Source organism: Chitinophaga sp., assembly GCF_039596155.1.
In the GTDB taxonomy this organism is placed as follows: Bacteria; Bacteroidota; Bacteroidia; order Chitinophagales; family Chitinophagaceae; genus Chitinophaga.
In genome coordinates this window covers 57,672-115,342 of sequence record NZ_JBCNKF010000025.1, presented here as the reverse complement: position 1 = coordinate 115,342, position 57,671 = coordinate 57,672, and the positions used below count along the sequence as shown (strand labels likewise).

53 protein-coding genes and 1 pseudogene (2 of these 54 cut by a window edge) are annotated in these 57,671 nt (G+C 45.8%); 21 read left to right on the top strand and 33 right to left on the bottom strand.

Translation table 11 applies throughout. The annotated features are described in order from the left end of the window. On the bottom strand, positions 1–106 hold the 5' end (the start) of the coding sequence (locus tag ABDW33_RS22435) for an AMP nucleosidase (protein WP_343692342.1). 665 nt of this gene lie to the left of the window's left edge; only the first 106 of its 771 coding nucleotides appear in the window; its start codon is at positions 104–106; the stop codon falls past the left edge of the window. Positions 107–350: 244 nt separating this feature from the next. On the opposite strand from ABDW33_RS22435, the gene ABDW33_RS22430 reads away from it, so the two are divergent. After that, entirely contained in the window at positions 351–794 is a 444-nt protein-coding gene (locus tag ABDW33_RS22430; RefSeq protein WP_343692341.1) for a type I restriction enzyme HsdR N-terminal domain-containing protein, read from the top strand. A 52-nt stretch (positions 795–846) separates the two neighbouring features. Here the strand turns inward: ABDW33_RS22430 and ABDW33_RS22425 are convergent, their stop codons facing one another. Genes ABDW33_RS22425 through ABDW33_RS22410 form a run of 4 tightly spaced genes read right to left on the bottom strand, consistent with a single transcriptional unit; the run spans position 847 to position 3,937 of the window. After that, on the bottom strand, positions 847–2,265 hold the full coding sequence (locus ABDW33_RS22425) for a Glu/Leu/Phe/Val dehydrogenase (RefSeq protein ID WP_343692340.1): 1,419 nt from the start codon (positions 2,263–2,265) through the stop codon (positions 847–849). A 47-nt stretch (positions 2,266–2,312) separates the two neighbouring features. Then, on the bottom strand, positions 2,313–2,570 hold the full coding sequence (locus tag ABDW33_RS22420; protein ID WP_343692339.1) for a CcmD family protein: 258 nt from the start codon (positions 2,568–2,570) through the stop codon (positions 2,313–2,315). After that, entirely contained in the window at positions 2,567–3,229 is a 663-nt protein-coding gene (gene ccsA, locus ABDW33_RS22415; protein WP_343692338.1) for a cytochrome c biogenesis protein CcsA, read from the bottom strand. Before ccsA ends, ABDW33_RS22420 begins: the two co-directional genes overlap by 4 nt. 42 nt (positions 3,230–3,271) lie before the next feature. Continuing rightward, the gene (locus ABDW33_RS22410; protein ID WP_343692337.1) at positions 3,272–3,937 is read right to left on the bottom strand and encodes a heme exporter protein CcmB; all 666 of its coding nucleotides are present in this window, start codon (positions 3,935–3,937) and stop codon (positions 3,272–3,274) included. Between the two features lie 31 nt (positions 3,938–3,968). Between ABDW33_RS22410 and accC the strand changes: the two genes are divergently transcribed. Next, positions 3,969–5,444 (top strand): acetyl-CoA carboxylase biotin carboxylase subunit, encoded by a 1,476-nt coding sequence (gene accC / locus ABDW33_RS22405; RefSeq protein ID WP_343692336.1) that lies wholly within the window; start codon positions 3,969–3,971, stop codon positions 5,442–5,444. A gap of 117 nt (positions 5,445–5,561) precedes the next feature. Continuing rightward, on the top strand, positions 5,562–6,041 hold the full coding sequence (locus ABDW33_RS22400) for a GtrA family protein (protein ID WP_343692335.1): 480 nt from the start codon (positions 5,562–5,564) through the stop codon (positions 6,039–6,041). An 8-nt stretch (positions 6,042–6,049) separates the two neighbouring features. On the opposite strand, the gene ABDW33_RS22395 is transcribed toward ABDW33_RS22400, so the two are convergent. Further along, the gene (locus tag ABDW33_RS22395) at positions 6,050–6,616 is read right to left on the bottom strand and encodes a thymidine kinase (protein WP_343692334.1); all 567 of its coding nucleotides are present in this window, start codon (positions 6,614–6,616) and stop codon (positions 6,050–6,052) included. Between the two features lie 129 nt (positions 6,617–6,745). Between ABDW33_RS22395 and ABDW33_RS22390 the strand changes: the two genes are divergently transcribed. Then, on the top strand, positions 6,746–7,942 hold the full coding sequence (locus ABDW33_RS22390; protein WP_343692333.1) for a hypothetical protein: 1,197 nt from the start codon (positions 6,746–6,748) through the stop codon (positions 7,940–7,942). Here ABDW33_RS22390 and ABDW33_RS22385 read toward each other — a convergent pair. After that, a complete protein-coding gene (locus tag ABDW33_RS22385) occupies positions 7,912–9,159 on the bottom strand; it encodes a glycosyltransferase N-terminal domain-containing protein (RefSeq protein ID WP_343692332.1) in 1,248 nt (415 codons plus the stop codon). The genes ABDW33_RS22390 and ABDW33_RS22385 overlap by 31 nt on opposite strands. 107 nt (positions 9,160–9,266) lie before the next feature. On the opposite strand from ABDW33_RS22385, the gene ABDW33_RS22380 reads away from it, so the two are divergent. From ABDW33_RS22380 to rfbD, 6 genes are all read left to right on the top strand, one after another. Continuing rightward, positions 9,267–10,406, top strand: coding sequence for a DegT/DnrJ/EryC1/StrS family aminotransferase (locus ABDW33_RS22380; protein ID WP_343692331.1), 1,140 nt, complete (start codon positions 9,267–9,269; stop codon positions 10,404–10,406). Then, entirely contained in the window at positions 10,403–11,716 is a 1,314-nt protein-coding gene (locus ABDW33_RS22375; protein ID WP_343692330.1) for a UDP-glucose/GDP-mannose dehydrogenase family protein, read from the top strand. The genes ABDW33_RS22380 and ABDW33_RS22375 overlap by 4 nt, the downstream gene beginning before the upstream one ends. Before the next feature lie 20 nt (positions 11,717–11,736). After that, the gene (locus tag ABDW33_RS22370; RefSeq protein WP_343692329.1) at positions 11,737–12,681 is read left to right on the top strand and encodes a UDP-glucuronic acid decarboxylase family protein; all 945 of its coding nucleotides are present in this window, start codon (positions 11,737–11,739) and stop codon (positions 12,679–12,681) included. Between the two features lie 101 nt (positions 12,682–12,782). Beyond that, a complete protein-coding gene (gene rfbB / locus ABDW33_RS22365; protein ID WP_343692328.1) occupies positions 12,783–13,838 on the top strand; it encodes a dTDP-glucose 4,6-dehydratase in 1,056 nt (351 codons plus the stop codon). A 7-nt stretch (positions 13,839–13,845) separates the two neighbouring features. Beyond that, positions 13,846–14,415 (top strand): dTDP-4-dehydrorhamnose 3,5-epimerase, encoded by a 570-nt coding sequence (rfbC, locus tag ABDW33_RS22360; protein WP_343692327.1) that lies wholly within the window; start codon positions 13,846–13,848, stop codon positions 14,413–14,415. A gap of 1 nt (position 14,416) precedes the next feature. After that, on the top strand, positions 14,417–15,280 hold the full coding sequence (rfbD, locus tag ABDW33_RS22355) for a dTDP-4-dehydrorhamnose reductase (RefSeq protein ID WP_343692326.1): 864 nt from the start codon (positions 14,417–14,419) through the stop codon (positions 15,278–15,280). Between the two features lie 52 nt (positions 15,281–15,332). Here rfbD and ABDW33_RS22350 read toward each other — a convergent pair whose 3' ends face one another. Beyond that, complete coding sequence (locus tag ABDW33_RS22350) at positions 15,333–16,043, bottom strand: hypothetical protein (protein ID WP_343692325.1); 711 nt, start codon at positions 16,041–16,043, stop codon at positions 15,333–15,335. A 143-nt stretch (positions 16,044–16,186) separates the two neighbouring features. Here ABDW33_RS22350 and tyrS point away from each other — a divergent pair, with 143 nt between their 5' ends. After that, positions 16,187–17,470, top strand: coding sequence for a tyrosine--tRNA ligase (tyrS, locus tag ABDW33_RS22345; RefSeq protein ID WP_343692324.1), 1,284 nt, complete (start codon positions 16,187–16,189; stop codon positions 17,468–17,470). A 93-nt stretch (positions 17,471–17,563) separates the two neighbouring features. On the opposite strand, the gene ABDW33_RS22340 is transcribed toward tyrS, so the two are convergent. From ABDW33_RS22340 to ABDW33_RS22330, 3 genes are all read right to left on the bottom strand, one after another. Beyond that, entirely contained in the window at positions 17,564–18,055 is a 492-nt protein-coding gene (locus tag ABDW33_RS22340) for a pyridoxamine 5'-phosphate oxidase family protein (RefSeq protein ID WP_343692323.1), read from the bottom strand. Positions 18,056–18,186: 131 nt separating this feature from the next. Then, a complete protein-coding gene (locus ABDW33_RS22335) occupies positions 18,187–19,479 on the bottom strand; it encodes an amidohydrolase family protein (protein ID WP_343692322.1) in 1,293 nt (430 codons plus the stop codon). An 11-nt stretch (positions 19,480–19,490) separates the two neighbouring features. Then, entirely contained in the window at positions 19,491–22,544 is a 3,054-nt protein-coding gene (locus tag ABDW33_RS22330) for an amidohydrolase family protein (protein ID WP_343692321.1), read from the bottom strand. 191 nt (positions 22,545–22,735) lie between these two features. On the opposite strand from ABDW33_RS22330, the gene ABDW33_RS22325 reads away from it, so the two are divergent. The 5 genes from ABDW33_RS22325 to ABDW33_RS22305 all read left to right on the top strand — a co-directional run bounded on the left by ABDW33_RS22325 (position 22,736) and on the right by ABDW33_RS22305 (position 27,622). Further along, positions 22,736–23,182, top strand: coding sequence for a hypothetical protein (locus ABDW33_RS22325; RefSeq protein WP_343692320.1), 447 nt, complete (start codon positions 22,736–22,738; stop codon positions 23,180–23,182). Between the two features lie 68 nt (positions 23,183–23,250). Continuing rightward, a complete protein-coding gene (locus tag ABDW33_RS22320; RefSeq protein ID WP_343692319.1) occupies positions 23,251–24,537 on the top strand; it encodes a glycerate kinase in 1,287 nt (428 codons plus the stop codon). Between the two features lie 70 nt (positions 24,538–24,607). Further along, a complete protein-coding gene (gene uxuA / locus ABDW33_RS22315) occupies positions 24,608–25,789 on the top strand; it encodes a mannonate dehydratase (protein ID WP_343692318.1) in 1,182 nt (393 codons plus the stop codon). Positions 25,790–25,910: 121 nt separating this feature from the next. Then, positions 25,911–26,387: a MarR family transcriptional regulator gene (locus ABDW33_RS22310; RefSeq protein ID WP_343692317.1), complete on the top strand. Its 477-nt coding sequence runs from the start codon at positions 25,911–25,913 to the stop codon at positions 26,385–26,387. Positions 26,388–26,620: 233 nt separating this feature from the next. Further along, positions 26,621–27,622 carry a hypothetical protein gene (locus ABDW33_RS22305; protein ID WP_343692316.1) on the top strand — a complete coding sequence of 334 codons (1,002 nt, stop codon included), beginning with the start codon at positions 26,621–26,623 and terminating at the stop codon, positions 27,620–27,622. On the opposite strand, the gene ABDW33_RS22300 is transcribed toward ABDW33_RS22305, so the two are convergent. Next, positions 27,619–27,855, bottom strand: coding sequence for a hypothetical protein (locus ABDW33_RS22300; protein WP_343692315.1), 237 nt, complete (start codon positions 27,853–27,855; stop codon positions 27,619–27,621). The two genes, ABDW33_RS22305 and ABDW33_RS22300, sit on opposite strands and share 4 nt — an antisense overlap. A 139-nt stretch (positions 27,856–27,994) precedes the next feature. Between ABDW33_RS22300 and ABDW33_RS22295 the strand changes: the two genes are divergently transcribed. The 3 genes from ABDW33_RS22295 to ABDW33_RS22285 are packed head-to-tail and all read left to right on the top strand — an operon-like array spanning position 27,995 to position 29,855. Next, positions 27,995–28,846: an AraC family transcriptional regulator gene (locus tag ABDW33_RS22295; RefSeq protein WP_343692314.1), complete on the top strand. Its 852-nt coding sequence runs from the start codon at positions 27,995–27,997 to the stop codon at positions 28,844–28,846. Positions 28,847–28,904: 58 nt separating this feature from the next. Then, entirely contained in the window at positions 28,905–29,183 is a 279-nt protein-coding gene (locus ABDW33_RS22290; protein ID WP_343692313.1) for a hypothetical protein, read from the top strand. Positions 29,184–29,198: 15 nt separating this feature from the next. Then, positions 29,199–29,855 carry an FAD-binding oxidoreductase gene (locus tag ABDW33_RS22285; protein WP_343692312.1) on the top strand — a complete coding sequence of 219 codons (657 nt, stop codon included), beginning with the start codon at positions 29,199–29,201 and terminating at the stop codon, positions 29,853–29,855. 10 nt (positions 29,856–29,865) lie between these two features. On the opposite strand, the gene ABDW33_RS22280 is transcribed toward ABDW33_RS22285, so the two are convergent. The 7 genes from ABDW33_RS22280 to ABDW33_RS22250 all read right to left on the bottom strand — a co-directional run bounded on the left by ABDW33_RS22280 (position 29,866) and on the right by ABDW33_RS22250 (position 39,155). Continuing rightward, positions 29,866–30,462, bottom strand: coding sequence for a response regulator transcription factor (locus ABDW33_RS22280; RefSeq protein WP_343692311.1), 597 nt, complete (start codon positions 30,460–30,462; stop codon positions 29,866–29,868). A gap of 982 nt (positions 30,463–31,444) precedes the next feature. After that, the gene (locus tag ABDW33_RS22275) at positions 31,445–31,717 is read right to left on the bottom strand and encodes a hypothetical protein (RefSeq protein WP_343692310.1); all 273 of its coding nucleotides are present in this window, start codon (positions 31,715–31,717) and stop codon (positions 31,445–31,447) included. Positions 31,718–31,849: 132 nt separating this feature from the next. Then, on the bottom strand, positions 31,850–32,284 hold the full coding sequence (locus ABDW33_RS22270; protein WP_343692309.1) for a hypothetical protein: 435 nt from the start codon (positions 32,282–32,284) through the stop codon (positions 31,850–31,852). Positions 32,285–32,583: 299 nt separating this feature from the next. Next, the gene (locus tag ABDW33_RS22265) at positions 32,584–33,276 is read right to left on the bottom strand and encodes an AcvB/VirJ family lysyl-phosphatidylglycerol hydrolase (protein WP_343692308.1); all 693 of its coding nucleotides are present in this window, start codon (positions 33,274–33,276) and stop codon (positions 32,584–32,586) included. Positions 33,277–33,293: 17 nt separating this feature from the next. Next, positions 33,294–35,879 carry a phosphatidylglycerol lysyltransferase domain-containing protein gene (locus tag ABDW33_RS22260; protein WP_343692307.1) on the bottom strand — a complete coding sequence of 862 codons (2,586 nt, stop codon included), beginning with the start codon at positions 35,877–35,879 and terminating at the stop codon, positions 33,294–33,296. Between the two features lie 100 nt (positions 35,880–35,979). Continuing rightward, entirely contained in the window at positions 35,980–36,420 is a 441-nt protein-coding gene (locus ABDW33_RS22255; protein ID WP_343692306.1) for a universal stress protein, read from the bottom strand. 167 nt (positions 36,421–36,587) lie between these two features. Beyond that, complete coding sequence (locus ABDW33_RS22250) at positions 36,588–39,155, bottom strand: family 20 glycosylhydrolase (protein WP_343692305.1); 2,568 nt, start codon at positions 39,153–39,155, stop codon at positions 36,588–36,590. A 176-nt stretch (positions 39,156–39,331) separates the two neighbouring features. Here ABDW33_RS22250 and ABDW33_RS22245 point away from each other — a divergent pair, with 176 nt between their 5' ends. Beyond that, on the top strand, positions 39,332–40,888 hold the full coding sequence (locus ABDW33_RS22245; protein WP_343692304.1) for an FMN-binding glutamate synthase family protein: 1,557 nt from the start codon (positions 39,332–39,334) through the stop codon (positions 40,886–40,888). Between the two features lie 55 nt (positions 40,889–40,943). On the opposite strand, the gene ABDW33_RS22240 is transcribed toward ABDW33_RS22245, so the two are convergent. The 14 genes and pseudogenes from ABDW33_RS22240 to ABDW33_RS22175 form a co-directional block, all read right to left on the bottom strand. Further along, positions 40,944–42,395: an alpha-L-fucosidase gene (locus tag ABDW33_RS22240; protein WP_343692303.1), complete on the bottom strand. Its 1,452-nt coding sequence runs from the start codon at positions 42,393–42,395 to the stop codon at positions 40,944–40,946. Between the two features lie 66 nt (positions 42,396–42,461). Next, positions 42,462–43,187 (bottom strand): 6-phosphogluconolactonase, encoded by a 726-nt coding sequence (gene pgl, locus ABDW33_RS22235; protein WP_343692302.1) that lies wholly within the window; start codon positions 43,185–43,187, stop codon positions 42,462–42,464. Between the two features lie 8 nt (positions 43,188–43,195). Continuing rightward, positions 43,196–44,701 carry a glucose-6-phosphate dehydrogenase gene (gene zwf, locus ABDW33_RS22230; protein ID WP_343692301.1) on the bottom strand — a complete coding sequence of 502 codons (1,506 nt, stop codon included), beginning with the start codon at positions 44,699–44,701 and terminating at the stop codon, positions 43,196–43,198. A 66-nt stretch (positions 44,702–44,767) separates the two neighbouring features. Next, entirely contained in the window at positions 44,768–46,168 is a 1,401-nt protein-coding gene (gene gndA, locus ABDW33_RS22225) for an NADP-dependent phosphogluconate dehydrogenase (protein ID WP_343692300.1), read from the bottom strand. 129 nt (positions 46,169–46,297) lie between these two features. Beyond that, positions 46,298–46,999: a sulfite exporter TauE/SafE family protein gene (locus ABDW33_RS22220; RefSeq protein ID WP_343692299.1), complete on the bottom strand. Its 702-nt coding sequence runs from the start codon at positions 46,997–46,999 to the stop codon at positions 46,298–46,300. Positions 47,000–47,011: 12 nt separating this feature from the next. Next, complete coding sequence (locus ABDW33_RS22215) at positions 47,012–47,743, bottom strand: urease accessory protein UreD (protein ID WP_343692298.1); 732 nt, start codon at positions 47,741–47,743, stop codon at positions 47,012–47,014. 50 nt (positions 47,744–47,793) lie between these two features. After that, complete coding sequence (gene ureG, locus ABDW33_RS22210) at positions 47,794–48,408, bottom strand: urease accessory protein UreG (RefSeq protein WP_343692297.1); 615 nt, start codon at positions 48,406–48,408, stop codon at positions 47,794–47,796. Then, positions 48,409–49,080 carry an urease accessory protein UreF gene (locus ABDW33_RS22205; RefSeq protein ID WP_343692296.1) on the bottom strand — a complete coding sequence of 224 codons (672 nt, stop codon included), beginning with the start codon at positions 49,078–49,080 and terminating at the stop codon, positions 48,409–48,411. 2 nt (positions 49,081–49,082) lie between these two features. Then, positions 49,083–49,589, bottom strand: a complete 507-nt coding sequence (ureE, locus tag ABDW33_RS22200) for an urease accessory protein UreE (RefSeq protein WP_343692295.1) — start codon at positions 49,587–49,589, stop codon at positions 49,083–49,085. Further along, complete coding sequence (ureC, locus tag ABDW33_RS22195) at positions 49,590–51,305, bottom strand: urease subunit alpha (RefSeq protein WP_343692294.1); 1,716 nt, start codon at positions 51,303–51,305, stop codon at positions 49,590–49,592. It abuts the gene before it with no gap. Between the two features lie 74 nt (positions 51,306–51,379). Beyond that, positions 51,380–51,676 (bottom strand): annotated as a pseudogene (locus ABDW33_RS22190) (urease subunit beta); the annotation flags it as partial. A 17-nt stretch (positions 51,677–51,693) separates the two neighbouring features. Continuing rightward, a complete protein-coding gene (ureA, locus tag ABDW33_RS22185) occupies positions 51,694–51,996 on the bottom strand; it encodes an urease subunit gamma (protein WP_116851324.1) in 303 nt (100 codons plus the stop codon). Between the two features lie 82 nt (positions 51,997–52,078). Further along, positions 52,079–54,655, bottom strand: coding sequence for a phosphoenolpyruvate carboxylase (locus ABDW33_RS22180; protein ID WP_343692293.1), 2,577 nt, complete (start codon positions 54,653–54,655; stop codon positions 52,079–52,081). Positions 54,656–54,894: 239 nt separating this feature from the next. Further along, positions 54,895–55,731, bottom strand: a complete 837-nt coding sequence (locus tag ABDW33_RS22175) for a TonB family protein (RefSeq protein ID WP_343692292.1) — start codon at positions 55,729–55,731, stop codon at positions 54,895–54,897. 476 nt (positions 55,732–56,207) lie between these two features. Between ABDW33_RS22175 and ABDW33_RS22170 the strand changes: the two genes are divergently transcribed. Then, on the top strand, positions 56,208–57,671 hold the 5' portion of the coding sequence (locus ABDW33_RS22170) for a TonB-dependent receptor (RefSeq protein WP_343692291.1). Its footprint extends 546 nt past the window's final position; 1,464 of the gene's 2,010 nt are visible here — the first part of the coding sequence; it begins with the start codon at positions 56,208–56,210; the stop codon falls past the right edge of the window.

The window sequence follows — 57,671 nt, the reverse complement described above, 5'->3', positions numbered from 1 at the left end:
GGTAATTACTAAAGTTGGTGAGAAGGATGTGGGAACCAAAGTTATCCAGCTTTTCTCCGGTGTAGCGGGGAAGCCAATTAGCTACTATTTCTTCTTTTGTCTTCATAGCCTTTTGACATGCAAATTTACAAAAAATTCCTGGTAGTAACTCATTTATCCACAACAAGAAGTGTCACAGTTTGATTTATAACGTGAATTGTATGGACAGCTAGTGTGACTCACCGACCTGCAAGGTGACTTTTGCTGCTAATCCCTCATCGTTAATGCCAGGGAGAAAAAAGCCGGTGAGCGATTATAAAAACTGAAAATCAACCAACCGCAAAAATTCAGGAGAAGACTACCTTTGCCTGATGATTACCATCGAATTCCCCCCTCCCGACTTCAAAATCATTACAGAAAATGATAAAGACCTGATCTTCGACCGTTTCCGAAAAAAGTATGTCGTACTAACACCTGAAGAATGGGTCCGCCAGAATTTCCTCAATTACCTCGTTTCTTCCCTTAAATACCCGGCATCCCTGATCGGAATTGAAAAAGAGATTTACCTGGGAGAGCTGAAAAAACGCTATGACATCGTTGTGTTTAACAAAAACCACCAGCCCTGGATGATTGTCGAGTGCAAAGAAATGGGAATCCCCCTCAGTCAGACCACTTTAGAACAAATTGTACGTTATCATATGGTATTACCTGCTGCCTACCTGGTGATCACTAATGGCGTAAATACCTGGTGCTGTGAACATAATGTAACCGCCGGTCGCTGGGATTTCATTGAAATGCTGCCATCACACCAATAAAAAAAGGACGGACCCTTGCGGATACGTCCTTTTCTGAATATACTGTCTTCCATCAAGGGAAAATACCGAGTTGTTCGTAAGCAGCGCCGACTTTGTCGATTGCACAGATATAAGCAGCAGTACGCATGTCATGTACATCAGGATGATTAACCATGATCTCACGTACTTCATGCAGAGCAGCATGCATGGTTTCTTCCAGACCGGAATATACCAGATCTACCTCATCCGCACCATGTGCAATGAACTTCCTCTCTCTTTCAGATACACTTTTACCTGTCAGGTCTTCAATTACACCCAGGATGTGAATATTCATATTCTCATCAAAGCGTTTGCCCAGACGGCCATAACGTACATGGCTGAGGTTCTTTAGCCATTCGAAGTAAGATACGGTAACACCACCGGCATTCAGGAACATGTCCGGAATGACGATCACGCCTTTCTTATTCAGGATCTCATCTGCTTCAGGCGTAATCGGACCATTTGCAGCCTCCCCAATAATGCGGGCTTTAATATTAGCTGCATTGCCTTTGTGAATTACATTTTCCAGTGCTGCCGGGATCAGGATATCACATTCCATTTCCAGTCCATCTGTATTTTTGGCCAGTGTCTGTGCACCTGGGAAATTTACAATTGAACCGGTTTCAGCTCTGTGTTTCAATACCTTATCCGGATCCAGACCTTTTTCATTGTAGATCGCACCATCGTATTCAATCAGGCCTACGATGATAGCGCCCGCTTCATGGAAGTATTTAGCAGCATGGTAACCTACGTTACCTAACCCTTGTACGATCACCTTCTTGCCAATAAGACCTGGCTCCAGGCCCACCTTCTTCATGTCTTCCTTGATATTGCACAGTTCCTGCAGACCATAGAATACACCCAAACCGGTTGCTTCCTTACGACCTCTTACACCGCCCTGCGAAACAGGTTTACCAGTCACACAGCCATAGCCATCAATTTCACCCGGACGAAGGCTCATATAAGTATCCAGGATCCAGCTCATTTCTCTTTCACCGGTTCCATAATCAGGAGCAGGAACGTCAATACCAGGGCCGATAAAGTTTTTCTTTACCAGTTCCGCAGTATAACGACGGGTAATGTTTTCCAGCTGGAATGGGGAATAATTGCGTGGATTGATTTTGATACCACCTTTTGCACCGCCGAAGGGTACGTTTACGATGGCACATTTGTAAGTCATCAGCGAGGCAAGGGCCATTACCTCATCCTGATTCACTTCTTCACTGAAGCGGATACCACCTTTACAAGGAAGTTTGTGGTGTGAATGTTGTACACGATAGGCTTCGATTACTTCGATCTTGTCACCTACGCGAACGGGGAATTTCATACGGTAAACGGCATTACAAGCTTTAATCTGCTCGAGAATGCCCTTCTCCCATTTCGTGAAACTTGCGGCTTTGTCAAAGCTTTTCTCAACGTTCTGGAAAAAGCTTATGTGCTGTTCTTGCGCCATAATAAAAACTGTTTTGGTATAAATATGTAGTTGGACTTAATAAAGTCTTAGAGAGTATCAGCACGGTCCCTACGCTCCAGCTTACCGATCTTCCGATCCAGGCGAACCAAAAAAATCACAATGCCTATAAAGATGATCAGCAGGACTCCTACTACCACATATATCTTGCCATTGCTACGAAAAAACTCATTTACCGGTCCAGTCTCTGTATTCTGTTGCTGCGATACTGGCTCTTGTCCAAAAGTCAGCAGGGAAACTAATAATAGCAAACAGGTACAGCAGAAAGAAATCGCTTTGTTAATCATTTAAAAATATTTTTTAACTCTAATTTTTTGTAGCGCACCACAAGGGTATAGATCCATACACTCAGTAATACCCAGCCAATAAATGCCGGATAAAGTACCGTTTTCATACCGCCATCAGTATCTTTTGAGGCAAATGTGGGAGAACCGGCAGCTCCTGGGTGAAGGGAATCCACCATCCGTGGGATGATATATGTTAAGGGAATCAACAAAGCAAATGCGAAAATGTTAAACACTGCGGAGATACGAGCACGCTTATCAATATCCGGAATAGACATGCGCAGTACCAGATAAGCCATATAGATCAGCAAAGCAACAGCTGTCAACTGCTGTTTGGCATCGCCTGTAATTGTTCCGCCCCAGGTATAGGTCGCCCACAGTGTACCGGTACTAAAACCAAGTATACCAAAGAATACGCCTACACTGCCGGCAGCACCAGCCAGGGCATCTCTTCTTAAATCGTATTTAGTGAGATAGAGGAGGGAATTCGCTACTGAAATGCTGAACATGGTATACATGCACATCCACATCGGTACGTGGAAAAAAAGTCCCCGGGATGATTGCTGATTGGTCCCTATAATGGGTATATCAATAGTAAACCCAGCAATTATAGTGTATATGAGAAGTATTACCGCTAAAGCTTTCCACCAGTGCTTTGCCATTGTTTTATCGGACTAAATGAGAGGCAAACCTACAACAAAATTCTAATCCTTCCATAAAAAAGGAAACAGAATAAGCGACAAGCCGACTATGAGTATATCCATAGCTCCCAGCATCAGGAACATCTTAGGCAGACCAGGCTGATAAACAATGTTAAAGGAAGAACGCGCTATATTCGACAGCATAGTAAGCAGGGGCAAAATTATAGGGAATCCCATAATTGCCATCAATGCCGCGTTCTGGTTAGCCTGGGCCGCAATAGCCGCCAGCATTGTAAACAATAGTGAAAGACTAAGGCCTCCCAGCATAATGACCCCTACAAAATAGGGAAAGTTAACGATGGGATTACCCATGAAAAGAACACAGCAGACCAGAGTGATGACACTCATGATAGCCATGAGCAAAATATTATATATCAGCTTGGCAATGATGAAGTTGCGGGGATGCACCAGCGAGTAAAAGTACAATAACCGACCCCGGTTTTCCTGCAGAAAGCTCTTGGCAATCGCATTCACTGATACAAATAATTGCACCACCCAGAAAAGTGCGTTCCACGTCTTATCTTCCGGCTTGCCGATCATCAGATTAATGACAAATACGGTAGAAATGATGTAAAGCAGTACCCCATAAAGTGCATATTTCTGACGTAATTCCAGTAATATGTCTTTTTTCACAAGGGTAATCGTTTGTTGGAATGCGGTCGATTTCATGAGGGGGCAAAGATACCTTATATTCGCTTTTATGAAAAAAATACTGGTAGCCAATCGCGGTGAAATCGCACTACGCATTATGCGATCTGCACGGGAAATGGGCATTGCCACCGTGGCAGTGTATTCCGAAGCCGACCGGACGATGCCCTTTGTACAATATGCTGATGAAGCCATTTGTATAGGCCCCGCTCCATCCAGCCAATCCTACCTGCAAATCGATAAGATTATAGCAGCAGCTATTCATTCGGGAGCGGATGCTATTCATCCCGGCTACGGATTCCTGAGCGAAAATGCCCGCTTTGCAGAAGCTGTGACCGCTGCAGGTATTATTTTCATTGGCCCCAGCGCCCACGCCATTGAAATGATGGGTAGCAAACTGGCTGCTAAACAAGCTGCGCAAAAATTCGGCGTACCTATGGTACCTGGTACCGAGACACCTCTTCGCAGTGTGGAAGAAGCACAGGAAGTAGTGAAAAAAACAGGTTTCCCTATCCTCATCAAAGCATCAGCCGGCGGCGGAGGGAAAGGTATGCGGGTTGTAAACGACGCCTCCGAACTAGAGGAACAGATCCGCCTGGCTAAAAGCGAGGCGATGAGCGCCTTTGGCGATGATGCCGTATTCATTGAAAAATATGTAGGTGCCCCTCGCCACATCGAAATACAGATACTGGGAGACCAGCATGGCAATTACGTCTATCTTTTTGAACGTGAATGCTCTATTCAACGCCGTCACCAGAAACTGATTGAAGAAGCACCTTCTTCCTGCCTCACACCTGATATCCGTGCTGCCATGGGTAAATGTGCCCTGGATGTAGCCAAAGCCTGTAATTATTATGGTGCCGGCACAGTAGAATTCCTCGTAGATGAACGATTGCAGTTTTATTTCCTTGAAATGAATACCCGCCTGCAGGTGGAACACCCGGTTACAGAATTGATCACCGGACTGGACCTTGTAAAGGAACAAATCCGGGTAGCTAGCGGGCAGAAATTGTCCTTTTCACAGGAAGACCTTACAATAAATGGTCATGCCATTGAGTTAAGGATCTGTGCCGAAGACCCCGCCAGTAATTTCCTGCCGGATACAGGTACCCTTGAAACCTATGTACGGCCCCAGGGATATGGAGTTAGGGTCGATGATGGATATGAGGCAGGTATGGAAATTCCAATCTATTACGATCCAATGATTGCCAAACTCATTGCATGGGGAGCCGACAGAGAGGAAGCAAGGGAAAGATTACTGCGCGCTATTGCCGAATACCAGGTAAAAGGCATTCAAACCACTTTACCTTTTGGCCGCTGGGCTTTACAGCAGCCAGCCTTCATCAGCGGACAGTTCGATACTAACTTTATAGGAAAATATTTTACACCACAATCGCTGGAAAATCCCTCACCTGATGCCGCCAGGGCCGCTGCTTTGCTGGCAGTACAGGTATGGCAGGAAGAACAGAGAAAGGCCCAGCAGCAACCTATCAATCACGCCGGAAGTAAATGGAAAACCCGGCGCTAACGGCCTTCTCATGCCGTCTCATCCATTCTGTTGAAAACCAATAAATTGTTAAGATAATTTTAAAGCGCGATACAGTAACGGTAAAACGTACTAGTTTTGTTATTGTATATTTTTTTTATGAGACGGTTTATTTTATTAGTTATTTCGTTTTTCTACCGCCCATTTGCCAAAATGATGCCCTTTCAGACCTTCCGCTACCTTGCCTGTGGTGGAGGTAACACGGCGCTGGATATATGTTTATATTTCATTAGCTTCCACTTTATCCTGAAAGAACAGGATGTAATTCTACCTTTTATTACTATACAAGCCCATATAGCCGCCTTATTCATGGCTCTCGCCATTACTTTTCCCACAGGTTTTCTCCTCAGTAAATACATTGTATTCTCTGAATCAAATCTGAGAGGTCGGGTACAACTGATCCGCTATTTTATGCTTGTAGGTACCTGCCTGCTACTGAACTATGGATTTATGAAGTTATTTGTAGATGTGCTTGGGTTCTATCCCACTCCTGCCAAGATCCTGACTACCTGCTTCGTGGTAATATTTAGCTATCTGACACAAAAGAAATTCACATTCAAGGTAAAAGCGATAGAGTAGCCAGCAGACTACTCTTCGTAATAACAATGCCGGCACCTCGGTTCATACAGGTCCGTTTCTCCTAACAATACAGTATGCTTATCGGCTGACTTCCGGTAAGAATAATTGGCGATATTGCCACACTTCACGCAAATGGCGTGCAGCTTGGTAATGTAATCTGCTTTCGCCAGTAAAAATGGCATCTGTCCAAAAGGCTTGCCCAGATAATCCATATCAAGACCTGCCACAATTACACGGATACCACGTAATGCCAGCTGATCACATACTTCGGGCAGCTCTCCATCAAAAAATTGCGCCTCGTCTATACCTACAACATCAACATCCTGTGCCAGTAACAGGATCTGCTGAGAATTCTCAAGAGGGGTACTATTTATCCTACTTTCATCATGAGAAACAATATGTTGTACATCATAGCGGGTATCAATAACCGGCTTAAATATTTCGACTTTCAAATTGGCAATACGGGCCCTTTTTAATCTTCTGATCAACTCCTCCGTTTTTCCAGAAAACATTGAGCCACAGATCACTTCTATCCAACCCCTTCGCCCTCCTGCAAGAGAAGGTTCAATAAACATAATATACTATTTTGATTTACAGTTAATTAAAATGGTATAACTTCATGCAAAGAAAATAATTTCTTCCAGACTACGTTAACAATTAACGCATGGAACACATTTTGCATTAAATTATTTTTTTTTGCGATTATGGAAAAAATAGGTGCATTAATTGACAAGTTACAGGAATTAAAGACGACTGGCGCAACTCTGCAGTCCATATCATATTATGTGCAGTTATTGCAGGCAGAAATTCTTCATGCCCGGAGCCTCGAAAGAGAACGGGAACGAGAATTACAACGCAGGCAGAGTCATATAGCTGTGATTTTACCGGGAGCTCCTTTAGCCGAACCGGAAGTTACAGTAGATTCCAATGGTCACATAACCGCCCCGCAATTTACTTCATCTGAGCCAATACAAACTCCTGAATATAAAAGGCCCGAACCACCAACTCCTGAGCCAGTGGGTATCATCAAGCCTTCACCAATTGTAAATCAATCTGTTGCAGAAAAGCAACCTGACCCAATCGGTGAGCAATCGCAAGCGTCTCCGGACACTACTCCGAATATAAATCAGCCTGCTGCAGAAAAACATCCTGAGCAGGTTGCGGAGCCATCACAAACACCTCTGACTACTCCCGGTGTCAGTCAACCTGCTGCAGAAAAACAACCCGAGCTGGACTCGCTGAAAGCCTATCAGTCATCCGTTCCTACTTTAGAAACACTGAAAGCCTACCAGTCTCCGGCACCTGAACAGGATGCACTGAAAGCTTACCGGTCACCTGCACAAGAACCAGTACCTGTCGCACCTGCAGCCACCCAGCCGCCGGTGACGGTAGTTCCCCCAGCTCCGGAGCCACTCCCAACACAGGGACCTACACCTAAAGAAGATGAGAAACAACCTGTTTTCATCCACCTCTTTGGTGATGCAAACCAGCCGGTAGTCACTGCTGTTAAACCCGAAAAAAACGAAAAGCAGGAAAAGCCTGAAACAAATGGCTTCCAATCCGAGCTCAAAGAACTGAACCAGAAAGTAGCGCAGAATATCCCCTCACTGAATGATCGTCTTCGCCAAACATATACTGAGATCGGTGACCGCTTCAATGATATGCCGGTCAAAGATCTTCGCCAGGCTATTGGTATCAATGACAAATTTCAGTTCATTCAGGAACTGTTCCGTGGCGACGTAGACACTTACGAACGCTCAGTTAAGACAATCAATGAGATGCAATCCATACAGGAAGCAGAATACTGGATAGAAAGAGAGTTGAAGATCAGACAGGGTTGGATAGATGATAACCGTGTCGTTCGCCAGTTCTATGCCTTGGTGAAAAAACGTTTTTCCTGAATATAAGCCAGAATTTTCCCGGTAGCACCCTTATTGTCGGCCACAAAACGACCGGCAGCTTTACCTGTTTGCAAACAACGGGCATCGTCTTCGAGTAAGGATTCCATTTCTGATTTCAATGCACTGACATCAGCAATGGTGGCGCCACCACCTGCCGCAAGTAATGCAGCGGCTTCAGGATATTTATGGAATACAGGACCAAATACCACCGGCTTGCTATATGTTGCCGGTTCGAGAATATTGTGAATTCCATCTTTTCCAAAGCCTCCACCAATATAGGTCACACGGGCATAACGGTATAACATTGACAATAAACCGATATTATCGATGATCAATACATTGCCCTGGCCGCCTTCTGAATAACGAATGGCTCCGGCGAACAAAGATTGTATCTGTTTAATATGTGCTTCATGAATTTCATGGGGCGCCAGTATCAGGCAACGATCCGGTTTTACATTCGCTTTCCACCACTCAGCCAGTACCCGTTCGTCAGCTTCCCAGGTACTACCGGCAATTACCGCCTTACGCCCATTGATAAAGGTTTCGATCGCGGGCAAAGCCGCAGGCTCCTGCAGCAATGCAAATACCCTGTCAAAACGGGTATCTCCTGCCAGCCCGGCTTTTTCAATACCCAGCTGACTGAGCAGGTCCAGCGATTCCTGGTTTTGCACAAAGATCCAGTCAAACTGCCTTAGCAGCTGCCTGAACATTCCTCCGTAAGGCTTGAAAAATAACTGGTTAGGTCTGAAAATACCCGAAATTAGCAGGACAGGTATCTTTCTTTGGGACAAGGCTGTGAGAAAATGATACCAGAACTCATACTTAATGAAGATGGCCAGGCTGGGACGCACAATGTCCAGAAAATCCCTGGCATTACGGGCAGTATCCAATGGTAGGTAGTATATATAATCGGCGCCCTGATAATTTTTACGCACCTCGTACCCGGAAGGGGAATAAAAAGTAAGCAGGATCCGGCAATGGGGGTACTGAGCCCGGATAGCTTCCAGCACAGGTCTCCCCTGCTCAAATTCTCCCAGGGAAGCGGCATGTACCCAAATGAGCGGTCCGGTGCCCTTCAGCTGTTCTTTCATCCGCTCCCGCCAGTGGCGACGCCCGTCAATCCATAATTTAGCTTTGGCGTTGCCGGTAGCTGCAGCCAGCCCAACTCCGGCCCGGTAAGATCTTATTCCTATATTATATATGGCTTTTCCCAGCATCCTGATGACGTACTTGTACTGATTTTTTTAACAGGTGCAAAGATACTGCCCTTCCTATGTCAAAATTTGTAAATTTGCTCACTTTAAACAAAATATCTATCCCAGACATGGTACCGATTCAAATGGTGGATCTTAAACGCCAATACAACAAGATAAAACCGCAGGTAGACGCTGCTATGGCGGAAGTTTTAGAAAGTGCAGCTTATATTAATGGTGCGCCGGTACAGAAATTTACTTCGGCCCTGCAAGACTATCTGGGAGTGAAGCACGTAATTCCATGTGCCAACGGTACCGATGCATTACAGATAGCCATCATGGCGCTGGATCTACAGCCCGGCGACGAAGTTATCACCCCCTCCTTTACCTTCATAGCTACTGCTGAGGTGATTGCTCTCCTCCAGTTAAAACCCGTTTTCGTTGATGTAGATCCTAAGACCTTCTGTCTGGATCCAATTGCTGTTGAAAAAGCAATTACACCAAAGACCAAAGCAATCGTTCCCGTGCACCTGTATGGCCATAGTGCTGACATGGAGCCAATTATGGAAATCTCCCGCAAGCATAATATACCTGTTATTGAAGATAACGCCCAGGCGATCGGTGGTACCTACACCTTTGCTGATGGTACTGTAAAGAAAACCGGTGCTATTGGTCATATAGGATGTACCTCCTTCTTCCCTTCCAAAAACCTGGGTTGCTATGGTGATGGTGGCGCCCTGTTCACTAACGACGATGCACTGGCTGCAAAGATCAAAATGATTGCCAACCATGGACAATCTGCCCGTTATTATCATGATGTAGTGGGTATCAACTCCCGCCTGGATACCCTGCAGGCGGTGGTATTGAATATCAAACTCCCATTGCTGGATGAATATATCAAAGCCCGTCGTGCAGTAGCCGATGCTTATGATGCTGCATTTGCCAACCATCCAAATATCACGGTTCCATATCGTGCGGCAAACACCTACCACGTATATCATCAATATACTTTACAGATCGAAGGCGCTGATCGCCTTGCACTTCAACAATATTTGGCAGAACAGCAAGTTCCTGCTATGATATATTATCCCGTACCTGCCCACAAGCAAAAGATGTTTGCCAATTTTGGCGGCGCTAATTTTAACCTGCCTATTACAGACTCTCTGACGTCCAAAGTGATCTCCTTACCGATCCACACTGAAATGGACGCAGACCAATTGAATCACATTATTCACTCCGTTCTTTCATTTTTAAATCAAACCTCCAAATGAAAATTACAGTAGTAGGCACCGGGTACGTAGGTTTAGTTACCGGTACTTGCTTCGCTGAAACCGGCAACAATGTCACCTGTGTAGACATTGATGCCGCTAAGGTGAGTAAGTTGTCCGGCGGACAAATCACTATTTACGAGCCCGGACTTGAAAAATTATTCGAACGTAACCTCAAAGAAAACCGGCTTCAGTTCACTACAGACCTGGCAGCTGGGGTGAAAGACGCAGAAGTGATCTTTCTTGCACTCCCTACCCCTCCCGGTGAAGACGGCTCCGCGGACCTTTCCTACATTTTGAAAGTGGCTGAGCAACTGGGTAACATTATTACCGACTACAAGGTGATTGTAGACAAAAGCACGGTACCGGTAGGCACTGCTGAAAAAGTATGGGCGACTGTCGCCCAAAACTGCAAATGTGAATTCGATGTGGTGTCTAACCCAGAGTTCCTGCGCGAAGGCGTAGCTGTTGACGACTTCATGAAACCTGACCGTGTAGTAATTGGTACACGCTCAGAAAGAGCCCGCAAAGTAATGGGCGACCTGTTCGGGCCGTTCGTTCGTCAGGGTAATCCCATCCTTTTTATGGATGAAAAATCAGCAGAACTGACCAAGTACGCTGCCAACTCCTTCCTCGCTACCAAGATCTCTTTCATGAACGAAATCGCCATCCTTTGCGAAAAGCTGGGTGCTGACGTAGACATGGTACGTCGCGGCATAGGTAGTGATGACCGTATCGGTAAGCGTTTTCTCTTCCCAGGTATCGGGTACGGAGGTAGCTGCTTCCCGAAGGATGTACAGGCGCTGGTAAAATCTTCTGAAGATGCGAACTACGACTTCAGAATACTGAACGCAGTAATGGACGTGAATGAAAAACAGAAACTGTTCCTGCTGCCAAAGATCAACGCATACTTTAAGAATGATCTGAAAGGCAAACACTTCGCACTGTGGGGACTGGCGTTTAAGCCTAACACCGATGATATCCGTGAAGCACCCGCTTTGTATATCATTGATGCACTGGTAGCCGCAGGTGCAACTGTAACAGTACACGATCCGGAGGCCATGGAGAATGTAAAAAAACTGCTGGGAGACAAAGTATCATATGCAGGTCATCAGTATGACTGCTTAAACAATGCAGATGCATTGGTGATAGCAACAGAATGGAGTGTATTCAGAACACCAGACTTTGAAAAGATAAGGTCTACCCTGAAAAATCCACTCATTTTCGACGGTCGTAACTTGTTTGACGTGGCAAGGATGCAGGAACTGGGCTTTCACTATGAAAGCGTAGGCCGCGCAGCAGCTACTATTTAACATTCAACCAAAATAGTTTTATGAATAAAAAAAGAATTCTGATCACTGGTGCAGCAGGTTTCCTGGGTTCGCACCTGTGTGACCGTTTCATAAAAGAAGGTTATCTGGTAGTTGGAATGGATAATCTCATCACTGGTAATATCAAGAATATCGAACACCTGTTCCCCTTGCCGGAGTTTGAATATTACCATCATGATGTCAGCAAATTCGTGCACGTATCAGGCAATCTGGACTACATCCTGCACTTTGCCTCTCCTGCGAGCCCGATTGACTACCTGAAAATGCCGATCCAAACACTGAAAGTAAGCTCCCTTGGTACCCATAACCTGCTGGGGCTTGCTAAGGAGAAGAAAGCAAGGGTCCTGGTAGCTTCCACTTCCGAAGTATATGGTGACCCGCTGGTACACCCGCAAACTGAAGAATACTGGGGTAATGTGAACCCAATAGGCCCACGCGGTGTGTATGATGAGGCAAAACGCTTCATGGAATCCATCACTATGGCTTATCACAATTTTCACGGTGTAGAAACACGCATTATCCGGATTTTCAATACTTATGGTCCGAGAATGCGACTCAATGATGGCCGTGCATTACCTGCATTCATGAGTCAGGCATTGACAGGACAGGATCTGACAGTATTCGGAGATGGTTCCCAAACACGTTCTTTCTGTTACGTAGACGATCTGGTAGAAGGCATTTACCGCCTCCTGCTGAGCGATTACCACTTACCGGTAAACATCGGAAATCCGGCAGAGATTACACTGAAAGAATTTGCGGAAGAGATCATTACACTCACTGGTACTAACCAAAAGATCGTATATCAGCCATTGCCAAAAGATGATCCGAAACAACGTAAACCGGACATCACAAAAGCACAGGAAATATTGGGATGGTCTCCTAAAGTGGATAGAAAAGAAGGTCTTCGTATCACCTACGAATACTTCAAAGAGGCTCTTAACAAATAAATAACTCAACACGTGTTACAGATTACGCATATATGGTTGTATTCTGATGAAGTAGTTTTACAATCGTTATTCGTAATTTGTAACCCGTAATATTTTTATATATGGACCATACCATCTTAATAACCGGCGGCGCTGGATTTATCGGATCTCATGTTGTGAGATTATTTGTCAATAATTATCCACAGTATAAGATTGTAAATCTGGATGCACTTACCTACGCCGGTAACCTGGAAAACCTGAAGGATATCAAGGACAAACCCAATTACACTTTTGTAAAAGGCGATATTACCGACGAAGCATTTATAGATGAGCTGTTCCAGGAATTTGCTTTTGATGGTGTAATACATCTGGCTGCTGAAAGCCATGTAGACAGATCTATCATGGACCCGCTGGCATTCATCAGGACCAACGTAATGGGGACAGCCACCCTGCTGAATACTGCCAGAAAATACTGGAAAGACAATCTCGAAGGCAAACGCTTCTATCACATTTCTACTGATGAAGTATATGGTAGCCTGGGACAGGAAGGCTTCTTTACCGAAGAAACATCTTACGACCCACGCTCTCCCTACTCTGCCTCCAAAGCCAGCTCTGATCACTTTGTAATGGCATGGCACCACACCTACCATCTGCCTGTAGTGATCTCCAACTGCTCAAACAACTACGGCTCTCACCATTTCCCCGAGAAGCTGATCCCACTGGCTATCCACAATATCAAGAATAATAAACCCGTACCTGTATATGGCAAAGGTGAAAACATACGTGACTGGCTCTTTGTTGAGGACCATGCCCGTGCCATCGACATCATCTATCATAAAGGTAAAGACGGAGAAACATACAACATTGGGGGCTTTAATGAATGGAAAAATATTGACCTCATTAACCTGCTCTGCATGATCATGGACAAGAAACTGGGACGTGCGCCCGGTACTTCTGCCAGCCTGATCACTTTCGTGAAGGACCGTGCCGGCCACGATCTGCGCTATGCCATCGACGCTACCAAATTAAATAAAGAACTGGGCTGGTATCCTTCTCTACAGTTTGAAGAAGGACTGGAAAAGACAGTAGACTGGTACCTTGCCAACGAAGAATGGCTGGAACACGTAACAAGTGGCGCCTACCAGGAATATTACAGTGACCAATACCAGAAAAGATAAATAAGACATGCCATTTACAACGACACCCATTCCGGATTTGCTGGTGTATGAACCAAAGGTGCATCATGATAATCGCGGGTATTTTTTTGAAAGCTATTCAGAACGTGTATTTGAAGATGCAGGCCTTAACCTGAAATTCATTCAGGACAACCAGGCACGTTCTACCTATGGGGTATTGCGGGGATTGCATTATCAGCTGGAACCATATGCACAGACTAAACTGATCAGGGCACTGGAAGGCACGATCCTGGACGTGGTGGTAGACATCCGTACCGGCTCTCCTACCTATGGACAGTCTTATTCAATTGAACTTTCTGCCGAAAACAAACTGCAGCTACTGGTACCTAAAGGCTTTGCTCATGGCTATGTCGTACTCAGTCCTACCGCAGAGGTAATGTATAAAGTAGACAATTTCTATCATAAGGCAAGCGAAGGCGGAATCATCTACAACGACCCTGCCCTTAAAATAGACTGGAAGATAGACCTGCATGACGCTATTGTGTCTGATAAAGACCAGATCCTGCCTACACTGGCCAACTGCACACACAATTTTGTATATAATAAACCTACTGAATAATATGAAGACAGTGCTGATCACCGGCGCCAACGGGCAGCTAGGACAGGCTTTGAAGCAAATAGCAGGAGATTATCCAGCCTTCAGTTTCTTATATACAGACTATACAGAGCTGGATATAACAAATGAAGAAGCTGTAAATGCATTTTTCTCTGCACAGGAAATCCATGCCTGCATCAACTGTGCTGCCTATACTGCGGTAGACAAAGCTGAATCGGAAGAAGAACTGGCTTTTAAGCTCAACTTCGAAGCGGTAATGCACCTGGCAAATGCCTGCCAGGAACACAATGCCAGGTTTATCCAGATCTCTACCGACTATGTATTTGACGGTAAAAAGAATACCCCGTATACAGAGGAAGATGAAACAGATGCACAAAGCATTTACGGCAGTTCCAAACTGCGCGGTGAAGCCACTGCACTGGGTGTCAACCCTGATACAATCGTCATCCGTACTGCCTGGTTATATAGCCAGTATGGTGTGAACTTCGTAAAACGGATGCGTGAACTCATGCAGGAAAAGGATAGCCTGAACGTAGTATTTGACCAGGCAGGCACACCGACCTATGCCGTAGATCTGGCGCAGGTGCTGCTGTCAGTACTAAGCAGGGCAATCGATGCTCCAGGCACCTTAGGAGGTGTATACCATTACAGCAACGAAGGCGTGCTGAGCTGGTACGATTTCGCTATCGCTATCAGGGATATGAGTGGCCTGAGCTGCAATATTCAGCCGGTGACTTCTGATAAGTACCCAACACCGGCCAAACGTCCGGCTTATAGCGTTTTCAACAAGCAAAAGATCAAGGAGACATTCGGAATCGAAGTCCCTTACTGGAAAGAGAGTCTGGCAGTATGCCTGAAACATCTGTAAAGATGAAACCTTTATAAAGAAAAAGCCCCTCGCTGATAGCGAAGGGCTTTTTTTATTTCTTAAATGCAGTGATCTGCATACTTCCCAATACCGATCCTCCTCTCTCCGTATCTGTTTTCACAATTCCAAATCCGGGTGCAAACCATTCAGTCGCGTTAACATCCAGGTCCATCGGAAAGTTCGTGCCCATCATCTGCACGGAAAGACCCAGCTTATAAGTGATCTTAAAACACTCCCAGGTACCTGCAGGGGTTGTGATTTTCTCCTTCCCGGCTACCTTACGGTCACTTATCTTCAGGTTCATGCTGATCTCCATACCACTCATATTCCCCCTCATTTCCTTCTCACCGCCAGGCAGAGATTGCCCTTCTTTCAGATTGGACGGGTAAGAGATGAAAATCTCGTCACTCCCCCCTTCCATCTTCATATTCTGTAACTGGGGAATGTTTGGCATTGCCATTTGCATATCCAGCAGTATTTCGGCGCCGGTGCATTTGAATTTCCCCTTACCGGTAGAGAGCTCCTTACCATTTTCATCTTTTAGGGTAGTAGAGAAATTAGAGCTGATCACATTGGCTGTCCTGTTGACATTCAGGACTTTCTCGATATTCCTGGCTACCAGTTTATTATTGCCATCATAAATGCTCATTTCCACCTCCGCATTGTTTTGCAAGAAGTAGTAGCTCTTACAATCCTGTTGCTGACCGTATAATAACTGTGCCGTCAGTACAAGCGACGCGGCAAAAAACATTTTTTTCTTCATACTGCGAGATATATGCTATTATTTTATCACATGAAGTTACGAAATTCCCTCAGTTCGGGGTTTTTAGGGCAAAAGCAATCCAGTTTGCCACTGCCTAATTTCTGGTTAATTTCTTAGGTTTGCAAAAATTATCCCAATAAATCATGAACCTGATAGAAGAATTAAGATGGCGGGGAATGTTGCAGGATATTATGCCCGGCACAGAGGAACAATTACAGAAAGAGATGACCACAGCTTATGTGGGCTTCGATCCTACTGCGGACTCCCTGCATGTGGGTAGCCTGGTTCCCATCCTGCTGCTGGTACACCTGCAGCGGGCTGGCCACAAACCATTGGCGCTGGTAGGCGGAGCCACCGGTATGGTGGGAGATCCTTCTTTTAAGGCTGCCGAAAGGAAAATGCTCGACCTGGATACACTCAAGCATAATCAGGCTGGTATTAAAGCCCAACTGGAGAAATTCCTGGACTTTGATCCTTCCAAACCCAATGCTGCTGAAATGGTAAACAACTTCGACTGGTTTCAGCACATCAGCTTCCTGGATTTCATCCGTGATGTAGGTAAACACATCACTGTGAACTATATGATGGCCAAGGATTCGGTAAAAAGAAGAATCGAAGGCGACAGCGGCATGTCCTTTACTGAGTTTTCTTACCAGCTCATCCAGGGATATGACTTCTTCCACCTGTATACTACAAAGAACTGTAAACTGCAAATGGGTGGTTCTGACCAGTGGGGAAACATCGTAACCGGTACGGAACTGGTAAGGCGTAAAGCTAACGGTGAGGCATTTGCCTTTACCTGCCCACTGATGAAAAAGGCAGACGGCACCAAATTCGGTAAATCTGAAGGGGGCAACGTGTGGCTGGATGCCCGCCTGACTTCTCCATATCAGTTCTACCAGTTCTGGTTGAAAGCGACTGACGAAGATGCAGAGAATTATATTAAGATCTTTACACTACTGGATAAGGCGGAAGTAGACGAACTGATCGCCCGGCACAGGGAAAAACCTGAACAGCGCCTGCTACAGAAGCGACTGGCAAAAGAAGTAACCACCTTTATCCACAGTGAAAAAGACTATGAATTTGCTTTACAGGCCTCTGAACTACTATTCCGTAACGATACAGCAGAAATACTGCAATCGCTCACCGAAGAACAGCTGCTGGACGTTATGAATGGCGTACCACAGGTAGAAACTACCATGGCAGAACTACAGGAAAATAAAGACGTGATCTCCTTTGCAGCAGAAAAAGGCATTTTCCCCAGTAAAGGAGAAGCTCGTAAAATGCTACAGGGCGGAGGCGTTAGCATTAATAAAAAGAAAGTAGAAGACCTGGCTGCAGTAGTAGACAGCTCTCTCCTGCTGGCAGGTAAGTATATACTGTTCCAAAAAGGGAAAAAGAACTATTACCTGGTTATTGTTAAATAAAAAATTCCCGGTGGTCGGACATGATTAAGTCTGACCACTGGCTTTTTAACTCTATTAAATGTTGGCTAATACGGGCCGTTTACGTTTGTTCCCTTAATCCAGATCCAATTCCCCGGTTTCCCCCTCCTGGAATTGCTTTCCCCTGATAATTGCAGTCAGCATATTGAAAAAGATGATCATCTTACTGGAGGAGTTATCCCAGTACCAGGCCTGTTTGGTATCTACTTTCAACAGGCAGAGTTTTGGATCATCAATCCCATCCGGAAACCAGGCTTTCACTGCAGGATTCCAGAGCTCTTTCATTTTTTCTTTGTCTATAATGATACTACCAATACCGAAAATATTCAGGTATGTGTTGTGACCGGGGTGTGCATAAATGAGGTTCAGTTCATTATTTTCCGAGATCTGGGTAACTTTTCCAGAGTACTCGTTGCTGAAGAACCACACGTTTCCCTCTTTGTCCACATCAGCTGTTGCCATCGGTCGCGATATGACCTGGCCATGCTCATCGATGTTCGTGAGCATGCATACGCCTACATCCTTGATCATTTCCGTGACCTTTTTGATGGCGTCATCTCGTTTCATTATTGCTCCCATATATATGAGTTATAATGAAATAGCAGTAAAAATCATACCAGCCTCAAAAAAAAGTCGCTTTTACCGTTGGTAAAAGCGACTTTTCTAAAAAGACATGCAGCTGGCTATAAAATGCCGACCTATTTCAGTCCATACTTAAACTTATATCTATCATACAGCTGCTTATGCTTATTATCCAGGTTAATCTCCCTTCCCTGAATAAATGCCTGCGTAATCACGCTGGACCGCATATCCATAATATCACCGGTACTTATTGTAATATTTGCATCCTTACCCGTCTCCAACGTGCCCGTCACCTTATCAATACCCAGGATCTTCGCAGCATTTATTGTCACTGCACTCAACGCCTCTTCCTTACTTAAGCCATATGCACTCGCTGTTCCTGCTTCAAAAGGCAGATTGCGCTGCTGCCAGAAGCCTTCATTACTCAAACAGAACAAAACACCTGCCTGCTGCAGCTGATAAGCCAGTTTATACGGCTGATCGACATCATCGTCCTGCATTACCGGCAGGGAATGTGGCTGTTTTAATACCACAGCAATATTATTCCTTTTCAGTATATCTGCGATCCGCCATGCATCCGCACCACCTACAATGACAACATCAAACCCAAATTCCTTCGCAAAGTCCACAGCTACCAGCATTTCCTTTACGATGTCACAGTGTACAAACAGCTTTTCATCTTTAGAGAAAAGCCGACGTACAGCTTCAAACTTCAGGTTAGTGGCTGTATGCTTACCCTGCCCGAGGTACACTCTTGCTTCTCTGAAGAAATCACGTACCTGGTCGATCTTCTCGGTAGATTCTTTGATCTTATTGTTCGGTGCAGCAGGTCTGTCCTTTGGCGGAGCAGGTGGAGGTAACAAACTGGGCATGTAAAAATGCAATGCGCCATCTTTCTGATAAGCAGCATCTTCCCAGTTCCATGCATCCAGCTGTACAACTGAAGAAGAGCCGGAAATCATCCCCCCCTCAGGCGTTGCCTGTGCCAGCAGAATACCGTTGGCACGAATGGTATTGATCACTTTGGAATCAGTGTTATAAGCCACCAGTGCCCGTACTGAAGGATTTATTTCTCCGACTTCCCTGAAGTCATTAGTAGATCTCACTGCCTCCACTTCCGTCAGCCCCAGGTTGGTTACCGGTGCAATAATACCCGGATATACATGTTTCCCCTGCAGATCAATAACTTTCCCTCCTCCCTGTGTGGGAGTAGTCGTGCCTACAGCTGTGATTTTGCCATTGGCAAATGTCAATACGCCCTTTTCAATGACCTGCCCGTTCCCCACATGGATGATGGCATTGGTCAGTACGATAGCTTCCTGCTGTTTCCCGGCAGGATAGATCGTCTCCTGCGCCATGGCTGCGAGAGAGCCGGTGATTGAAATATATAATAGAATCAGGTGTTTCATTCATGCATGTTTTAATTGTTACCATTTTCATCTCCCAACAAACTATGTTGATGACCTGCCTGCAGATCTTCGCAATGATAGTTATCTTCTTCCGCAGGAGCAGCTTTCTGAGTAGGTGTACCTTTTTTCTTCTCAGCCAGCATTTTGCGGATCAGGCGGTTACGCTCTGCACTAATGCGCAGGCGAAGTTCCTTGTCTTTATCCCTGTCGAAGTATACAATACCATCCACGATCGTCTTATCTGCCTTCGCATAAATGCTTAGCGGGTCATCGCTCCACAACACCAGGTCAGCATCTTTGCCAGTCTTGATGCTACCTGTTTTATCTGCTACATGCAACAGTTTGGCTGGATTCAATGTAACCAGTTTCAATGCCTCTTCTTCAGTCATATCACCGTATTTAATACTCTTGGCAGCTTCCTGGTTCAGGCGGCGGGCCATCTCAGCATCGTCTGAGTTAATTGCCACGGTCAGTCCTACACGTTGCATGATGGTAGCATTGTATGGAATTGCATCCTGTACTTCCATCTTGTATGCCCACCAGTCAGCAAAGGTGCCAGCACCAGCGCCATGTGCTTTCATCTTGTCGGCTACCTTGTAACCCTCCAGGATGTGGGTAAAGGTGTTGATATGGAAATGGAAAGTATCAGCAACATGCATCAGCATATTGATTTCGCTCTGCACATAAGAGTGACAGGTCACGAAACGCTTGCTGTGAAGAATTTCCAGCAGGGTTTCCAGCTCCAGATCCTTCCGCTTGTCTGCACCCAGTTTTTCATAATCCAGGGCACGGGTAAAGGCGTCTGTTAATAACTGTTCCACACCCATGCGGGTTTGCGGGAAACGTTCTCTTTGTCGATCCCCCCAGTTGGATTGCTTGACATTTTCTCCCAATGCAAACTTGATGAAAGGATCCGCACCTGCAAACTTGAGTGCTTCTGCATCCGCACCCCATCGGAGCTTGATGAGCTGAGACTGACCACCAATGGTATTGGCAGAACCATGCAACAGATGAGACGCTGTTACCCCGCCACTCAGCTGGCGATAGATATTCACATCGTCAGGATTTACCACATCAGCAATACGTACTTCTGCAGTGACAGATTGAGTGCCTTCGTTTACGCCTCTTGAAATTGCAATGTGCGAGTGTTCGTCAATAATTCCGGAGGTCAGGTGCTTACCAGTACCATCTATCACTTTCGCACTGCCTGCAGCCAGGTTTTTACCAATCTGGGCGATTTTTCCGTTGCGCACCAGTACATCTGTATTTTCCAGTTTGCCATCCTGCTCATTGGTCCAGACAGTGGCATTCTTAATCAGCAAATCCTGTTGTACAGGCAGGGTTTCCCAGCCATACCCATTGAATGGGAAATAATTACTGCCGACAAAAGGCGGTGATTTTGTTTTGGAAGAGTCACCTCCTGTGAATGCGTTACTTAAAACAGCCTGCCAGTGAATAGTATTCCCACTGGTATCCACACCGGTACCGCTCCATCCATCGCCATCTGTAATACCCGTAAGGCGCAGTTGTGCACCTCCTTTCTTCACAGGGAAAGCCACTTTCACCAGATCACCGGAGAAGCTCAGAGAACCACCCACGGTATCAGTTGCCAGTAATGACAATGCAGGTGCACTGGCTGTACCTTTTATCAACACTGTATAAGTTGCATTACCCGGAGTTACAGTCAGTGTGTAGGTACCTCTTACATCTTTCCAGTTATCATCTTTGATGCTGTATTTCTTACCCTGTATCCAATTCTGGAAAATAACAGTATTCTCATTGAAGATATTTCCTGAAGTGATGAGGAAGTTGGCAAGTTTACCCGCATCAAGTGTGCCTACCTGATCTTCAGCCTTCAGCAGTTTGGCAGGAGCCAGCGTAACCGCATCCAGTGCTTTCTGCTCGCTCAGACCAAATTCAATGGCTTTGCGTATACCGGCTAAAAATTGCTTCACATCTTTCAAACCATCGGCAGTAAGACAAAAAGGAATATTGGCTTTTTCAAATGCTGCTGGTTCAGAAGGAGCCATTTCCCAGTGCTTCATGTCACTGAGTGCCACAAATCGGGCATCTTCCGGATCCTCTACATCAATTGGCAGCGGGAAAGAAACGGGCAGAATGAAAGCAGCCCTGGAAGCGATCATTTCAGGCATGCGCTGGTATTCATTCCCGCCAGCTTTGATAATGTATTGAACACCAAACTCATCTCCGATCTTATCGGCTCTCAATGCATCCCATTTATCGCCAACCTCAAAGATTTGGGGCAGGGACTGGTTGTCGTTCCATGCCTGCAAAGACAGGTTAACACCCTCTTTTTCCGGGCGGGAACGATACCACTGAGCATCAAGGTAGGTTTGACGTAACAGGGCAATAGCACCCATCAGCGAATTCGGATAGTTCTGTGTAGAACTTCCTTTATCGAATGAGTATTGCGCACTGGCTTTTTCTTTAATAATAACTTTGTTTTCTCTGCCATCTGCCAGGGTGACCAGTACACCGGTACCGCGTGCTATACCATCCTGCTGATGAGTGAGCACCGTTCCAAATCCCGCTTCACGCAGCGTGGCAGCAGCAGTAGCATCTGTGCTAAAGATAGAAGCTGCGTTGATTTCACTTTTAATGGCCTGGTTCCAGCCGTAAGCGCCTTTGGTGTTAGAGATGAACTGAGGATCATCGCGGCGGCTCACACTACCTTTCTTGACGGGTTGTGTGCCATAGTCGCTGAAGGCATCAACAAAAGATGGATAGATGAACTTGCCGGAGCAGTCAATCAGCACGGCATCTGCCGGGATAGCGCCGGTACCGGTACTCACAATACGTCCATTACGGATCACTAAAGTTGCGTTGGTCAACACATTGCCTGCGCTCTTTACAATAGTGGCTTTCGTAAAGGCATAACAGCCTTCTCTTGGATCAGCCACACCATTCACAGGAAATGTTTGCTGCGCCCTAAGCTGACCAGTGGCAAACAGGCTGCCTAATAACAGGCATATACCAGCCAGCCGTTTCCCGGTCATCGTAAGGGGCTCCTTTTTAAACGGGAGGTAGATACGGGTTTTAATCATCTTTTTCTATTGGTTTTTAGCGGTTTAGATTTGGTATCGGATTATTATCGGCACTTGCTATTCGTGATGTATAATGTTGTCCATTTGTTAAAATAAATAAATGAATTTTAGTCCTGATTATATTTTATATGATTGGTATTAATATTGCAGTAATTACCTATATTTAACAAGGATAATCAATTCCCTTTTTTATGAAAAGATACATGATCTGCATAAGTAGTTTGTTGATGTGCCTGTTCTTAAGCGTTCATGCAAATAGTATTGCGCAGGAGAAACACAAACATGCCGTTGACAGCACTGGTAAACGCATTCGCTGGACGCCGGAAGAAAAAGCAGATAGAATGACCGATAAACTCGATCGTCGTCTGAACCTCACTAATAAGCAGGACGCAGATATTCATGCTATCAATACTGACATTGCCCGTCGCATGGATGCGATCAAAAATAATACATCTCTTCAGAAGAAAGATAAAATGCAACAGGCAAAAGCACTGAACGAAGAACGTAGCCAACGCTTCAAATCAGTACTTACGCCTGAACAGTACAAGAAATGGAACGATTGGGAAATGAAGAAGAAAGAGCGGATGGAAGCCCGCATGGATAAGAAACAACAGAAATACAACAATACCAGTAACTAGCTACTTACAGTACCCAATAACATAAAAATGGATAAGGATGCTTTGAAGCATCCTTATTTTTTTTCACGATGAAAACTGATGCAATCTCCATTTTTAACGCTGCGGTTAATGCCGTTCAGCCGGCAACGTTAATAAAAAGATGTATACAACACGACGCTGACAAGATCACTATTTGCGGTACATCATTTCCTCGTTCTGCAGACCGCCCGATATGGATCTTTGGTGCAGGCAAAGCCGCTGCCGCCATGGCACAGGCAGTAGAAGCTATATTAGCTGACTGCCAGCTTCAGGGGCTTGTGATCACAAAATATGGACATGAATTACCCTTGCAGCATATCAATATTGCTACCGCAGGTCATCCTATTCCTGACGCAAACGGCGTAGCTGCCACACAGCGAATGATAGAAATGATTACAGGCGTACAGGCGGATGATATTGTACTCTTTCTGCTATCAGGAGGTACCTCGGCACTATTGGCAGATCATCCTTCGGGCACAACGCTACAGGAAGTACAAACTGTATTTGACCTGCTGCTCAAAAGCGGAGCCGACATTCATGAAATGAATACCGTACGCAAACACCTCTCGGGTGTAAAAGGCGGACAACTCGCACTACTTACCAATACACCTGCTCTCTGCACCCTTGTACTCAGTGATGTGGTAGGCGACGATCTGCATGTAATAGGGTCAGGTCCTACCGTACCTGACCCTTCCACTTTTGCAGATGCAATGGCGGTGGTCGAAAAATACCAGCTCACAGATTTGCTGCCCCTTTCCATCTATCTGCACCTGGAAAGAGGTTGCGCCGGCAGTATCGCAGAAACGCCCAAACCAGGGCATCCCCGTTTTGCACACACCTATACTTTCCTTGCCGGTACAAACCAGATCGCATTGGAAGCAGCCGCCAACACTGCCAGCCAAATGGGTTATGATACACATATTCTCACTTCTACCCTTACTGGCGACGCCACCACTATTGCCCGTTCACTGGTAGAAAAGGCAAAGAACTGGAAAGGCAAAAGACCGGCGTGCCTGCTGGCTGGTGGAGAAAGTACCGTAACAGTAACGGGCAGGGGTCTCGGAGGGCGCAACCAGCAGCTGGCACTAGCGGCAGGTATTGCACTGAATGGGCAGGAAGGCATTACCTTTTTAAGTGCAGGCACTGATGGTACCGACGGGCCTACCGATGCCGCAGGTGCAATAACTGATGCTGCGATAATGCAATCAGGTAATAATGCGCAGAAACATCTTGAAGAACAGGATGCTTATCCATTTTTTCAAAAGGCCGGCGGACTGCTGATAACCGGGCCTACACAGACAAATGTGATGGATATTATAATCATTCTTCTTGTATAGTGCATAAAAACATCATTACTTCTTTATTAATTATGGCGGGAAGTCCTATTTTTGACATTTAAACCTGTATATGCGTATGTTAAGAATGGAACAGACATGGCGTTGGTTCGGGCCGAAAGACCCGGTTAGCCTGGCTGATATCAAACAAGCCGGGGCCACCGGAATAGTAACGGCATTGCACCACGTTCCAAATGGCGAAGTATGGGCTAAAGAAGAGATCCTGGAAAGGAAAGCGCTCATAGAAGCGGCAGGTCTTACCTGGTCCGTAGTAGAAAGCGTGCCCGTACATGAAGATATAAAAACACAAAGCGGCGATTTCAAAACATACATCCAGCATTACCAACAGTCGTTGCGTAATCTGGCAGAATGCGGCATCTATGTAGTGACCTACAATTTTATGCCAGTGCTTGACTGGACCCGTACTGATCTCGCATACACTGTGGAAGATGGTTCCAAAGCATTAAGGTTTGAAAAAGCAGCCTTCATGGCCTTCGATCTCTTTATGCTGCAACGCCCGGGAGCAGAAAATGATTACGATCCTGCAGACATCTCCATGGCAAAAGAGCGCTTCGACAGTATGACCGATGCAGAAAAGACACTGCTGCAACGAAATATCATAGCCGGTTTGCCGGGCTCTGAAGAAAGCTTCTCATTGCAACAATTTCAGGCAGCCCTGGATAAGTATAAAGGTATTGATGCCACTCAGCTGAAATTACACCTGTTCTACTTCTTACAACAGATTGCTCCCGTTGCAGAAGAAGTTGGTATTAAACTGGCAATCCATCCGGATGATCCTCCATTCCCGATCCTGGGTCTCCCCCGTATAGTAAGTACAGAACAGGATGCACGTGAACTCTTGCAGGCAGCTCCTTATGCGGCTAATGGCCTCTGTTTCTGTACCGGTTCTTACGGTGTACGCGCAGACAATGATCTGCCAGGTATGGTTGAAAGACTGGGAGAGCATATTCATTTCATTCACCTCCGCAGCACCCAGCGTGATGCAATCGGAAACTTCCACGAAGCCAATCATCTCGAAGGTGATGTGGATATGTATGCAGTAGTCAGGAGCATCCTTGGTGTCATGCATAAGCGCAATGTCAGCATCCCGATGCGACCCGATCATGGACATCAGATGCTGGATGACCTGCAAAAGCAAACCAATCCGGGTTACAGTGCGATCGGGCGACTACGCGGCCTTGCAGAGCTAAGGGGATTGGAAATGGGTATTGCACGTTCAGTCTTCAATAAATGAAAGCAAACACCTTCTGCCGCACGCTGGCAATTATATAAGGTTGGGATTAGAAACGAACGCATACGCAGCTGGATAGTAACCGGCTAAATCAATAAGTAACACCCCTGAAAACAAACTGCAAATGAACAGTTCACTGGATGAGCAGGTAACGCTGCATCTGGCACAACGGAAACGAAGTCTGACCAGGCTATTGGGATTGTTGAAAAAGGACATCGACTGCAGGATAGTTGAAAAGTTACAACAGAAAGGATATAATAATTTCAAGCTGGGAGATCTGGTAGTATTTATCAATATTCAACCAGAAGGAATTATAAATAACGAACTGGCCAAAAAAGCAAGAATCACCAAACAGGCGATGAGCAAAGTGGTCAAGTACCTGGAATCAGAAGGCTATATTTCTACTACGAAACATACCGTCGACAACAGGGCCATTCTCATTTCTCTGACTGACAATGGCAAGAAACTGCTGATAGCCGCATTTGAAACCTTCGAAGAAATACAGGCTGAATACACAGCCATCATCGGAGATTCAGATGCGGCTGCCCTCAGGCAGGTCCTCAGTAAACTCCTCTTTACACTCCACCCGGAACTCCTGTAAGGGAATTTTTTCCAAATCCGGGAAAACATGAAATAAACTGATGACCAGACGCAACAATACCCATAGCCACCTGCTAAATGATCAGTTTTCTATAAAAGGCACACAAATAATATGATATGCATTAGACCTACGCAACATAACGCTCCTTCCATACTTTATATTCAACATTTTTTAAATCCGGCATAACCATTGTAATAGATATTTTTGTCTATTGACCTTGATTACTTTTAATTTTGTCCCATAGGAAAGATATTATGGTAGCCAGCCGGATTATAAATAATGATGATGAATATATAGATGGTTTGTTGGACAGCTCCCCTGCTATTGTAGATGTCATTTACAAACGCTATTCCCGAAAGGTAAAGCACATGGTAATTGGCTGGGGAGGAAATATAAAGGAAGCTGCCAACGTGTTTGAAGAAGTTTTACTGGCCATTTACAACTATGCCCGTCATCACAAGCTATTGCTCACAAATCATTTCGAGCCATTCTTTTTATATGCCTGCCAGCTGAAATGGAAGCAGGAGATGATGCAGAAAGTGCCCAACAAAGGAGCCTCTTTCCAACCTGAAGCACCCTCGCCTGGGTTGGACGCTGAACATATGAAATATGTGGAAGAAGCACTTGCCTGGTCAGGCAATATTCAGGATAATGACAACACCCGCGAAGAACTCGAAGAAATGCTCGCCGATCAGCGGGAACGTTGGTTCCATACCAAAGGCAACCCCAATGCCAGGATCAGCCTTTATGTTATTATTACCGCTATTATAGCCGCATGTCTGGCCGGCCTGCTGTTTGTGAGCCCATGGCACAAAGATGTTTACAGACAATTCTCTGGTACCGAAATGGAACATGTGCACAGAGAAGGCCAGGAAACCGATACCGCCCTCCTCCTGCATGAAGCAGCGATGAGTTTTAATCATGGTCACTTTAGCCATACTATCCAGCTGTTGGATCAGATATTGGCAAAAGATGCCAGCCACGCCGCGGCGCGCTATTACAAAGGTGTCAGCCTGATTGAACTGGGTCAGCCTGCACTGGCCCGGAAAGATCTGGGGATCGTATTCGCAGAGACTTCTCCCTACCAATATAACGCCGCATTCTACATTGCACTCAGTTACCTGAAAGAGGGCAATAAACAGCTTTGCCTTGAATGGTTGCTAAAAATACCGGATAGTGCTCCCATTTATTTCAAAGCGCAAAGCCTAAAAGAAGAACTGGCTGAAAGAAATTAATTCAGGTGAATCATGTGCTTACTGAAGTGGATAATATTCTCTACTTCACCTTTGATCAGTTCGTAGATCTGTACTTTATCTTTCTTAATCATGATTAATTGCTGGAGAACAAGGTAGTAGGTTTCTCCATTATACCCGCTCATCTGGGCTTTTAAGATCTCTTTTTTCACTTCTTCAAAACCAACAGCTCCCAGCTTTTGGTAGATAACATTTAACTCCTCAATCCAATTCATGGTCATAGGTTTTTAATAATTGTTTGGAATTCATAGGGTATATAAATTTATTGAATATATAATTAATAAACAAGAGGGGTAAATAACTTTTTTGTTAATTCTACAATTTTATCAATGCTCGTTCGTCTACCTGAATGATATGCCTCGGAAAAAGCAATTTATAGCGTCGCAAAACCTGGAGGGCCTGCACCCGGATAGCCATTCTTTTGCCATCAGAATTATATCGAGCAAAGCCCGGAAAGAAATGGCTGAACTGGCAGATGTACACAGGCACAATTACTATATGCTGTTTATCTTGCTAGACGGCGTAAGTACACACATAATCGATATGGAGAAGGTCACATTGAATGCCGGAGATATGGGGTTGATTGTACCCGGACAGGTCCATTTGGCCCACCCGGAGCAAATAGGAACAGGATGGGGCATTGCTTTCACCGCCGATTTCCTGCCAATGATTTCACTGCCGATAACCCTTCAGGGACCAGTCACATTGCCTGCAGATGAGCTGGCAGCCGTAGAGCAGATTATCTGCCTCATGGACAAGGAATACAAGGGTAAAAAAGCACAAGCCGTTCCGCTGTTGCAACACTACCTGTCTATTCTCCTATTAATCTTACAACGTCATACCGCAGAGACGCCATCTGCCAACAAATCGCTCCTTATCCGCTACCGGGAATTGGTAGCCACTCATTACCTGGAATGGACCAAACCCGCACAATACGCTGAGGCCCTCCATATTTCTGTAGATTATCTGAACGATATCGTGCGGCAACATTCCGGACAGACCGCATCGTCGCTGATCACAGAACGGAGAATACTTGAAGCCAAGCGCTTATTACTCCATGCAGCAGAAAGTGTAAAGGAAATAGCCTGGCATTTACAGTTCAATGAAGTCTCTTATTTTAACCGCTTCTTTAAGCAACATACAGGCTATACCCCTGCCGCGTTCCGTGAAAATATACGGGATAAATCCCTATCTGACCCGGAATAGTATAACAGGCAGAGCCTAATGCCTCAATAATTTTGTACCGAATTAATGCGCTCTTTTTATGCAGCCAAATAATATACTACCCAATGATATGCATGCTATCAGCACAGAAAATAATGTGCGGTTACAGCGTGGGGCTGTCTCGGACTTCCTTGCCAGTCTTGCCATAATTGAAAATCCTGTGGATTATCCGGCTTATGAATCAGCCGTACAGGAAATCATCGATCTGATGCCCGTTCTTCAATTGAACGGCATCTTTACACACCTTCGATTGCGCTCTCCCAAAGCTATCTCATTGATCACAGACCTTTTCCCTGAACTAAACGGGATCGTCGACTAAAACAGACCAGTACATATGTCATTAAAAGAAAAAGCAACCGCCTTCCTGATGGGGAGGATGGGAAAGACTGCGCATGTGCGCCAGATAACTGCACTAGATCATCGCTTACTGCAACTTGAACTGCAACTACCGGACCCTCTTTCCTGGCGTAGTTGCCAGCACCTGAAGTGCCAGGTGGGCGCCACCGCCTTCAGAGACTATAGCATAGCACATTATAACACCAATACGCAGGTGGCCACTCTGCTCATCGATGCAGGCCATATAGGCAAAGGCAGTCAATGGCTCCGGCAACTGGCTCCGGGCGACCCGGTGTTATATGCCGGCCCCGGCGGCGGCATGCACCAGCCAACCAGTGCCGCACAGCTGGTATGTATAGCAGACGCCAGCGCTATTGGACACATGCTATCACTTTTTCATCGCAGACATCCTGAACAGGGTTTCCATACATTAGCCATAGGCGAAGATCCCCTGCCCAAACAGGTGATGGGTATGCCGTTACATTTTTCTGATGGACAGGAAAAAGACGTTTTAAACTGGCTGGACCAACTACAACTACCGTTGCATGATACAACCTTTTATGTGGCTGGATATATTCCAATGGTGGTACAGACAAGAAAACTACTCAAACAGTTGGGCTGGAAACAGGTAAAGGCAGCGGGGTTTTGGGAATAGCGGAACTGTATCAGCTACTTACCAGCCTTTCCTGCATCGCCTTGACAATAGCAGCGGATCGGGAATTCACATCCAGTTTGCGATAGATGTTCATAATATGTGACCGCACAGTGCCGACACTGATATGACAGTGCTCGGCTATTTTTTTATAGGTATCTCCATTTACCAGGCAATCCAACACTTGTAGCTCACGATGAGAAAGGCCATACTGGCCAGGCTCTTCTTCCGGTTTACGGTTGAAAAATGTGAGTACTTTCTGAATAGAAGCTGTATTGGTCTGAACGGCAGCTTCATATAGTTGTGTAAAACATGCACTCAGTGAATCTGGAGGTGGTATAGTTCCATGCTTGCCGGTAATGTGGGTAACAGCTGTTTCATTACTACGTACAGAAAATAACAGGACGTTGATATCGGGATAGGCTGCTTTCAGAATATTTGCGGCTTCGTTTGCTGTTAATCCGGGAATGTCACAATCCATGAACACAACATTACTGATGTCTTTTGCCAGTTGCTGTACAAGGGTTGAATCCGCCTGTTCTCCTCCATCAGCCCCTGGAGCATCCTCCCCGCTGGCCCGCCCAGTGCTGTTGCGCCGCACATTTTTCATATTGTTTTTTTTGGGTTTGTATATGTTGCGAAAACCTTTATTTTCTGGTACTGCAAGTGTCGATAAATTGGTATCCAGGTATGGTTGTAATGGAATTAATACACGGTTTTCCCATACCGAAACAAATTTGAAACAAATACCTACAGTAGTCAATCCGATAAGTATATGATTTTTCAATAAATACTAATAAACAATTGTTTGTATATTAGAGAATACCTAAAAAGGATAAAATCATTCAAACGTAAGTCTGCTATTGATTAGGGATGTAGGGAGGGAGTCGTGGAATGGTACCAACTTACTCATAAAATTGGCCGCTCCCAATAGTAAAACAATATGAAAGGAAAAGAAAAAGCGCTGTTTGCCCATTCTGTACTACAATATTAACTGTAAAAAATTTATGGAGTATAAAAATGAGGGTGCCTTAACAATCGGTTAACCACTAGATCAAAACATTATCTCTAATTTTGATATATCGTTCAAACATTAGTGACTGACTAAAAAATTAAAAACGCTACAGAATATCATTGACACGGGCTGTAGCGGATTGACATGTGAATGTTCTGGCCCTTGCCGTATGGCGAGGGCCGAATTTTTTATAGCTAAGATGGAAAACTAGCAGGTAACTTAACAGAAACCCGCGTACAGAAGCTTATGAAATCTAAACCGTCTTATGAGAAAAAAGGTAATTGCGAAATTCTGGTGTTACTTATACGGCTTTGCCTGTGCGGGATTAATAGGCAAGACAAACTCCATACGATCTTTAATATAACAGGTTGGGAAGGTAGGAAGAGTTTTTCCAAAATAGGTTAATGCACCGTTAACAACATCGTTAATACAGCGTTAACTGCGGAATAATGTATTCCGCAGTTAACGCCCGTGCCGGGTAAGGCAACCCTGCCCAATCCATAAAGGATCTCGCAGGATCAATAAATGCCGACCTGAATAATAAACTGTGTGAATTGGGTTACACTGAAGGAATGGATTATACCATCCAGAGGAGAAGATTTGTCACTAATGCTAAGGTTAGATTCTTCACAAATCGAATATTGAAGCCTCCTTTTTCCGAGTAATAATAGCTTTCCTTGTAGCGGTCATATGCTATAGGTGCACCCAGTTCTTTCATCATCTTTAAAAATTCAAATAATGTTCTCTCAGAAATCCTTAACCTTTTAGCAAGGTGCGCAGGTTTTCCTGTGCCTTTGATCCTGATCAGGTAATCAATGGTCTGCAGTCTTTCAAAATAACGCTTAGGCATGCTGGCATAGTGGGGTTTACAATGTACTGAATAATAAAATTTTTAAAGTCACTCATTCCATGTCTGCAATGGATTCGTCCTTACTGGTTTATCAGATAGCCTTTTAAATGTTGTGTCTTCTGTGTCGATCTCTTAATTGGTGAATGCTGTTTTAACGGTTACAAAACTTAGTTTAACTCCATCCCTGTCATCGTTAGCAGGAATACCGGATCTGCCCATACAGGCAGTCAGAAACGCATTTTTCATAAACTTATATTTTGAGGGTATAATATCAATTTTTAATACAGGATCGCCTGCATGCAAGCTAAAAAATCCTACTGCTATTTTGTTGCAGCTGCGCCTTATTTTCCAATCACTTTCATTATCTGAAAAATAAACTCCCCCGGTTGAAACCTGGGGAGTTTTCATCAAAAACCAACCATTAAAAGGCTCTTCTGTAAAGGGTTTCAGCACCTTAGCGCACCCGCCCCTCACAATATTTTGAAGTATGTTTTTATCCATTATAGTTTTTCGTGTATTCGCTTTAAGATAAATTCTTACGGGTAGAGACCCGAAAGAGGTTTCCATGGCTGACAAATGTGGTACAAATCCTTTTTTTTACTTTACATTACTACGTTGTAATGATACATTACCGGACCGAGAATTTGGTTAATAAGATGTTAACGAATAAAAATTGCCCACCCAAAACCGCATAACAAACTAACAAACAGTCATTTATATACATAAAATGGTAACACGTTTTAGCAACAAATGTTAGGAGAGTTAACCAGTTGTTAATCGGGAAATTCATGCAGTCACCCCTATTTTCCAGGATAAAAAAAACGCCCCTCCGAAACGGAAGAGCGTTACCTACCAGCTTTATTCATTTATTTAGGTCCCCAGTGTGCTACCATCTGCGTCACTACCCCATTCGCATCATCATTATAATGATGCCCGCCCGGCAACACCAGAGATTTATAATTCGTAATTGTTAATGAATGCAGATCAAAGTCATCCTCATCTTTCCCAAAAATCAATAACAAGGGCTTGTTCGTTATCGTATTCATCGCCGCCGGTACATTCAGCGCCCCGGGCGTAGAACTCTTGCCCAGCATATCCGCCACATGTACCACCATATCAGTACTCGAAGATGGTGACATAAACACCAGCGATGTAGTCTGATTTTGCAACGTACCCGGCAAATGCTGATAAATGAAAGGCAATACATCCGCCCCCATAGAATACCCTACCAGCAAAAAGGTATGATTGTTCCATTGATTGCCATAATACTGTAGTAAAGCTGCTACATCCGCACCCGCCTGCTGCGGTGTCTTCTTACTCCAGAAGTATTTCAGGGAATTCAACCCTATCACAGGATAACCTTTCGCTGACAAGGAATTCACCATATCCGCCGCAAATTTCTTCATCCCACCATCACCCGTCAGGAATAATATTACCGGACGTTGATTACCAGCCGTAGGCGCCTTCACCGTAACAGGCAGTTTGCTGATGTCCGTTTGCGCATGGGCTGTAGCCATCAACAGGCTCAGTACTCCCATCAACCATAATCCTTTCACCATCGTAAGCATTTTTTTGATCAAGCTTTCATTACTTTGCTCAATGCCGCCGGGAGCTGTATCAGGTCAAAATCATGTTCATATACAAGATACTTATTCGTCCAGTCCGTTGCATACTTCTCCTTGAATTCTCTCAAGCCATGATAATGACGGAATGCCCTGATCTTCTCGTACGCAAACTTTACTACCTGCTCAGCTGTATTCTGCGGTTGCTGTATACCAGACATTGGTACCAACCCCAGATTCAGATATTGTAAACCCTGATCCTTCGCATCCTGTATCAATGCAATGATCAGCGAATCCATACAACCGCCAGGTGCCGCAGTACGTTTGCGGATCAGGTCATATGTACACTCCCCGGGAGCATAGTCAGGAATTATATTCAAAAATGCTGCCACCTGCCCATTCGCATCCGTTACCGTTATCACATCCTGGTCCCTGATCGCATCTATATCGAACAATCCCTGTGAGAAAGTCATTTCTTTTACATCATAATCCACCAGCCACTCATCACTCACCTCCTTCAGCTCCTGCACAAGCTCAGGGCTCAATGGCGCCCGCTGTATAGCCGTTACATACCCCTTAGCCGCCAGACTATTCAACCCGTTACGCAATGATTTTTTATCCTTTCCACTTAGCGTAAATGCCGTTACATCCACAATCCCCTCCTGCCCTATCAGGATCTTCTTTTTTCTCAGGTGTTCAAAATAATACATACTTTGTTCATCCACCCTGTAGAATGCAGGCTTCAATCCCATTTTCTTACATTGCTCTTCAAACTCATGTAGCATCGGCAATTTTGCATCTTCTGCACATACCGGCTCCTCCAGCACGATAGCAAAACTGCTTGCTACCCTGTAAGCTATAAAACCCTCGTATTTTTCCGAGATAAAAAGCAACTTATCATCTCCTACCTTGAAGTAGTCCATCGCTGAACTACCATATTGACTCAGGTAATACTGCGCCTTCTCCATCGCCGCATTTGTATGCTTGCCCTTAGGCAGATAAGGGCGGATAATGGTATAAAACAGGAATGCCCAGGCACCTACCCCCAATACCCTGATCGCACTCAAAAATTCCCGTCCAAAACGCGTAACAGGCTTTAGCCCATCGTCTTCCAGCAACAGAAAACCATGAAACGATGCCCGCAATGATTGCAACAACGTAAAATCCATTCCAAAATGCTTCACATTCAGAAAATAGAAGCCAATGGTCCCAAAGATCAGCACAACCAAAAGCGTGGCGACCGCTGTTACCACCCCGATATTTACCAGCTGCCGGTTACTCTTAATCCTGTATTGTCTGGCGGTAATTAACAGGATAAACGCTGTCAGTAAAGCCAGGGACGCCTCCTCATAGTCCAGTGCCTTGCTGATATGCCCAAAGGCCGACAACACCGATACCGTCAATGCTACGATCCAGGCGCTGCGCAATCCCCTGAACAGGAAGGTGGCCGTGACCAGCAGTACCAGCCCAAGAAATACCACCAACAGGTTCGATGCATGAATACTCTCCGTCGGGATATACCCCCTCAGCGCGCGCAAACGATTGGCAAGCGGGGGCGTCAATACTGAAAAAATATTCACCATCCCCAACAGAAAGATCAGCACTGGCGGCAACAACCGCAATACGAGGTGACGACTTTTCAAAATAAAAGCAAACACACCGGCCAGCAAAGGCAGCCAGAATTCAAAAAGGCGGTACAATAATGTGATTTCCAGGGCCTGCAGTGAGGTAAACCCATAATTTGTCAGCAGGTAAGCCAGGGAAAGCTCAATGGCACCTAATCCTCTCAGAAAAGGTGATACAATCAGGAAGATCGTGGCAACGATGTAGCCTACACAGGCAGCTTCCAGGCTTGGATGTGCCCCCGTAGCTAACATGCTCAGATATAAATGAGCGATGCCTGCCAGCTCTATGCCAGCAGACACCAATACTGTTTTTACAAATGCAGGACGGTTCAGGTCAAAAGCGAAGATTTCATCCACATGCTCCATTACACCCGGCAGATACCTGGCCAACAGGTTATATGCTGCTCCCCTCTTCTGAATAGATCGCACTATCCAGACAACACCAGCCAGCACAGCACAGATAGTCACCAGTCCCCCTACTGCTTCCAACATTGATTCATCGTGCAATACCGCATATCCTACCACTGGCAACCCGACTACGAACACGGAGAAGATACCTACAAATCCATAGATGCCAGAGGCCTGGTGGATCTGCTGTTTACTAATCTGACTGCGCCTCAGGCTTTGTGGCATATAAGCGAGAGAACTTACACCTCCTGCCGGCAGGAAAATACTCAGCAGGTTACGCTTCAGAAACAATTCTGTTCCCCTTCCAATGTCCAGCTTACTGCCCACAGAACGAAAACTATACAGGTACATCCATGCCTGCAGGAGAATATATCCCACTGTCAGCACAATGCCGATGATCACCCAGAAACGGTCAGCTCGCTCTATGGCAGGCATCAGAGAATATAGTTCATGGCGCTGTTGTCTGAAAAAATAAATAGCCAGCAAAATAAACAGTACAGCCAGCATCTCTTTCCAATGTAATTTCCGCAGCAACGGACCAATTTTGAGCTTGTCTTTCAGAGGCATTACAGGTAAAATTTTATGTATAGCATGATCCTTACTTAACACACAAAACTACGTGTAAGTTGAAAGGCAAAAAGGATATGTTAAACAGTTTAATTAAATTTTAATGCTTTTCTTTCCTGTAAGGCACTACCAGTACGGGAATAGAAGAATGACGGATCACAAATTCTGCAGTGCTCCCAATCAGCAAATGGTCCAGACCGGTGCGGCCATGTGTACCAATTACAAGCGTAGTGGCACTTTCTTCTGCTGCCTGTTCCAGGATATCCTCCTTGGGATTTCCTAAAGTGGCTGTAACGGTCACGGTTACATCAGGGTATTGTTCCTTGTAATTTTCAAGATGCGCAATAATATCCTTCAGACGACCATTCAGCTCTTCAGCAGATGGGCCAACGGCTTCAATCACAGGCACTACCTCTGTGTTTTTGTCCAGGATAGAAGTTAAGATTACCGGAGAATGGGTGCTCCGCGCGAGTTGCATACCAGCAGCAATAACGCTGGTCGAATAGCTGCTTAGATCTACAGCTATCATGATCTTTGACATAGACAATCGTTTTTGTAAATGCAGACTTGTTTGTTGTGGTAGGCTTAGGTAAGGGCGTATTATGATACAAATTTACTATAAGTAACGTGATAAAACAAAAATCGCTTCTACTTTCGGTAGAAGCGATTTTTACGGTGCAGCACTGCACCCTCCTTATAAAAAGGGTTTTACTTATTTTCGATCGAAACTGTTCTACCTGTCCTGCCTTTCACATCAAACACCTTCAGCTTTATTGTTCCCTTTTCTTTAATCGGTCCTGCATAAACCTTACTCTTCGCATCTGGTTCCTTTCCGTTTGTAGTATACCTGATGGTAAATCCAGGCAACTGCAGGTTCGCTAACACGGCTCCATCTACCACACTCGCTCCGGCTGTAGGTATGCGATAATTGTACCCCCCGTTATAGTAGCTCAATCTTACCAGCTCTTTCTTACCCAGTGTATTTGCAAATGAATTCCAGGCCTTTGCATACAATTCTGCACTCCTTGTACTGTCTTTCCCGACCGCCCAGTCAGGATCTTTTGCCCATGCTCTCTCTGCCAGTCCCAGCAACTTAGGCAGGATCATATACTCCATTCTGGCTAAGTTCTTTACCGTTTCACTCCATAATAATCCCTGCACCCCCACAATGTTGTCTGCACCATATGCTGTTAACCGCTGTTTGTCTTTAAAAATCGCCTGATCCAGCGGGTTACCCAGGGCATCTACTTTCGAATTTTTATAATAATCCATGGGAATGAAATAGAAAGGTTTATCCACATCAACAAACCCTCCCCAGTAAAAACCCGGTTCATCAAATGACTTCATATACGCCATATCGAAGTACATGTTGCTCACACCAGACAACACCACTTTGTAATTTGCATTTGCCAGGCGATATGGCAGGTCTTCAGCACCACCACCCATAATATTGTTCCATACATCTACCATCAGGTGCTCTCCACTGAATCCAGGATTCGGCATACTGAATGGCTTCCCATCCAAAGTGGTTTTACGCATACCCAGTTCTTCCCAGCCATACAATTTCAACCCTCGTTTCTTTAACAGATCATTCACCTTTCCATAGTAGTAATACCACAGATCATTTATATCACGAATACCCTTATCTTTTTCCATCAGTGCTTTTACTGCCGGAGAAGCGGCCCATACACCAGCAGGTACTTCATCACCACCCATGTGTACATACTCCAGCGGCAACCCAGCCTCTTTATACATTCCCTGTACTTCTTCCACCACCTTGTCCAGGAAGTGATAGACCGCTGGCAATGCCACATTGATCACGTTGTCATTCCAGTTTTGTACTGACTGATATACTGATTGATCTTTAGGATCTGATAACAGATACTCTTCCGCCGCAGCCTGTTGTCCGGCTTTTATCAGCTTCTCATACCGCGCTTTCATGGCTACGATCGCTGCACGCGCATGCCCGGGCGTTTCTATTTCAGGTATTACACGGATATGACGCGCCGCTGCAAACTGCAGGATGTCGATAAAATCCTGTTTGGTGTAATAACCACTGCCTGCTTCGTTACTTACATCAGGCCCTGACCCATATGCCGGTTGCAGGTGATCATGTTCATCCAGAGTATGACCACGGTGTGCTCCTACAGTTGTCAGCTCAGGCAGCGCCGCAATTTCCAACCTCCAGCCTTCATCATCCGTCAGGTGAAAATGCAGTACATTCAGTTTGTAAAGTGCCATCAGGTCCAGCAGCCGATAAATGTCCTGCTTACTATGAAAATTGCGGGAAACGTCGATCATAAATGCACGGAACCCAAAGCGTGGACCATCTTTTACATTCACGGCCGGAATAGCTACTTTCTTTTGTACACCCGCCCAGGCATTGCCAGGGAACATAGATTTGAGGGACTGAATACCATAAAAAATACCAGCCCCCTCTCCTGCTTTAATTTGTACACCTGTAGCAGTCACTGTCAGTGTATATTCTTCCGGTGCCAGACCAACTTCTGTCGATAAAGTAATCGTCGCATTTCCACTATTTACTACCGTAGGTTCCTTACCAAATATGGTCTTCAGTTCAGCTGCGAGATAAGCTCCTTCTTTCGCAAAGGCAGGATCTGCGCTGATTGTCACAGCCGGCGTCAGCATCAGTTCTCCTGTACCATTCGTGATCTCACGAGGTGTAGGGAATACTTTTGGCAATTCTGCCGCCGGTATATCCGCTGTATTCTTATTTTGCGCGTAGATATCCTGTGGTGTGATCAGGCCAATCCTGTCGCCTGGGAAACGCAGGTATTGCTTTGGTTGTGTGGAAGGACGAACATGCAATGCAGGCAAACTATATCCTTTCGATGGTGCTTTGTCCCATACCAGATATAAACCGTCCGGAGCATCTGTGTAATTCACTGCCCAGGCATCGGCTACCAATGCAACACGGATCGAATCGCCCGGTGCAATACCTTTACTTTCACCGTTAGGTGTCAGTTTATACAGGTCCCCATTCACATGCGATGCACTCACTCCACCGGTTGTAGCGCCAGCATTCACTGACCTTACAAAGTTGAAATACAATTGCCAGCCCTGGGCGGGAAGTGCTGTACGGCCTGTATTGACAATCTTGAATACAGATAGAAACTGTGCCTTCCCCTGATAGTGATTTTCGCCTACTTCCCAGGATACTTTCAATTGTGAAGCGTCAAATGGCGCCTGTGCCCAAGCTTTGGTGGCAGCAGCTGTAAACAGGCCAGCTACCAGTAAAAACCTCCTTAAATGCATATTCAGTTGATATTAATCGCCCTAATATAAGGTTATACTGCTGCAAAACAAACAGAATATATGTCCGCTCCCCTCTCTTTAAGCATGAAAGGGAAATCTATATCTATCCCGGACCCGGGAACCGATATTTATAATTTCTACTATCTTTAACTACTCATCAAAAAGGAAGATAGTTTATGAAAGGATTTTTTGCTTTTACGGTAGGCAGTCTCGCGCTTATATGCTGTGGCGGTTATTTCTTTCCCTGGATGCTGTGGCTACTCGTATTGACGGTTCCACTGATTCTCCTCGGATTTGTTGACATTTTCCAGAAAAAACACGCCATTATGCGCAATTATCCTATTGTGGGTAGAATGCGTTACCTGATGGAAGATATACGTCCAAAAATCTACCAATACTTTGTAGAAAGTGATATCGACGGCAGTCCTGTGAACAGGGTAGACCGCTCAACTATTTACCAGCGCGCCAAGCGCGAACTGAACTCACAGCCATTTGGTACGCAGTTCAACGTATACGCTGAAGGCTACGAATGGATGTCTCATTCCATTCAACCCCGCTCCTTCGACACGATGAACAAGGATCCCCGTGTGACGATTGGAGGTCCTGAATGTCAGCAGCCTTATTCTGCCAGTATTCTGAACGTGTCCGCTATGAGCTATGGCTCCCTTAGTGCCAATGCGGTTGAAGCCCTGAATGGGGGAGCCAAAATCGGCAACTTTGCCCACAACACAGGTGAAGGTGGTATCAGTGAACACCACCTGAACCAGGGCGGTGACATCATCTGGCAGATCGGTACCGGTTACTTCGGTTGCCGCGATGAACAGGGTAACTTCGACGAACAATTATTTGCAAAAAATAGTGCAAGGCCACAGATTCGCATGATTGAGCTGAAGATCTCCCAGGGGGCAAAACCAGGCCATGGCGGTATCCTGCCAGCGTCTAAGAACACGCCCGAAATCGCTGCTATCCGTCATGTGAAACCTCATACGACAGTAGCCTCTCCTCCTTATCACACTGCCTTCAATACACCGCGCCAGATGGTGACTTTCATCAGCCATATGCGTACGCTGGCTAATGGGAAGCCTGTTGGTTTCAAACTGTGTATCGGCCAGAAGTCCGAATTCCACGCTATCTGTAAAGCCATGCTGGAAACTGGCTGCTACCCTGATTTTATCACCGTAGATGGTGGCGAAGGTGGCACCGGTGCAGCACCTCCTGAGTTCAGCAACTCTGTAGGTATGCCTCTCATGGATGCACTCGCATTCGTACATGACACGCTGAGAGGATACAATATCCGTCATAAAGTAAAAGTGATCGCATCCGGGAAGATCCTGACAGGTTTCCACATCCTCCGGGCCCTGGCATTGGGGGCTGATGCATGCAACAGTGCAAGAGCAATGATGATGGCTATCGGTTGTATTCAGGCCCTGATCTGTAATACCAACCGTTGTCCTACAGGTGTCGCCACACAGGATAAATGGTTGCAGGCAGGTCTGGTAGTTGATGATAAAAAACACAGAGTTGCCAACTATCACCAGGACACTATCGAAAGTGCTATCGAACTGGCCGCCGCCGCAGGATTGGAATCACCTCATCATATTACCAGGAGTCACCTTTCCAGAAGGGTGTTCATGAATCAGGTGAAAACATTCGAAGAGATCTATCCTGGTATGGAAACAGGGGCACTGCTGAATGCAGAAATGATGGAGAAAATTAATATAGATAAGTGGTAAAAATCATCCTATAAAAAACGCTTCAGTCAAAATGGCTGAAGCGTTTTTTATGCTATTAGTTTACTCTTATTGTAAACATTTTAGTGGGCAAATCACCGGGGGTTAACCCTGACAGATCTACCACAAAATCCTTTCCTACCTGCTTCCCACTCACCTTCTTCGCACATCCCAGGATACTTACTTTCACATTCTTTGAGGGCATATAGTTCTTAATCTTTACCTGTGGTACATACGCCGGTACAACCGCATACAATGCATTCCCCTTCTGCGTAAAGAACATCTCCACATGCGCACGATCCTTTGCCGGTTTTATCAGGTTCGAAATACTATAATCTGACATGAAATTAGATTCCTTCAATTCAGGGACTTTTCCTTCACTCCACTGCCTCGTCTCCTTCCATGTTTTCGTATCATAGATCGCTTCCCCATTTACATCCAGCCAGGCTCCGATGTCGATCAGCCTTTGCTGCATGATCACAGGAATACGGCCATCCGCTGTAGGCCCGATATCCAGCAGCAGATTTCCCCCTCTCGACACAATATCTACCAGCATCAGGGTAAGGTCTTCACTCTTCTTGTAATCATCCACATTCTCCATACGGTTATAACCATATGACTGACCAATACCCTGACTTTCTTCCCAGATCACACCCGGCTGCATACCGCTCCCATATTCAGAAGTCAGGTAGGTCGCTCCATTGTGTTTACCTCGTGTATTACTGCCCCAGCGGTCATCTACTACTACCTCATCCTTCACAGGAGATTCGTTGTACAACCAGGCTAGCAGCGAAGTGCTGTGCCAGGCTGTATCAGACAGTTCCCATTCTCCGTCTGAGAATATGACAGCAGGTTTATACTTCGTCACCAGTTCTTTGAACTGGGGAATCATTACCTGATTGATATATTGTTGTTTATCTTTTTTCCAGAGAGGATTGAACCATTCATACAGGGAATAATAATAGCCCATTTTCAATCCTGACTTACGCACAGCATTTGTCAGATCGCCCAGCAGGTCTCTCTGAGGTGTACCATCTTTTGCATTCCAGGTACGCCCCCAGCTTTCGCTGGACTGCTTGTTATCCCACAGTGTATATCCTTCATGGTGCTTAGAGGTCAGCACAACATACTTTGCACCTGAGCGACGAAAGATATCTGCCCATTGATCAGGATTGAACATGGAGGCAGTAAACTGTTTCTCCAGATCCTGGTAAGGAACATCTTTACCATAGTTTTTGTCGTGGAATGCACGGGTTGCATCATGTGGTCCATCTGTACGGCCATCCAGCTGATACCAGTACCATTCCGAATATCCTCCGGGACCTACCGGTGCATACGAAGGCACCGCATAAACACCCCAGTGTATGAAAATACCGAATTTAGATTGGTTAAACCAGGCCGGAATTCCGCGGGTTTCCAGCGAAGACCAGTCAGCCGTATATTTTTGTTGTCCTATAACAGTGGAAGCGCCAAACAATAACGCAAACAGGTAAATAAGTGATGGTTTCATACTCAACAAAATAAAGAAAGCCGGTCACTTTCGCAACCGGCTTTTCTATTTTTAAATAAGATCATTTTACATCTCCAGTGCACTCGCCGCGGCCTCATCCACAAACCAATGCAACTCACCATCCTGCGGTCTGATTAACTGCGAAGGGAATTTCTCTGCGTCAAAAGTGCCTTCAATCACACTCTTCAGGGTCAGCGCCTTTCCGCTGCCAGTCGCCATAAATACGACACATGCCGCCTGGTTCACCACTGGTGCTGTCAGCGTAATGCGGTACATATCCTGGGCCTGGAGCCAGAAAGCACTTACCCAGGCTTTTTGCTCGTTTACCACCGGCAATCCAGGGAAGAGAGACAAAGTATGCCCGTCATCTCCCATACCCAATAGTACCAGATCGAAAGTCGTATCTGAATCCTTGAAATATTCCAGCAAAATTTCTTCATATGCTGCGGCTGATTCTTCCGGCTTGATGTCGGTGCGCATCACATGAATATTTTCCTTAGGTACATTCACTACTTCCAGCAGACTTTCAAACGCCATACGTGCGTTGTTACGATCATCTTCAAACGGAACAGCTCTTTCATCACCCCAGAAGAAATGAATTCTCTCCCATGGAATCATCTTGCTATACGGCTCCTTTGCCAGCAGGTGATACAACGACTTGGGGGTACTACCACCGGATAATACAAAAGTGAAGATATCCTGGTCCTGCAAGACTTCCTGGATATAGTTGCTGATCCATGCGGCCAGGTTCTCGCTCAGTTCCTGTGTATTCTTGGCAATGTGTAATTCCATGTCAAATATTATTTAGGCAGATTGATCCAGGCATGTCCATCTCTGGCAATCATTGCATCAGCATCTTCCGGTCCCCATGAATCAGGCGCATAATTAGGGAAGTCTACCGGAGTGCGGCTTTCCCATGTTTCCAGTATCGGCATGATCAGTTTCCAGGCAGCCTCTACCTGGTCTGCACGCATGAACAGGGTTGCATCTCCTTCCATTACATCCAGCAGCAGTGTTTCATATGCTTCCGGTGCATGATCATCACCATATTGGTGATCGAAGTTGAATACCATGTCTACTGGTTCCAGTGTCATAGCCTGACCCGGACGTTTAGCCTGGAAGCGGATACGGATATCCATTTCCGGTGTGATACTGATAGTCAGACGGTTCGGTCTCCACGTCTCTGCCGATTCACTGGGGAATGCAAAGTGAGGTGCCGGACGGAACTGCAGGGTAATATTTGTTGCTTTCTGATGCAGGTGTTTACCGGTACGTACATAGAAAGGTACGCCCTGCCAGCGCCAGTTGTCAATATGGAACTTCACAGCAGCGTAAGTTTCTGTAGCAGATTCCTTTGCCACACCTTTTTCGTCGCGATAGCCAGGCACTTCTTTACCCTTGATCCAGCCGCTGGAATACTGGCCTCGTACTGCATTCTCATGTACTTCACCTTTGGTGAAAGGACGCATTGCATTCAGTACATCCACTTTTTTATTACGCACCTCATTCGCATCGAATGATACAGGTGCTTCCATAGCGACCATACAGAGCACCTGCAGGATGTGGTTCTGCACCATATCACGCAGCGCACCTGACTTTTCATAATATTGTGCACGATCTTCCAGGCCCACTGTTTCAGAAGCAGTGATCTGTACATGATCGATATAGTTACGGTTCCAAACCGGCTCGAACAGGGCATTTGCAAAGCGCAGTGCCAGGATGTTCTGAACGGTTTCTTTACCCAGATAGTGGTCGATACGGTATATCTGCTCTTCTGAGAACAGACGGCCCAGCAGCGCATTCAGGTCATGTGCACTCTGCAGGTCATGGCCAAATGGCTTTTCGATAACGATACGGGTACAATTCTTATCTGTGCAGAGGTTCAATGCACCCAGCTTCTGCGCGATAGAAGGCACCAGTTGCGGGGCTACTGCCAGGTAAAAAATAACGTTTGGATGCTCCCCCCATTCTGCTTCCCTCTCCTTCACAAAATCAGTGATCTTGCTATAAGCAGCCTGGTTGTCCGCATCCATCTGCAGGTAGGTTACATGTTGAGAAAATTCCTCCCAGTGACCATTCTGCTCATCTTTGCGGCGGGAAAATTTGTTGATACCCTCCAGCAGGTGTGTACGATAGTCGTCATTGTTATACTGGCTACGTCCGATACCTGCGATAGCAAATTTTTCTGGCATGTAATCATCCAGAAAAAGGTTATATAAAGCCGGCGAAAGTTTTCTGTAATTCAGGTCGCCACTACCTCCGAAGATAAACAGGATGGAGGCCGCAGGACGTTTGTGGTTGCTCATAAAATTATGTTTTTTAAGCAGTGCAGCCTGACAGGGTTGTGCGCAATCCCGGTCAGGCCGCAACTATTATTCTCCCCACACGGTATGGAATGTACCGGGTTGGTCTATACGCTGATAGGTATGTGCACCAAAGTAATCACGCTGTGCCTGTACAAGGTTGGTAGGCATGCGCTCTGTACGATATGCATCGAAGTAAGACAGTGCAGACATAATGCCCGCTGCTGCTATACCTGACTGCGCAGCACTTGCTACTACAGTACGGGTATTACCAACTACCTGCTTCACGATAGCTGCAATCTCTTCACTCAGCAAAATGTTAGGCAATGATGGGTTAGCCTCATATGCGCGTGTGAATACTTCGAGGAGGGTAGAACGGATAATACATCCGCCTCTCCATACTTTCACTACCTCTGGCAATGGAATTTCCATCTCCAGTTCTTTGGAGGCCTGTGTCAGCATAGCCAATCCCTGTGCATAGCTCAGGAGAATACCAAAGCTCAGTGCATCGTGAATCTGTTCTACACTCAGTGCTGGTGCTGTTTCGGAAGAATTGTAAATTTTTGCTGCTGCTACGCGCTCGTCCTTGTAACCGGACACAGTACGCATCGCTACTGCTGTATCAATCACCGGTACGGCTACAGGCAATTCCATCGCATCCTGTGAAGTCCACTTACCAGTACCTTTGGAACCAGCTTTGTCAGAGATCACGTCTACGAGATGTGCGCTTGTCTTATCATCCTTTTGCAGGAAAATATCCGCCGTGATCTCAATCAGGAATGACTGCAGGTCGCCTTCATTCCATTTCCTGAAAGTTTCGTGCAGCTGTTCGTTGCTCAACCCTTCCTTTTTCAGCAGGGCATAGGTTTCGCTGATCAGTTGCATGATGGAGTACTCGATCCCATTATGTACCATTTTTACATAATGGCCGGCACCTTCCTTACCCAGGTAAGCTACACAGGGAGTACCATTTACCTTAGCAGCAACTGCCTCCAGCATAGGTCTTACCTTTTCGTATGCTTCCTTATCGCCACCCGGCATGATGCTAGGGCCTGTACGGGCGCCCTTCTCACCACCGGATACGCCGATGCCCATAAAATGGATACCCTTCTCACGCAGATATTTAACCCTGCGCAGGGTATCAGTATAATGAGAGTTACCGCCATCGATCACTACGTCCCCCTTTTCTAACAGCGGGATCAGTGATTCGATCACATCATCTACCGGTTTCCCTGCGGGAACCAGCATCATCAGTTTGCGCGGACGCTCCAGCAATTGTACCATGGTTGCCAGTTCAGCCACTCCCTTCACGGTAGTGCCAGCTGTAGCAGCCGATTCCAGTGCTCCGGTCTTGGTTGCATCTTTGTCGAAACCAATAACGGAAAAGCCATGATCAGCCATGTTGAGCAACAGGTTTCTTCCCATTACGCCAAGACCAATCATGCCAAAATCGAATACGCTTTGTGCCATAAATTATCGTGTAAAAGCCAAAAGATGAGTAAAATTACGAATTATCAATTAGGAATAATACATATTCAATATGCGCATCGGGAAAACGTTCAATTCCCCCGATAATATATACCAGTAAATTTTTCATAGTTACCAACCCAGCCACACCATGCCTAACCCACAAATGAAAATCGTGAATCCTCCCAATGCGTGCACATATCGCTCTAACCGACTGGTTGTCAGCAGCGAAAAACCATAATACCCCAATAACACCATGGCCACCATTGTCAGTAATGTAAAGAGCGTAAATACCATGATGAGCAATACCATGGCATAAGTAGAATGCTGCGCGGCCGGATATGTCAATAAAGGTATCAATGGTTCACAGGGTCCAAGGCCAAAGATAATCAGCATAATCCATGGTGTCACTTTTCTTCGCTCCTGCGGATACACGACCTGTTCATGTTTATGCTCATATACATATATGTCTCCGTTGTCGTATACATCAAAATGCTTGTGCACCCTGTTTTGCCAGGCACGCTTTAATCCCCAGATCGTGTATAACAACCCGAAGGTCAATAATGCCCATCCGGCAATACCCCCCCGCAGATTCTCCAATCCGCTGATCTTTGACAATGACCATCCCAGGGCGATTCCCAGCAATCCCAACAACACCGAACTCCCCACATGCGCCACACCACAAAGCAGCGTCCATATAACGGTTTTACCTATCGACCAGTTCCTCACCCGGCTCAATGCTATGAACGGAATGTAATGATCCGGCCCTGTCACCGTGTGCAGGGTACTGATAGTCAACGCCGTGATAACGAGCAATTGTAGCTCCATATTCATACCATGATCATTTTAAAGTCTTCTTTCTTCCCCCGCCAGCAATGCTATCTTTTTAAATAGCTGGTACAGCTGCTCGCCACCTTGCCCTAAAACCCTTACCAGTAAGGCGCCTGCCGCCGTTCTAGACACCCCACCCCGAATACCTGGCTCAGCGGACAAAAGGTCATATACCCTTCCTGCCATCTCCGCCATGTCACCTGCCACATCCTGCCAATAAAGGGAGGCCTGATGGGTATACCCCTCCCATTGCCCCATTTCCCCTGCCGGGATCTTTGCCGGTTCCAGCAATGTTACATCCTTGAATACCAGTTTTCCCTCATAACGGACCTCTGTGGTACTCTGAAAATGCCGGCAGCGAAAAACTTCCCCACTCAGCTTACGTCCACATGTAATGATCTCTCCCCAGAAAAGGCGACTGCCCCTTTCCAGCCAGATCCTGTTCACGGCAGAGAAAACGGCATTTTCATGAGGTACACTCGGATGCGGCAGATAAAAGAAACTACTGCCAGCACCTACATATACCGAAAACGACTGCTTCGCGCCCGATTTCATCTGGAATATGCGCTGATAGGATTGCGTGTACAGGTGCAAACTCGTGCCGGCAGCTACCTGCACCTTCATATCATATTCATCTCCATCCAGTATTCCCGGCGATGCACTCATCAGGGTCAAATGTAATTCCTGCGCATGCTGCCCACTGATATCAGCCACCTTGAACGGGCGGGTGAAATAGCAGTGTTGCAAATATGTTTTGCTATTCCGCGCTGCGGTAGTTATCTGTAGTTCACTAAACATTATGCTTCCAGTAGCGCGTACTTTTTGATCCAGTCAATCACCTGATCCAACCCCTGCAACGACATCAGGTTAGTAAATATAAAAGGCCTGTCAATCCGCATTTTCCGCGCATCTCTTTCCATCACTTCCAGGCTCGCATGTACATAAGGTGCCAGGTCAATTTTATTGATCACCAACAGATCCGAACGGGTAATACCCGGGCCTCCTTTTCGGGGAATCTTATCACCTTCTGCTACATCTATCACAAAGATGGTCACATCTGCAAGATCAGGGCTAAAAGTAGCCGACAGGTTATCACCTCCACTCTCTATGAAAATGATTTCCACATCAGGAAAGCGGGCGACCATTTCATCCACCGCTTCCAGGTTCATACTGGCATCTTCACGGATAGCCGTGTGTGGACAGCCACCAGTTTCTACACCAATAATACGTTCGGCTGGCAACAAACTATTCTTCATGAGGAATTCTGCATCCTCTTTTGTATAAATATCATTCGTGATCACTGCCAGACTATACGTTTCGTGCAACTGACGGGATAAACGTTCTATCAAAGCAGTTTTTCCGGCACCTACCGGACCGGCTACACCAATTTTTATATATTTTCTGTTCTCCATTTACGACATGTATAACCTTGAATATAATTTTTCATGCTGCATGCAGCTGATATCAAATGCAGGACTGCAGCGGCCTGCGAGCTCCCGGGAAACAGTCTTTGTCTTACTTACCCATCCCGGCAATAAAGGCAGCAAACTATATAAAATCTCCTGCCCCTGCTGTTGTCCCAGCGGTACCAGTTTCACACAATTAGTGACCATACCGGTAGCAGTATTATAGTAAAACGCTGTCATTGCCTCCTCCAGCGGAATCCCCAGCAGATAAGCATATACACCAAACACCAAACAATAATGCCCCGTTGTTTTCAATGCATATTCTTTTGCAAACTCATGCTCCGCTAATGGCAGCATCAATTTCAGCAGCCGCAAACCCAGCTTCTGACTGGCCTGCCTCATTTCCATGGGAGATTTCAAAGCGGTACACTCTTCGTCCAACTCAAGTAATAAAGACAAATCACCCGCTTCCGCAGCCAGGTATCCCTGCCAGGCAAAGTAGCCATCGTTATAAATAACATTATACTCCAGCATATTGCGGATATACGTACCGGCGGTCGCAGCATCATGCACAATACATTGCTGCACATAGGTTTCCAGCCCATTGGAATGCGTGTAGGCCCCAACCGGCAATGCCGGATCTGATAAGTGCAGCAAATGTGGCAACCAGTTTTGCATAGCTACGATTTAGTGGTCAGCTGCAATATTTTACTGAATAATGTTGTGCCCGATCCGTGTTCATGTGGCTGAACATTACTCCTGAGCATATTTGTTAATACCCGGTTTTCCTTTACCGGCTCATATCCTTTAGCTTCCAGCCAACGGAATAACGGATCTTCGTAAGGCACCATGAGTTCTTCATTTACAATAAACAAAGGCAGGTGCTTATTGCCAATTTCATAGCAGACAGTTGCCATATCCAACATCGTCAATGGCTTGAGCACGATAGCAGGTGCAGGCAGTATACTTACGGCAATGACCGTATGATCGTCTGCCCATAGAATATCTCCATCCTGCAAAACAGGAAATCCTTTTACTACCTTCCATCCTATCTCCCGCCCGTCACGGGTATGCCGCCGCATGATCTTTTTATTCGTCTCAAACCATTCCAGCTGCAACGGGTCTGTTACCCGTGCACCTATATCAAATGACTGCACATTCCCCTGTATCGAATTTATCAGGATCATTTAGAATAGAAAATAACGTTGAGCTAATGGCAGCACGGTAGCAGGTTCACAGGTCACCACCTTTCCATCTACCGATACTTCGTATGTTTCAGGATTCACCTTTATATCAGGTGTACTGTTATTATGGATCAGGTCTTTCTTGCCAATATTACGGCAGTTCTTCACAGGCAATACGATCTTCTGCAAACCGTAGGTAGCTGCAATATTGTTATTCACAGCGGCTTGCGATACGAAGGTCACACATGTATTATGCAGTGCTTTTGAAAAGGCACCGAACATCTCCCTGTAGATCACCGGTTGCGGTGTTGGAATAGAAGCATTCGGATCTCCCATCCTGCTACAGATGATCATACCACCTTTGATGATCATCTCTGGTTTAGCGCCGAACAGTGCAGGCTTCCACAATACAATGTCTGCAAGTTTACCTGCTTCCAGTGAGCCTACATGCTCAGCGATCCCGTGGGTGATGGCCGGGTTGATAGTATATTTTGCCACATACCGTTTTGCCCTGAAATTATCATTCTCTTTGTCTTCCGGCAGGTAACCTCTTTGTTTTTTCATCTTATCGGCTGTCTGCCATGTACGGATAATCACCTCACCCACACGGCCCATGGCTTGTGAATCAGAACTCATCATACTGAATACGCCCAGATCATGCAGGATGTCTTCTGCGGCGATTGTTTCAGGACGGATCCTGCTGTCTGCAAAGGATACATCCTCCGGCACACTTTTATCCAGGTGATGGCAAACCATGAGCATGTCCAGGTGCTCATCGATGGTATTCACAGTATATGGCCTGGTCGGATTGGTAGACGAGGGCAGGATATTCGGATACATTGCGGCCTTGATAATATCCGGCGCATGACCGCCACCAGCACCTTCCGTATGATAAGTGTGGATCACGCGCCCATCGATTGCCTGAATGGTATCTTCCAGAAACCCGGATTCATTCAGGGTATCTGTATGGATGGCTACCTGTACATCGTATTCGTCAGCCACCTTCAGTGAAGCATCTATCACGGCAGGGGTAGCGCCCCAGTCCTCATGGATCTTCAGTCCCAAGGCACCGGCTTCCACTTGTTCCTTTAGCGGTTCAATGGTGGCACAGTTTCCTTTACCCAAAAAACCAAGGTTCATAGGGAAAGCATCTGCGGCTTCCAGCATTTTGCGAATAAACCACGCACCGGGCGTAACGGTCGTCGCATTGGTACCATCGGCAGGCCCGGTACCACCGCCGATCATAGTCGTGATACCACTATGCAGGGCATGGGTGATCTGCTGCGGGCTGATAAAGTGAATATGTGTATCTATGCCCCCGGCCGTGGCTATTAAACCAGCGCCACCATGCACTTCCGTGCTGGCACCGATAATCATGTCAGGGTCTACACCATCCATGGTATCGGGGTTGCCGGCTTTACCAATTTTCACGATGCGGCCATCTTTGATGCCGATGTCTGCTTTCACGATTCCCCAGTGATCAATGATCATGACACTGGTGATCACCATATCCAGCACACCGTCATTGCGGGTAGCAGTTGAGGATTGTGCCATACCATCGCGGATAGTTTTACCTCCGCCGAATTTGGCTTCATCACCATATACAGTATAATCTTTTTCTATTTCAATAATGATATCAGTATCTCCCAGTCTCACCTGATCACCGGTGGTAGGGCCATACATAGCAGCATAGCGTGCTCTGTTGATCTGGAGGCTCATGAAGGGTTATTTTTGAAGTGACCGTCATTGATTTTTTTCATGGCTTGTATCTCTGAGATGGCAGTAGTCGTCGTCCCATTCACAAGATTGTTCATGCCATATGCATTTCTGGCGCCGCCAAGGCTTACCAGTTCCACTGTCTTTTCTTCCCCTGGCTCAAAGCGCACAGCAGTGCCTGCCATAATATTCAGGCGCTTGCCAAAGGCGGCTTTACGGTCGAAAGAGAGCAGGCGGTTGACTTCGAAAAAGTGCGTATGCGATCCGATCTGTACAGGTCTGTCGCCGGTATTTACCACCGTGACAGCGGCAGTATCACGGCCCTGGTTGGCGTTGATATGACCGGGTTTTATAAAGTATTCTCCGGGAATCATAACATAGATTTTGATTGTTATCTGATAGGGTGGTGTACAGTCACCAGTTTGGAGCCGTCTGGAAAGGTAGCTTCGATCTGGATCTCGTCTATCATTTCCGGCACTCCTTCCATCACATCTTCGCGGGTAAGAATAGTCGCACCGTATTGCATGAGTTGTGCCACGGACTGCCCGTCTCTGGCACCTTCCTGCAGGCGGCTGCTGATTAACGCGATGGCTTCAGGATAGTTTAGTTTTACCCCTCTGGCCTTTCGCTTTTCGGCCAGCTCACCAGCCAAAAAGAGCAACAATTTTTCCTGTTCCCGGGCTGTTAAATGCATACTGTTTAGATTTTGGGTTATAGGGTAAATTACAAAAAAAGCCGGATGATCAATCCGGCTTTCTAACTTATTAAAATTATTTCTATGCAGAGTTTCTTCCTGCGTTGATGATTCCAAACGAGCATCTTACCACTAATTTTTCAAAGATTTCTTTCAGCCCATTTCCATTTCCGGCCTCATTCATCTCGCGGATACGGGTTAATGCATACTGCTGAATGGTGAGCAGCGGCAATACAATGCGCTCACGCATCTGTATAGACAACTGGTCTACAGGGTAATGAGACATCAGATCCGCGTGTCCGGTCAGCTTCAGCAGATAGGTACGTGTGCGCTGGAATTCATCGTGGATGATTGTCCAGATTTCACCGAACTGCGGATGGTTCTTATAAGCAGCTGTAAGCGGGAAGTAACACTTCTTCATCGCCATCTCACAGTTGTCCAGCAGCGTACGGAAGAACAATGAGTTCTTGTACAGGTCCTGCACCTCTTCCCATTTACCGTCTTTCTCCATTTGCTCCAGGCTGTAACCTACACCATAGAAACCAGGCACGTTCTGTTTGATCTGGCTCCATGCACCTACATAAGGCACCGCTCTCAGGTCATTCAGGTTCAGTTTGCCGGAACCGTTCCTCTTGGACGGCCGGCTGCCGATGTTTGTTTCGGCATAATAACGCAGCGGGCTCGCGTAGTTCAGGTAATCCAGGAAGTCAGGATGCACTTTCAATTTGCTGAATGCATCAAAACCAGCATCTGCCAGCGTTTGTAACACCTCTTCCTGCTCCATAGTCAACGTCTTTTCCCGGCTGGAGAAAAGTTCGTTGGCAATACCGGCATGTACAAGTTGTTCAATATTATACTGTGCAGATTCTACAGTACCGAAGTTGGAACTGATGGTCTGCCCCTGGATAGTGAGCTGAATTTCCTTGTTGGCAATGTTGCGGCCCATAGATGCATAGAACTGATGGGTTTTTCCACCACCTCTTGCCGGAGGACCTCCGCGACCATCAAAGAAGACTACATTGATACCATATTCCTTAGAGATGGCGCTCAGCTCTTCCTTCGCTTTATAGATGCACCAGTTTGCCATCAGGTAGCCACCATCCTTGGTACCATCGGAGAATCCGAGCATGATGGTCTGTTTATTATAGCGCTGCTGCAGGTGAGTTCTGTATTCTTCGTTAGCGTACAGGGAACGCATCACTTCTCCGGCATGCCGTAAGTCCTCGATGGTTTCGAACAGCGGCACGATATCCACACTCAACTCATTGCTCTTCCAGCCACTCAGCAGGAAGAGCCCATATACCTCCATCACATCGAGTGCACTGGTTGTATGGCTGATGATGTAACGGTGACATCCAAATTCCCCGTTAGCTTCCTGGATGGTTTTAATCGCTTTGATGGTTGCCAGCGTATCCTGCTGCAATCCTTCTTTCACGATAGCCGGATCAGCAGCTTCTTTAATTTTTAATAAGGCAGCAATCTTTTCTTCGTCACTGAGATCCGTATAGTTCTTAGGCAGTAAATCGGATCCGGCGGCAATTTCTGCAATGAGTGGTCCGTGTACAGAACTGTCCTGACGCACATCCAATGTTGCAAAGAACAATCCGAACAGCTCAACCCTGGTGATCAGGTCATCGAGCAGGTTCAGGAACAGGGCGTTATTTTCCTCGATGAGAATGATACGCACCCTGTACAGTGTATCAAGTATATCCTGGCGGCTCAGGTTTGTCTTGTGCCCCGGGATAAAGAGGTTGCTATATAATTGCTGTTCGAGTGCAGCCAGCTCATTTTCGATACCCTTGAAAGTCAGGCGGCGCTTGAGACGGCGTACATCCAGATAATAACATTTTATAATTCCGCCACGCAGTGCATCTGCCACGCGCAGTGTAATGTCCGCATTTACAAAAGGGTTACCATCGCGGTCCCCACCCGGCCAGAAGCCCATGCGGATCACCGGATTATTACCATTGATAGCTGCGGGGAAGTGGGATTTCAGGCGGGCTACAATCTTACCTGCTGCGGTGTAGAATGTATTCTCAAGGAACCAGACCAGGCTGATGGCCTCGTCATAAGGCGTTGGCTTTTCCTTCTTGAAAAAAGGTGTCTTACCTAACTGCTTCAGGTAGGAATCCACCTGAGCAGTATTATCATTGATCAAAGCCCTTGACAGGTCATTGATAATACTTAATACATTGCCTGGATAGAATTGAGTAGGATGCGCCGTCAGTACAAGGCGTACCGAGAAATCCTGCAGTTTTGAAGCCAGTTCATCCTGCTTTTGCTCTGCCATCACCTCTGATTCCAGGTGACTGAGTGTACCTGTACCATTCATGTCATGAATATGGCGGAATGCAGCATCTTCCAGCGCGTCGAACAATACAACCTGGCGTTCTGCGTACTGTACAAATCGGAACAGCATATCAATCTGCTGTTGCTCATTTGCATTTGTGTACTGCTCGAAAAAAGATGTGAGAATTTCCTGCGGACTTTTTTCCTTTCCGTATCCTTCTTCACAGTGGATCAGGAATAAAGAGAGAAAGACGCCGGTCTTCTCCACCTTATGGAAAGGTAGCGCAGTAAAAAGGCTGTTGTATAACTGGAACTTGGTGCCGACCAAATTCTTAAACAACTGTAGAGTGTTATTTACCGGTGCTTCCATAACTGATTTTACTAATTTTAGATGACCCTTAGCCAACCGGGAGATAAAAGTAGTACAAAATAGTTATAAAGTTTAATAGAAAAACTGGCGGAGAAATATGCCACGGCATGTAGCCGTGGCATGCAAAGGTTCCCCCCTCGTTGCAGTTGAGTGTAAACGTTAATTGAACAATAGGTTCGGGTAAAAAGTAATTAGTATCTTAAAAAATTGTTATGCTTTGGGGTGGAAGCACCAGAAGATTAATTCTGCAGTGTGTATGTTACAGGAAGGTTAAATTGCACACTTACATTTTGCTGGTTTTGTCTGCCAGGTTTCCATTTGGGCATTTTCTTTACTACGCGGATAGATTCTTCCTCAAGCCCACCGCCTTTTGTAGCACCGATAGTCTTTACATCGTTGATGTTTCCTTCTCTGTCCACTACAAACTGTACGAATATCGTTCCCTGAATTTCATTTTCCTGTGCTACGCGTGGATACCTCACATTGTCATGGAGAAATTTGAACAGCGCTTGTTCACCACCAGGAAATGAAGGCATGATTTCAACAGTCGTAAAAATTTCATCTTTTGCCGGCTGATGTGCTTCTACAATGCCGTTTCCACCACCGTTTGATGCAATCAATGCCGGAATGTCCTGACCATTGATATCATCCCCTTTTACATTAGCAACAGCAATTGATTTGTTACCAATACTATCCAGTTTTACAACTTCATCTTCAGCACGTACTAATTCATCACGGGTGATAACAGGAGGAGTAACTTTGATGGATGAAACGGCCGGCGGAGGTGTTGTAACAACAGGAGGAGGAGGAATAACTTTGTCTTCTGCTGGAGGTAAAGTTTCCAGTACAGTTGCTTTCACTACCGGCTCATTTCGTGTATTCGTTGACGCTGCAAAGAGCTGATTGCTCATTACATATCCACCAATCACCACCAAAGCTATAGAAGCTGTACCCATCAAGGCTTTTCGAACACGCCTGTCTTCACTTCTGCGGAGATCATATGCGCCGTAATCTTTGTTACGACCCTCGAAGAGAATGTCGAGGAAGTCTGCATTGTAAATGTTTGTTGTATTCATGTGTTGAACATTTACAATAGAGATGCCCGGTTAACACAATTCCATAAGATGAAGGAGAAAATTATTTTAGCTTAAAAAAATCCATTCCAGATTGATATCCGGATCGGGACACCTATTTTGCTAAAGGAAGTATTCACTATCTTATATAAAGTAATTTCTTTCTGATGTTGTGCCAGTAAAAGATGCTAATATGCCAGGGGCGCGGGGGGATACATTACATTATAATTTACCACCAATAAATCTGCAACATACCTTACCCCGCAAACCTGTCCGGCATTTCTTTTCTATTTACAGCTTATAGCAAACAAAATTTCTGCGGTTTTTATCGGCGGCTATTAGTCTACCGATTCTGTAGACAAATATACGCTAACCTGTTTTACATTTCCAAATATGAAGCAGCATTTTTTTAAAATTCTATTGAATTTAATAGTCGGCCGCAGTTTTGTTACCAATAATAGAATAACTAGCTTTGAATCATGACACGCCTTATTCTGCTCTGCTTAACCTGCCTGTTGTCACTCTCTGTATATGCACAACAACCTGCAGACACCACCCTCCTTCCCGAAGTACAGGTTATGGCCTATCCGGGTAAACAATACTCATTCTTACAGGTACCTTCCAGCAGCGCTGTCATTACAGAAAAACAGATCTTATTACAACAGGGCACCACGCTGATCCCCGCCCTGAACACCGTTCCGGGCATACGAATGGAAGAGCGTTCTCCCGGCAGTTATCGCTTATCATTGAGGGGCAGCCTGTTACGCTCTCCCTTCGGTATCAGGAACGTCAAAATATACATGGATGAAATACCTTTCACAGATGCTGGTGGTAATACCTACCTGAATCTCTCCGATGCAGGCGCCTTCTCAGGAATAGAAGTATTGAAAGGACCAGATGGCAGTCAGTTTGGAGCCAACTCGGGCGGTGTGGTACTCCTTCATCCAGCCGGCACACTTCCCGATACAAGCCATCTGAAAGCTGATGTACAGGGTGGCAGTTATGGCCTCTTCCATGAAGAAGCCGGCTGGCAGCAACAATGGAACAAATACCGGGTGAATATATATGAAGGAATGCAGCGTTCTGATGGCTATAGACAGAACAGCGCCCTGAAAAGGTATTATATCCAGACGGCTCAACAATGGCAATACAATCAGCATAACAGCCTCAAACTGATAGCTTTTTACAGTGATATGGACTACCGCACACCGGGCGGTCTCACCGCCGCCCAGGCTGCCGCTAATCCACGTGCTGCCAGACCCGCTACGGCTACCTTGCCCGGGGCCATTGAGCAACATGCTGGTATCCGCAATAAAACTGCATTAGGTGGCCTTGTACACACGGCCCAATTATCTGCTCACTGGAAACATGTACTCACCATCTATGGGATCAATACCCACTTCGAAAATCCGTTTATTACAAACTTCGAAGCGAGGGATGAAAACACCGCTGGTGCCCGTACATACATTGCCTTACAGGACCAACCTATCAATGGCACCAATATACACGTGGACTGGACCACTGGTGTTGAATGGTCACAAACCGGGTCAGATATCGTGAACTATGGCAATAACAAAGGGAAAAGAGACACGGTACAGGCAGCCAGTAATATCACGGCAGGTCAGCATTTCTTTTTCACAAGCCTCTCCCTGCGCCCCGGTACACAATGGATCGTAGAAGCAGCATTAAGTGCCAACTATTTTAAATACCGATTTGAAGAAGGCAGGAAAAAATTTGATCCACAACTTATGCCACGTGTATCACTCTCCTATTTAATTCTCCCGGAATGGTCTGTACGTGCATCTGTAAGCAGGGGATACTCTCCACCTTCCATTGCCGAAGTAAGAGCAACAGACAATATCATCAATACCACCTTACAGGCTGAAACAGGCTGGAACTACGAAGCAGGTTTCCGTTTGCAGGGAAGCAGCCATCAATACCAG

What these genes read in the sequence shown, in the direction of transcription:
- ABDW33_RS22430 (WP_343692341.1), top strand. Translation starts at nt 351, where the DNA reads ATGATTACCATCGAATTCCCCCCTCCCGACTTCAAAATCATTACAGAA.
- ABDW33_RS22425 (WP_343692340.1), bottom strand. Translation starts at nt 2,265, where the DNA reads ATGGCGCAAGAACAGCACATAAGCTTTTTCCAGAACGTTGAGAAAAGC.
- ABDW33_RS22420 (WP_343692339.1), bottom strand. Translation starts at nt 2,570, where the DNA reads ATGATTAACAAAGCGATTTCTTTCTGCTGTACCTGTTTGCTATTATTA.
- ccsA (WP_343692338.1), bottom strand. Translation starts at nt 3,229, where the DNA reads ATGGCAAAGCACTGGTGGAAAGCTTTAGCGGTAATACTTCTCATATAC.
- ABDW33_RS22410 (WP_343692337.1), bottom strand. Translation starts at nt 3,937, where the DNA reads ATGAAATCGACCGCATTCCAACAAACGATTACCCTTGTGAAAAAAGAC.
- accC (WP_343692336.1), top strand. Translation starts at nt 3,969, where the DNA reads ATGAAAAAAATACTGGTAGCCAATCGCGGTGAAATCGCACTACGCATT.
- ABDW33_RS22400 (WP_343692335.1), top strand. Translation starts at nt 5,562, where the DNA reads ATGAGACGGTTTATTTTATTAGTTATTTCGTTTTTCTACCGCCCATTT.
- ABDW33_RS22395 (WP_343692334.1), bottom strand. Translation starts at nt 6,616, where the DNA reads ATGTTTATTGAACCTTCTCTTGCAGGAGGGCGAAGGGGTTGGATAGAA.
- ABDW33_RS22390 (WP_343692333.1), top strand. Translation starts at nt 6,746, where the DNA reads ATGGAAAAAATAGGTGCATTAATTGACAAGTTACAGGAATTAAAGACG.
- ABDW33_RS22385 (WP_343692332.1), bottom strand. Translation starts at nt 9,159, where the DNA reads ATGCTGGGAAAAGCCATATATAATATAGGAATAAGATCTTACCGGGCC.
- ABDW33_RS22380 (WP_343692331.1), top strand. Translation starts at nt 9,267, where the DNA reads ATGGTACCGATTCAAATGGTGGATCTTAAACGCCAATACAACAAGATA.
- ABDW33_RS22375 (WP_343692330.1), top strand. Translation starts at nt 10,403, where the DNA reads ATGAAAATTACAGTAGTAGGCACCGGGTACGTAGGTTTAGTTACCGGT.
- ABDW33_RS22370 (WP_343692329.1), top strand. Translation starts at nt 11,737, where the DNA reads ATGAATAAAAAAAGAATTCTGATCACTGGTGCAGCAGGTTTCCTGGGT.
- rfbB (WP_343692328.1), top strand. Translation starts at nt 12,783, where the DNA reads ATGGACCATACCATCTTAATAACCGGCGGCGCTGGATTTATCGGATCT.
- rfbC (WP_343692327.1), top strand. Translation starts at nt 13,846, where the DNA reads ATGCCATTTACAACGACACCCATTCCGGATTTGCTGGTGTATGAACCA.
- rfbD (WP_343692326.1), top strand. Translation starts at nt 14,417, where the DNA reads ATGAAGACAGTGCTGATCACCGGCGCCAACGGGCAGCTAGGACAGGCT.
- ABDW33_RS22350 (WP_343692325.1), bottom strand. Translation starts at nt 16,043, where the DNA reads ATGAAGAAAAAAATGTTTTTTGCCGCGTCGCTTGTACTGACGGCACAG.
- tyrS (WP_343692324.1), top strand. Translation starts at nt 16,187, where the DNA reads ATGAACCTGATAGAAGAATTAAGATGGCGGGGAATGTTGCAGGATATT.
- ABDW33_RS22340 (WP_343692323.1), bottom strand. Translation starts at nt 18,055, where the DNA reads ATGAAACGAGATGACGCCATCAAAAAGGTCACGGAAATGATCAAGGAT.
- ABDW33_RS22335 (WP_343692322.1), bottom strand. Translation starts at nt 19,479, where the DNA reads ATGAAACACCTGATTCTATTATATATTTCAATCACCGGCTCTCTCGCA.
- ABDW33_RS22330 (WP_343692321.1), bottom strand. Translation starts at nt 22,544, where the DNA reads ATGATTAAAACCCGTATCTACCTCCCGTTTAAAAAGGAGCCCCTTACG.
- ABDW33_RS22325 (WP_343692320.1), top strand. Translation starts at nt 22,736, where the DNA reads ATGAAAAGATACATGATCTGCATAAGTAGTTTGTTGATGTGCCTGTTC.
- ABDW33_RS22320 (WP_343692319.1), top strand. Translation starts at nt 23,251, where the DNA reads ATGAAAACTGATGCAATCTCCATTTTTAACGCTGCGGTTAATGCCGTT.
- uxuA (WP_343692318.1), top strand. Translation starts at nt 24,608, where the DNA reads ATGCGTATGTTAAGAATGGAACAGACATGGCGTTGGTTCGGGCCGAAA.
- ABDW33_RS22310 (WP_343692317.1), top strand. Translation starts at nt 25,911, where the DNA reads ATGAACAGTTCACTGGATGAGCAGGTAACGCTGCATCTGGCACAACGG.
- ABDW33_RS22300 (WP_343692315.1), bottom strand. Translation starts at nt 27,855, where the DNA reads ATGAATTGGATTGAGGAGTTAAATGTTATCTACCAAAAGCTGGGAGCT.
- ABDW33_RS22295 (WP_343692314.1), top strand. Translation starts at nt 27,995, where the DNA reads ATGCCTCGGAAAAAGCAATTTATAGCGTCGCAAAACCTGGAGGGCCTG.
- ABDW33_RS22290 (WP_343692313.1), top strand. Translation starts at nt 28,905, where the DNA reads ATGCAGCCAAATAATATACTACCCAATGATATGCATGCTATCAGCACA.
- ABDW33_RS22285 (WP_343692312.1), top strand. Translation starts at nt 29,199, where the DNA reads ATGTCATTAAAAGAAAAAGCAACCGCCTTCCTGATGGGGAGGATGGGA.
- ABDW33_RS22280 (WP_343692311.1), bottom strand. Translation starts at nt 30,462, where the DNA reads ATGAAAAATGTGCGGCGCAACAGCACTGGGCGGGCCAGCGGGGAGGAT.
- ABDW33_RS22275 (WP_343692310.1), bottom strand. Translation starts at nt 31,717, where the DNA reads ATGCCTAAGCGTTATTTTGAAAGACTGCAGACCATTGATTACCTGATC.
- ABDW33_RS22270 (WP_343692309.1), bottom strand. Translation starts at nt 32,284, where the DNA reads ATGGAAACCTCTTTCGGGTCTCTACCCGTAAGAATTTATCTTAAAGCG.
- ABDW33_RS22265 (WP_343692308.1), bottom strand. Translation starts at nt 33,276, where the DNA reads ATGGTGAAAGGATTATGGTTGATGGGAGTACTGAGCCTGTTGATGGCT.
- ABDW33_RS22260 (WP_343692307.1), bottom strand. Translation starts at nt 35,879, where the DNA reads ATGCCTCTGAAAGACAAGCTCAAAATTGGTCCGTTGCTGCGGAAATTA.
- ABDW33_RS22255 (WP_343692306.1), bottom strand. Translation starts at nt 36,420, where the DNA reads ATGTCAAAGATCATGATAGCTGTAGATCTAAGCAGCTATTCGACCAGC.
- ABDW33_RS22250 (WP_343692305.1), bottom strand. Translation starts at nt 39,155, where the DNA reads ATGCATTTAAGGAGGTTTTTACTGGTAGCTGGCCTGTTTACAGCTGCT.
- ABDW33_RS22245 (WP_343692304.1), top strand. Translation starts at nt 39,332, where the DNA reads ATGAAAGGATTTTTTGCTTTTACGGTAGGCAGTCTCGCGCTTATATGC.
- ABDW33_RS22240 (WP_343692303.1), bottom strand. Translation starts at nt 42,395, where the DNA reads ATGAAACCATCACTTATTTACCTGTTTGCGTTATTGTTTGGCGCTTCC.
- pgl (WP_343692302.1), bottom strand. Translation starts at nt 43,187, where the DNA reads ATGGAATTACACATTGCCAAGAATACACAGGAACTGAGCGAGAACCTG.
- zwf (WP_343692301.1), bottom strand. Translation starts at nt 44,701, where the DNA reads ATGAGCAACCACAAACGTCCTGCGGCCTCCATCCTGTTTATCTTCGGA.
- gndA (WP_343692300.1), bottom strand. Translation starts at nt 46,168, where the DNA reads ATGGCACAAAGCGTATTCGATTTTGGCATGATTGGTCTTGGCGTAATG.
- ABDW33_RS22220 (WP_343692299.1), bottom strand. Translation starts at nt 46,999, where the DNA reads ATGAATATGGAGCTACAATTGCTCGTTATCACGGCGTTGACTATCAGT.
- ureG (WP_343692297.1), bottom strand. Translation starts at nt 48,408, where the DNA reads ATGGAGAACAGAAAATATATAAAAATTGGTGTAGCCGGTCCGGTAGGT.
- ABDW33_RS22205 (WP_343692296.1), bottom strand. Translation starts at nt 49,080, where the DNA reads ATGCAAAACTGGTTGCCACATTTGCTGCACTTATCAGATCCGGCATTG.
- ureE (WP_343692295.1), bottom strand. Translation starts at nt 49,589, where the DNA reads ATGATCCTGATAAATTCGATACAGGGGAATGTGCAGTCATTTGATATA.
- ureC (WP_343692294.1), bottom strand. Translation starts at nt 51,305, where the DNA reads ATGAGCCTCCAGATCAACAGAGCACGCTATGCTGCTATGTATGGCCCT.
- ureA (WP_116851324.1), bottom strand. Translation starts at nt 51,996, where the DNA reads ATGCATTTAACAGCCCGGGAACAGGAAAAATTGTTGCTCTTTTTGGCT.
- ABDW33_RS22180 (WP_343692293.1), bottom strand. Translation starts at nt 54,655, where the DNA reads ATGGAAGCACCGGTAAATAACACTCTACAGTTGTTTAAGAATTTGGTC.
- ABDW33_RS22175 (WP_343692292.1), bottom strand. Translation starts at nt 55,731, where the DNA reads ATGAATACAACAAACATTTACAATGCAGACTTCCTCGACATTCTCTTC.